This window comes from Streptomyces sp. NPDC092045 (assembly GCF_044756005.1).
Lineage (GTDB): Bacteria > Actinomycetota > Actinomycetes > Streptomycetales > Streptomycetaceae > Streptomyces.
Window position 1 is genome coordinate 741,715 of the sequence record NZ_JBIVSC010000001.1, and the last position, 56,372, is coordinate 798,086.

At 74.8% G+C, this 56,372-nt stretch carries 50 protein-coding genes and 1 pseudogene (1 of these 51 running past the window's edge); 29 read left to right on the top strand and 22 right to left on the bottom strand.

Translation table 11 applies throughout. The features are described 5' to 3' along the window. From ACIQKA_RS03460 to ACIQKA_RS03535, 16 genes are all read left to right on the top strand, one after another. Window positions 1-257, top strand: the 3' portion of a protein-coding gene (locus ACIQKA_RS03460) for an aminotransferase class IV (RefSeq protein ID WP_391093818.1). Its footprint begins 556 nt before the window's first position; 257 of the gene's 813 nt are visible here — the last part of the coding sequence; the start codon falls outside the window, past its left edge; its stop codon occupies window positions 255-257. A gap of 103 nt (window positions 258-360) precedes the next feature. Further along, complete coding sequence (locus ACIQKA_RS03465; RefSeq protein ID WP_383435839.1) at window positions 361-1,917, top strand: FAD-binding oxidoreductase; 1,557 nt, start codon at window positions 361-363, stop codon at window positions 1,915-1,917. A gap of 42 nt (window positions 1,918-1,959) precedes the next feature. Then, a complete protein-coding gene (locus ACIQKA_RS03470) occupies window positions 1,960-2,784 on the top strand; it encodes an acyl-CoA thioesterase (RefSeq protein WP_402539826.1) in 825 nt (274 codons plus the stop codon). A gap of 248 nt (window positions 2,785-3,032) precedes the next feature. Continuing rightward, a complete protein-coding gene (locus ACIQKA_RS03475) occupies window positions 3,033-4,817 on the top strand; it encodes a fatty acyl-AMP ligase (protein WP_383435834.1) in 1,785 nt (594 codons plus the stop codon). Continuing rightward, window positions 4,817-5,857, top strand: coding sequence for an acyl-CoA desaturase (locus ACIQKA_RS03480; protein WP_383444465.1), 1,041 nt, complete (start codon window positions 4,817-4,819; stop codon window positions 5,855-5,857). The genes ACIQKA_RS03475 and ACIQKA_RS03480 overlap by 1 nt, the downstream gene beginning before the upstream one ends. Further along, complete coding sequence (locus ACIQKA_RS03485; protein WP_383159978.1) at window positions 5,857-6,840, top strand: acyl-CoA desaturase; 984 nt, start codon at window positions 5,857-5,859, stop codon at window positions 6,838-6,840. Before ACIQKA_RS03480 ends, ACIQKA_RS03485 begins: the two co-directional genes overlap by 1 nt. Before the next feature lie 5 nt (window positions 6,841-6,845). Then, window positions 6,846-7,139, top strand: a complete 294-nt coding sequence (locus ACIQKA_RS03490) for an acyl carrier protein (protein WP_383159980.1) — start codon at window positions 6,846-6,848, stop codon at window positions 7,137-7,139. 12 nt (window positions 7,140-7,151) lie between these two features. Further along, the gene (locus ACIQKA_RS03495; RefSeq protein WP_402539828.1) at window positions 7,152-8,264 is read left to right on the top strand and encodes a fatty acid desaturase; all 1,113 of its coding nucleotides are present in this window, start codon (window positions 7,152-7,154) and stop codon (window positions 8,262-8,264) included. Next, window positions 8,261-9,118 carry an alpha/beta fold hydrolase gene (locus tag ACIQKA_RS03500; RefSeq protein ID WP_383435825.1) on the top strand — a complete coding sequence of 286 codons (858 nt, stop codon included), beginning with the start codon at window positions 8,261-8,263 and terminating at the stop codon, window positions 9,116-9,118. The genes ACIQKA_RS03495 and ACIQKA_RS03500 overlap by 4 nt, the downstream gene beginning before the upstream one ends. 30 nt (window positions 9,119-9,148) lie before the next feature. Then, window positions 9,149-9,340, top strand: a complete 192-nt coding sequence (locus ACIQKA_RS03505) for a rubredoxin (RefSeq protein ID WP_366372689.1) — start codon at window positions 9,149-9,151, stop codon at window positions 9,338-9,340. 65 nt (window positions 9,341-9,405) lie between these two features. Further along, complete coding sequence (locus ACIQKA_RS03510) at window positions 9,406-10,638, top strand: cytochrome P450 (RefSeq protein ID WP_383444471.1); 1,233 nt, start codon at window positions 9,406-9,408, stop codon at window positions 10,636-10,638. Between the two features lie 35 nt (window positions 10,639-10,673). Next, window positions 10,674-12,056, top strand: coding sequence for an MFS transporter (locus tag ACIQKA_RS03515; protein ID WP_402539830.1), 1,383 nt, complete (start codon window positions 10,674-10,676; stop codon window positions 12,054-12,056). Further along, window positions 12,053-12,991, top strand: coding sequence for a hypothetical protein (locus tag ACIQKA_RS03520; protein WP_402539831.1), 939 nt, complete (start codon window positions 12,053-12,055; stop codon window positions 12,989-12,991). The genes ACIQKA_RS03515 and ACIQKA_RS03520 overlap by 4 nt, the downstream gene beginning before the upstream one ends. Then, complete coding sequence (locus tag ACIQKA_RS03525) at window positions 12,988-13,755, top strand: SDR family oxidoreductase (RefSeq protein WP_383159995.1); 768 nt, start codon at window positions 12,988-12,990, stop codon at window positions 13,753-13,755. The genes ACIQKA_RS03520 and ACIQKA_RS03525 overlap by 4 nt, the downstream gene beginning before the upstream one ends. Before the next feature lie 84 nt (window positions 13,756-13,839). Further along, on the top strand, window positions 13,840-15,447 hold the full coding sequence (locus tag ACIQKA_RS03530) for an FAD-binding protein (protein WP_402539832.1): 1,608 nt from the start codon (window positions 13,840-13,842) through the stop codon (window positions 15,445-15,447). A 35-nt stretch (window positions 15,448-15,482) separates the two neighbouring features. Further along, on the top strand, window positions 15,483-16,484 hold the full coding sequence (locus ACIQKA_RS03535; protein WP_402539834.1) for a beta-ketoacyl-ACP synthase III: 1,002 nt from the start codon (window positions 15,483-15,485) through the stop codon (window positions 16,482-16,484). Here ACIQKA_RS03535 and ACIQKA_RS03540 read toward each other — a convergent pair. Beyond that, a complete protein-coding gene (locus ACIQKA_RS03540) occupies window positions 16,436-17,761 on the bottom strand; it encodes an MFS transporter (RefSeq protein WP_402539836.1) in 1,326 nt (441 codons plus the stop codon). The two genes, ACIQKA_RS03535 and ACIQKA_RS03540, sit on opposite strands and share 49 nt — an antisense overlap. 84 nt (window positions 17,762-17,845) lie before the next feature. Between ACIQKA_RS03540 and ACIQKA_RS03545 the strand changes: the two genes are divergently transcribed. Next, window positions 17,846-19,072: an ROK family protein gene (locus ACIQKA_RS03545; RefSeq protein ID WP_383157698.1), complete on the top strand. Its 1,227-nt coding sequence runs from the start codon at window positions 17,846-17,848 to the stop codon at window positions 19,070-19,072. A gap of 14 nt (window positions 19,073-19,086) precedes the next feature. Here the strand turns inward: ACIQKA_RS03545 and ACIQKA_RS03550 are convergent, their stop codons facing one another. Then, a complete protein-coding gene (locus ACIQKA_RS03550) occupies window positions 19,087-19,551 on the bottom strand; it encodes an SRPBCC domain-containing protein (RefSeq protein ID WP_402539837.1) in 465 nt (154 codons plus the stop codon). A gap of 125 nt (window positions 19,552-19,676) precedes the next feature. Here ACIQKA_RS03550 and ACIQKA_RS03555 point away from each other — a divergent pair, with 125 nt between their 5' ends. Further along, window positions 19,677-20,447, top strand: a complete 771-nt coding sequence (locus tag ACIQKA_RS03555) for an SAM-dependent methyltransferase (protein WP_383157703.1) — start codon at window positions 19,677-19,679, stop codon at window positions 20,445-20,447. On the opposite strand, the gene ACIQKA_RS03560 is transcribed toward ACIQKA_RS03555, so the two are convergent. The 4 genes from ACIQKA_RS03560 to ACIQKA_RS03575 all read right to left on the bottom strand — a co-directional run bounded on the left by ACIQKA_RS03560 (window position 20,420) and on the right by ACIQKA_RS03575 (window position 22,999). After that, window positions 20,420-21,061, bottom strand: coding sequence for a DUF4865 family protein (locus tag ACIQKA_RS03560; protein WP_402539839.1), 642 nt, complete (start codon window positions 21,059-21,061; stop codon window positions 20,420-20,422). The two genes, ACIQKA_RS03555 and ACIQKA_RS03560, sit on opposite strands and share 28 nt — an antisense overlap. An 80-nt stretch (window positions 21,062-21,141) precedes the next feature. Further along, the gene (locus ACIQKA_RS03565; protein ID WP_402539840.1) at window positions 21,142-21,741 is read right to left on the bottom strand and encodes a TetR/AcrR family transcriptional regulator; all 600 of its coding nucleotides are present in this window, start codon (window positions 21,739-21,741) and stop codon (window positions 21,142-21,144) included. 106 nt (window positions 21,742-21,847) lie between these two features. Beyond that, window positions 21,848-22,456, bottom strand: a complete 609-nt coding sequence (locus tag ACIQKA_RS03570) for an ATP-binding protein (RefSeq protein ID WP_383157711.1) — start codon at window positions 22,454-22,456, stop codon at window positions 21,848-21,850. Window positions 22,457-22,651: 195 nt separating this feature from the next. Beyond that, window positions 22,652-22,999, bottom strand: coding sequence for a hypothetical protein (locus ACIQKA_RS03575; protein ID WP_383157713.1), 348 nt, complete (start codon window positions 22,997-22,999; stop codon window positions 22,652-22,654). Between the two features lie 222 nt (window positions 23,000-23,221). Here ACIQKA_RS03575 and ACIQKA_RS03580 point away from each other — a divergent pair, with 222 nt between their 5' ends. Then, window positions 23,222-24,385 carry a pyridoxal-phosphate dependent enzyme gene (locus tag ACIQKA_RS03580; RefSeq protein WP_391093801.1) on the top strand — a complete coding sequence of 388 codons (1,164 nt, stop codon included), beginning with the start codon at window positions 23,222-23,224 and terminating at the stop codon, window positions 24,383-24,385. Here the strand turns inward: ACIQKA_RS03580 and ACIQKA_RS03585 are convergent. The 3 genes from ACIQKA_RS03585 to ACIQKA_RS03595 all read right to left on the bottom strand — a co-directional run bounded on the left by ACIQKA_RS03585 (window position 24,345) and on the right by ACIQKA_RS03595 (window position 26,228). Then, window positions 24,345-24,845, bottom strand: a complete 501-nt coding sequence (locus ACIQKA_RS03585; RefSeq protein ID WP_383157718.1) for an SRPBCC family protein — start codon at window positions 24,843-24,845, stop codon at window positions 24,345-24,347. The genes ACIQKA_RS03580 and ACIQKA_RS03585 overlap by 41 nt on opposite strands. A gap of 127 nt (window positions 24,846-24,972) precedes the next feature. After that, window positions 24,973-25,410: an SRPBCC family protein gene (locus tag ACIQKA_RS03590; RefSeq protein ID WP_383430729.1), complete on the bottom strand. Its 438-nt coding sequence runs from the start codon at window positions 25,408-25,410 to the stop codon at window positions 24,973-24,975. Next, window positions 25,407-26,228 carry a DeoR/GlpR family DNA-binding transcription regulator gene (locus ACIQKA_RS03595; RefSeq protein WP_383157723.1) on the bottom strand — a complete coding sequence of 274 codons (822 nt, stop codon included), beginning with the start codon at window positions 26,226-26,228 and terminating at the stop codon, window positions 25,407-25,409. Before ACIQKA_RS03595 ends, ACIQKA_RS03590 begins: the two co-directional genes overlap by 4 nt. 141 nt (window positions 26,229-26,369) lie before the next feature. Here ACIQKA_RS03595 and ACIQKA_RS03600 point away from each other — a divergent pair, with 141 nt between their 5' ends. Continuing rightward, window positions 26,370-28,868: a hypothetical protein gene (locus ACIQKA_RS03600; RefSeq protein WP_402539843.1), complete on the top strand. Its 2,499-nt coding sequence runs from the start codon at window positions 26,370-26,372 to the stop codon at window positions 28,866-28,868. Here the strand turns inward: ACIQKA_RS03600 and ACIQKA_RS03605 are convergent. The 5 genes from ACIQKA_RS03605 to ACIQKA_RS03625 all read right to left on the bottom strand — a co-directional run bounded on the left by ACIQKA_RS03605 (window position 28,838) and on the right by ACIQKA_RS03625 (window position 35,378). Continuing rightward, entirely contained in the window at window positions 28,838-31,270 is a 2,433-nt protein-coding gene (locus tag ACIQKA_RS03605) for a right-handed parallel beta-helix repeat-containing protein (protein ID WP_391093798.1), read from the bottom strand. The genes ACIQKA_RS03600 and ACIQKA_RS03605 overlap by 31 nt on opposite strands. Before the next feature lie 170 nt (window positions 31,271-31,440). Then, window positions 31,441-32,049, bottom strand: a complete 609-nt coding sequence (locus tag ACIQKA_RS03610) for a hypothetical protein (protein WP_391093797.1) — start codon at window positions 32,047-32,049, stop codon at window positions 31,441-31,443. A gap of 103 nt (window positions 32,050-32,152) precedes the next feature. Then, window positions 32,153-32,977, bottom strand: a complete 825-nt coding sequence (locus tag ACIQKA_RS03615) for an MOSC domain-containing protein (protein ID WP_383157731.1) — start codon at window positions 32,975-32,977, stop codon at window positions 32,153-32,155. Between the two features lie 54 nt (window positions 32,978-33,031). Continuing rightward, window positions 33,032-33,532 (bottom strand): DUF6643 family protein, encoded by a 501-nt coding sequence (locus ACIQKA_RS03620; protein ID WP_383157734.1) that lies wholly within the window; start codon window positions 33,530-33,532, stop codon window positions 33,032-33,034. A gap of 598 nt (window positions 33,533-34,130) precedes the next feature. Then, window positions 34,131-35,378: a glycosyltransferase gene (locus tag ACIQKA_RS03625; RefSeq protein ID WP_402539844.1), complete on the bottom strand. Its 1,248-nt coding sequence runs from the start codon at window positions 35,376-35,378 to the stop codon at window positions 34,131-34,133. Window positions 35,379-35,436: 58 nt separating this feature from the next. Here ACIQKA_RS03625 and ACIQKA_RS03630 point away from each other — a divergent pair, with 58 nt between their 5' ends. From ACIQKA_RS03630 to ACIQKA_RS03655, 6 genes are all read left to right on the top strand, one after another. Continuing rightward, on the top strand, window positions 35,437-36,231 hold the full coding sequence (locus ACIQKA_RS03630) for a glutamate racemase (protein WP_390106848.1): 795 nt from the start codon (window positions 35,437-35,439) through the stop codon (window positions 36,229-36,231). Between the two features lie 61 nt (window positions 36,232-36,292). Next, window positions 36,293-36,859 carry a hypothetical protein gene (locus tag ACIQKA_RS03635; RefSeq protein ID WP_383157741.1) on the top strand — a complete coding sequence of 189 codons (567 nt, stop codon included), beginning with the start codon at window positions 36,293-36,295 and terminating at the stop codon, window positions 36,857-36,859. Window positions 36,860-36,982: 123 nt separating this feature from the next. After that, window positions 36,983-38,752: an apolipoprotein N-acyltransferase gene (gene lnt, locus ACIQKA_RS03640; protein WP_402539846.1), complete on the top strand. Its 1,770-nt coding sequence runs from the start codon at window positions 36,983-36,985 to the stop codon at window positions 38,750-38,752. 82 nt (window positions 38,753-38,834) lie between these two features. Further along, a complete protein-coding gene (locus ACIQKA_RS03645) occupies window positions 38,835-39,317 on the top strand; it encodes an NUDIX domain-containing protein (protein ID WP_383157745.1) in 483 nt (160 codons plus the stop codon). Between the two features lie 55 nt (window positions 39,318-39,372). Next, window positions 39,373-40,200 carry a 3-hydroxybutyrate dehydrogenase gene (locus ACIQKA_RS03650; protein WP_402539848.1) on the top strand — a complete coding sequence of 276 codons (828 nt, stop codon included), beginning with the start codon at window positions 39,373-39,375 and terminating at the stop codon, window positions 40,198-40,200. A gap of 67 nt (window positions 40,201-40,267) precedes the next feature. Beyond that, window positions 40,268-42,163: a helix-turn-helix domain-containing protein gene (locus ACIQKA_RS03655; protein WP_383157750.1), complete on the top strand. Its 1,896-nt coding sequence runs from the start codon at window positions 40,268-40,270 to the stop codon at window positions 42,161-42,163. Between the two features lie 67 nt (window positions 42,164-42,230). Here ACIQKA_RS03655 and ACIQKA_RS03660 read toward each other — a convergent pair whose 3' ends face one another. Together ACIQKA_RS03660 and ACIQKA_RS03665 are read right to left on the bottom strand one after the other, a co-directional pair. Further along, entirely contained in the window at window positions 42,231-43,598 is a 1,368-nt protein-coding gene (locus ACIQKA_RS03660; RefSeq protein ID WP_383430746.1) for an MFS transporter, read from the bottom strand. Between the two features lie 370 nt (window positions 43,599-43,968). Beyond that, on the bottom strand, window positions 43,969-44,583 hold the full coding sequence (locus tag ACIQKA_RS03665) for a thioredoxin domain-containing protein (protein ID WP_402539851.1): 615 nt from the start codon (window positions 44,581-44,583) through the stop codon (window positions 43,969-43,971). A gap of 329 nt (window positions 44,584-44,912) precedes the next feature. Between ACIQKA_RS03665 and ACIQKA_RS03670 the strand changes: the two genes are divergently transcribed. Beyond that, window positions 44,913-45,662 carry a hypothetical protein gene (locus ACIQKA_RS03670; protein WP_383153286.1) on the top strand — a complete coding sequence of 250 codons (750 nt, stop codon included), beginning with the start codon at window positions 44,913-44,915 and terminating at the stop codon, window positions 45,660-45,662. Between the two features lie 355 nt (window positions 45,663-46,017). On the opposite strand, the gene ACIQKA_RS03675 is transcribed toward ACIQKA_RS03670, so the two are convergent. Further along, complete coding sequence (locus ACIQKA_RS03675; protein ID WP_391093784.1) at window positions 46,018-46,506, bottom strand: alpha/beta fold hydrolase; 489 nt, start codon at window positions 46,504-46,506, stop codon at window positions 46,018-46,020. A gap of 27 nt (window positions 46,507-46,533) precedes the next feature. Between ACIQKA_RS03675 and ACIQKA_RS03680 the strand changes: the two are divergent. Both ACIQKA_RS03680 and ACIQKA_RS03685 read left to right on the top strand, forming a co-directional pair. After that, a pseudogene (locus tag ACIQKA_RS03680) lies at window positions 46,534-46,710 on the top strand (helix-turn-helix domain-containing protein); the annotation flags it as partial. A 279-nt stretch (window positions 46,711-46,989) separates the two neighbouring features. Further along, window positions 46,990-47,706, top strand: coding sequence for a VOC family protein (locus ACIQKA_RS03685; protein ID WP_383430752.1), 717 nt, complete (start codon window positions 46,990-46,992; stop codon window positions 47,704-47,706). An 80-nt stretch (window positions 47,707-47,786) separates the two neighbouring features. Here the strand turns inward: ACIQKA_RS03685 and ACIQKA_RS03690 are convergent, their stop codons facing one another. From ACIQKA_RS03690 to ACIQKA_RS03710, 5 genes are read right to left on the bottom strand one after another with little or no spacing between them, the layout of a single operon-like run. Continuing rightward, window positions 47,787-51,740 carry a CHAT domain-containing protein gene (locus ACIQKA_RS03690; RefSeq protein ID WP_402539852.1) on the bottom strand — a complete coding sequence of 1,318 codons (3,954 nt, stop codon included), beginning with the start codon at window positions 51,738-51,740 and terminating at the stop codon, window positions 47,787-47,789. Further along, a complete protein-coding gene (locus tag ACIQKA_RS03695) occupies window positions 51,737-52,705 on the bottom strand; it encodes a hypothetical protein (protein WP_402539853.1) in 969 nt (322 codons plus the stop codon). The genes ACIQKA_RS03690 and ACIQKA_RS03695 overlap by 4 nt, the downstream gene beginning before the upstream one ends. A gap of 3 nt (window positions 52,706-52,708) precedes the next feature. Next, window positions 52,709-53,635 carry an AAA family ATPase gene (locus ACIQKA_RS03700; protein WP_390106829.1) on the bottom strand — a complete coding sequence of 309 codons (927 nt, stop codon included), beginning with the start codon at window positions 53,633-53,635 and terminating at the stop codon, window positions 52,709-52,711. Between the two features lie 8 nt (window positions 53,636-53,643). Further along, window positions 53,644-54,912, bottom strand: a complete 1,269-nt coding sequence (locus tag ACIQKA_RS03705) for a toll/interleukin-1 receptor domain-containing protein (RefSeq protein ID WP_402539855.1) — start codon at window positions 54,910-54,912, stop codon at window positions 53,644-53,646. Between the two features lie 42 nt (window positions 54,913-54,954). Continuing rightward, window positions 54,955-56,211, bottom strand: a complete 1,257-nt coding sequence (locus ACIQKA_RS03710) for a hypothetical protein (RefSeq protein WP_402539856.1) — start codon at window positions 56,209-56,211, stop codon at window positions 54,955-54,957. Between the last annotated feature and the right edge of the window lie 161 nt (window positions 56,212-56,372).

A 56,372-nucleotide genomic window follows, 5' to 3' on the forward strand; every position in this document is an offset into this window, starting at 1 on the left:
TGCCCGGGATCACCAGCGCCCTGCTCGTCCGGCAGGCCCGGGAGAGCGGCGTGGTGGTGCGCCACGGCCGGGCCGTCCCGGAGGAACTGCACGACCGGGAGACCTGGCTGGTCAACGCGCTGCACGGGATCCGGCCCGTCACCGCGTGGGTGGGCGCCGGGGGCGGCCCGGCGGCCCCGGCGCCGCGCGCCGCGCGCTGGCAGCGCCTGCTCAGGGCCCGGGCCCGGCCCCTCCCCGACCCCCGGCCGGAGCCGTGACGGCAGGTCCGTCCGGCCGGACCCGTGACGGCCGAACCGCTCGGCCGGAACCGACACCGGCGCGACACGCGCGGGAAACCCACCCCGAAGGGAACGAACGACCATGATCAACCGCAGGACCCTGCTGGCTGCCGGCGCGGGACTCGCCACCACCGCCGGCGCGTTCGCCACGGCCGCCACCGCGGGGGCCCGCCCCCGTCACGGGCACGCCCACGGCGCCGCCTGGAGCCGCCTGAGCCGCTCCCTCACCGGCGACCTGGTGCTCCCCGGCGACGCGGAGTACGACCGCGCGCGCAAGCTGGCCACCGCCATGTTCGACGACGTGCACCCGCGGGCGGTCGTCTACGCGGAGACCCCGCAGGACGTCCGCACCGCGATGCTCTTCGCCCAGGACCACGGCCTGCACACCGCCGTCCGCTCCGGCGGACACAGCTACGGCGGCTGGTCGACCACCGAGGGCCTGGTCATCAACCTGACCCGGCTCGACCACGTCCGCCCGGGCGACGGCACGGGCCCCGTGAGCATCGGCCCCGGCGTCCAGGCCGTGGACGTGCTGCCCCGGCTCACCCCGTACGGGATCACCGTCCCGGCCGGTTTCTGTCCGACCGTCAGCCCCGGCGGCTTCCTCACCGGCGGCGGCACCGGCTGGCAGTACCGCAAGTACGGCCCCGCCTCCGACCGCCTGGTCTCGGCCCGGGTCGTGCTCGCCGACGGCCGGATCGTCACCGCCTCGAAGACCAGCCACCCGGACCTGCTGTGGGCGCTGCGCGGCGGTGGCGGCGGCAACTTCGGCGTGGTCACCGACTTCCGGGTCGCGCCCACCCCGATCACCCGGGTCGGCCACTACACCCTGACCTGGTCCTGGTCGGACGCCCAGCGCGCGGTCAAGGGCTACCTGGACTGGTCGGCGCAGGCCTCGGCCGACCTCGCCTGCGGCGGCATCCTGCGGCTCGCCGACGCGAAGCCCGGCAGCCTGCCGGTCTTCATCGTCTCGGGCGTCCACTTCGGCACCCCGGAGGAGCTGGAGGCCGAGCTGGCCGCGCTCGCCTCGCTGGTCGGCACCGCCCCGGCGACCCGGGTCGTGCAGGAACTGCCCTACGACCGGGCGATGATGCGGGTCTTCGGCTGCGAGGACAAGACCGCCGACGCCTGCCACGAGACCGGCTCCAACCCGGAGGCCGCGCTGCCCCGGCAGAACTGGCTCAAGAACCGCGGCCGCATGTTCCACCGCATCCCGCCGCAGTCCGGCGTGGACGAGCTGCTCGCCGCCTTCGACGCGGACCGGCGGGCCGGCCAGACCCGGATCGTCTCCCTGCTCGGGCTCGGCAAGAACGCCAACCTGCCGGCCACCGACGCGACGGCGTGGGTGCACCGCGACTCCCTCTTCAGCGCCACCCTCACGGTCAGCCTCGCCACGCCCGTCCCGGCGGCGGAGGACCGGGCGGCGGCGGAGGGATGGCTGAACGGACTGTTCGGCGCCGTCGATCCGTACTCCAACGGACGCTCCTACGTGAACTTCCCGGACACCAACCTGACGAACTACGCGCAGGCCTACTACGGATCCAATCTTCCGCGATTGAGCCGAATCAAGTCGTCGTACGACCCCCACGGCTTCTTCTCTTTCCCGCAGGCGGTTCCGGGAGCCGTCCGGAAGCGCTAAGCGGTGGAAGACGCGGTGCCCGACCCTCTAAAGTACCGGGACATGCAGAAAAACACGAAGGACGGTATGGGCGGCATGGCCGAAGAGGTCGGTCCGGGAAAGTTTCTGCGAAATTCACACACGGGACGCACGGACGTTCCCGAGCACCTCAAGGGCTTCGGCGGACTGCACGGCGGCCTGGCCCTCGGCCTCGTCGCGGAGTCCATGCGGGAGCATGCCGGAGAGCGTGAACTCGTCAGCGTCACGGGCCGGTTCGGACGGGCGATCGACTCCCCGTTCCGGGTCGTGACCGCGCTGGGCCACACCGGTCGTTCGAGCTCGACCGTATCCGGACGCATCGAGTCCGAGCGGGGCACGCTGCTCGACTCGTGGGCGGTCTTCGCGGGTGAATCCGGCGATGTTTCCTGGCCGGTCGTGGAATTCCCCATTCCGGAGGTTCCCGGTCCCGAAGAGTGCGAGAAATTCGCCATTCCGAAAGAATTCGTGCCGATCTCGACGAGCATGGAGATCAGGCCGGTGGGTTCCTCGCGCCCGTACGCGGGCGGGCAGGAGGCCGAGCTGGTGGCCTGGGTCAGGCTGGTCGAGGACGACCTCCCGCCCGACGCCCCGCGCTTCGTCCTCCTGATGGACGCGCTCGCGCCCTCCTACTCCGCGGTGCTCTCGACGCTCGCGTTCGTGCCGACCGTGGAGATCACGGTCCGGCCCGGCGCGGGCCTGGCCAAGGCGTCCTCGCCCTGGCTGCTGCTCCGGGCCACGACCCGGCAGGCCGGCCCCTCCGGCTGGTCCTCGGAGTGGATCGACGCCTGGGGCCCGGACGGCACGCACCTGGGCTCCGCCCAGCAGCTGCGGATGGTCCGCGGCGGCTGACCCCGGAGCCGGGGAGGGACCACCGCGACGGCCGGCCCCGGAGCCGGAGCCTGTCGTGACGGCCGGTCCCGGCTCCGGAAGGAGCACGCCGCGGCGGTCGGCCCGGCTCCGGGGCGGGCCCCGCGACGGCGGCACCCGAAGCCGGGCGGCCTCTCCGGAGGCCGCCCGGCGCCGGCGCCGGGGCCGGGCGCCGCGCCGCCGAGATGTCCGTGAGCGACCAGACCGATTCAGAAAGGCCGTTGTCCCCGATGGAACCCTTCGCAAGCCCTCCGGGCGATCTGTCGCTCCCGGAGATCCTGACCGCCCGCGCCGAGGCCCACCCCGACGCCCCGGCCTTCCGCTTCCTGCCGGACGGCACCACCGACCACCCGGTCGACTGGACCTACCGCGACCTCGAACTGCGCTCCCGCGCGGTCGCCCGCGACCTCACCCGCCGCGGCCTGACGGGCGGCCGGGTGGTCCTCGCGCTCGACCCCGGACTGGACTACGTGGCGGGCCTGTTCGGGATATTACGGGCGGGCTGCACCGCGGTCCCCTCCTTCCCGCCCTTCGGGCGCCGCGCCACGGCCCGCTTCCTCTCCATCGTCGTCGACTGCGCCCCGCAGGCCGTGCTCACCGACGGCCGCTTCGCCCCGCACGTCGAGGACTTCGAGACCCGCTACCCCGAGGGCGTCGCCCGCCCCCAGTGGGTCTTCCCCGACACCTCCCTCTTCACCGAGGACCCCGCCGCCGAGGCCCCGCCGCTCGTCCTCGCGGACCCCGCGCTCCTCCAGTACTCCTCCGGATCGACCGGCGACCCCAAGGGCATCGTCCTCACCCACGAGAACCTGGTCAGCAACTGCCGGGTCCTGGAAGCCCACATGGGCATGGAGCCCGACCGGATCGGCTGCTCCTGGCTCCCGCCGTACCACGACATGGGCCTGATGGGCACCATCATGCTGGCCCTGCACGGCGGCTGGCCGCTGGTCATGCTCTCGCCGGTGCACTTCGTCCAGGACCCCTACCGCTGGCTGAAGGCCCTCACCGACTACCGGGTCACCATCACCGTCGGCCCCAACTTCGCCTTCGAGCTGGCCACCACGCAGATCCCCGACGACGCCCTGGACACCCTCGACCTGTCCGCGCTCCGCCAGGTGTTCTGCGGCAGCGAGCCCGTCTCCGCGACGACGCTGGAGCGCTTCCGCGAGCGGTTCGCCCCGCGCGGCTACGACGCCGCCTCGATCATCCCCTGCTACGGCCTGGCCGAGGCGACCCTGTTCGTCACCGGCAAGCCGACCACGAGCGGCGCCGTCCGGCGCGAACTCCTCGACAAGGACGCCCTCGCGACCGGCACGGCCGTGCGCGTCCCCGCCGGAGCCCCCACCGCCGTCGAGGCCGTCTCCTGCGGCGTCTTCGCCGCCGGCCACGAGGTGCTCGTGGTCGACCCGGACACCGCGGGCGTCCTCCCGGACGGCCGGATCGGCGAGGTCTGGGTCTCCGGACCCAACGTGGCCCGGGGCTACTGGCGCCGCCCCGAACTGAGCGAGGCCGTCTTCGGGGCCCGCCCGGCCGGCCGCGCGGCCGGGGGACCGGGCTTCCTGCGCACCGGCGACCTCGGCTTCGTCCTCGACGGCGAACTGTTCGTCACCGGACGCCTCAAGGACGTCATCGTCGTCAGCGGCCGGAACCTCCACCCGCAGGACGTCGAGGCCTCCGTCGAGCGCTGCCACGGCGCCCTGCGCCGCTCGGCCGTGTTCTCCGTGTCGGGCGAGGAGGCCGGCGTGCCGGACTCGGTGGAGGAGCAGATCGTGGTCGTCGCCGAGTACCGCGGCACCTCCGGCCGGTTCGCCGCCGAGGAGGCCGCCCTGCGCGCCGAGGTCACCGCGGCCGTCACCGCCGACCACGGGGTGAGCCCCGCCGTCCTCCGCTTCGGCCCGCCCGGCACCGTCCTCATGACCACCAGCGGAAAGGTCCGCCGCAGGGCGACCAGGGCCGCCTACCTCGACGGCACGCTCAAGCGGTTCGCCGTCCCGGCCGGAAGCGAGGTCGCGTGATGGCCGGACGCGACGCCGCGTTACACGCCCCCGGCACCGACCCGGACCTCCCCGACGCGGTGCCGGACGAGGGCGAGATCGACGTCGCCGCGCGCCGCTTCGCCTACGTCACGGTCGGCGTCCCGGCCCTCGGCGTGCTCGCCGCGATCTGGTTCGCGGCCGTCCACGGCTTCACCTGGGTGGACTTCGGACTGCTCGCCGGCATGTACGCGATCACCTCGCTCGGCGTCGAGGGCGGCTTCCACCGCTTCTTCTCCCACCGCTCGTTCTCCGCGAAGCCGGTGATGACCACGCTGTGGGGGATCGCGGGCAGCATGGCGGCCCAGGGCCCGGTGCTCTTCTGGGTGGCCACCCACCGCACCCACCACGCCTTCACCGACCGCGACGGCGACCCGCACTCGCCCCGCCCGCTCGGCGACGACCGCTGGGCCACGCTGCGCGGCCTGTGGCACGGGCACGTGGGCTGGCTGTTCAAGGTCCGCCGGCAGAACTGGGCCAAGCGCGTGCCCGACCTGGTCCGCGACCGGCTCGTGATGCGCCTCAACCAGTACTACCTGGTGTGGGTCCTGCTCGGCCTCGCGCTGCCCGCGCTGCTCGGCTGGCTGCTCACCGGAAGCGCGCGCGGCGCCGTCGGCGGCCTCCTGTGGGGCGGGCTCGTCCGGATCTTCCTGCTCGACCACGTCACCTGGGCGGTCAACTCCCTCGGCCACACCCTGGGCAACCGGCCCTACCCCACCCGCGACCGCAGCCGCAACGTGCCCCCGCTGGTGCCGATCTCGGTCGGCGGCGCCTGGCACAACAACCACCACGCGCGGCCCTCCCTCGCGCACAACCGGCACGGGTTCTGGCAGTTCGACCCGACCGGCACCGTCATCCGCCTGATGGACGCGGTCGGCCTGGTCGACGACGTGCGCTACCCCGACCGGAAGACGCGCCGCGACCCGGGCCGCGACCCGGACCCCACACCGGAACGGAACCCCGCACGCACCTCCGCACGCAACCCGGAACGAAAATCCGCGAGTCGAAAAGGAGCGAGCTGATGTCCACCGCCACGGCCTCCTCAGCCGCGCTGGCGAACGCCATCGTCCGGCTGGACCCGATCAGCCTCCGGACCAAGCGGTTCTCGGCGCTGACCACCATGACCCTGCCCCTGATGGGCACCGCCGCGGCCGCCTGGTTCCTGGTCACCGGGAACTTCACCGCCACCGACCTCTGGCTCTTCGGAGCCATGTACTTCGTCCACATGTTCGGCATCACGGTGGGCTTCCACCGCTACCTCGCGCACAAGGCCTTCAAGACCGGCCCCGTCTTCGAGGGGGTCATGATGATCACCGCCTCGATGGGCGCCCAGGGCCCCGTCATGTGGTGGGTCACCACCCACCGCCGGCACCACCGCTTCAGCGACCAGGAGGGCGACCCGCACTCGCCGAACCTGCACGGCCGCACCCTCAAGCAGCGCCTGCACGGCCTGTGGTACGCCCACATGCCCTGGATGCTCAGCGACGAGAACTCCAAGTGGTCGGTCTTCGCGCCCGACGTGCTGCGCAGCCGCCGCCTGATGTACTACCACCGCACCTACCCGGTCTGGGTGATCGGCGGCACGATCCTGCCCGGCCTGATCGGGTTCGCCGTCGAGCAGACCGCGATGTCCCTGCTCACCGGCATCGTCTTCGGCGGCCTCGCCCGGATCTTCCTCGCCAACCAGGCCGCCTGGATGGTCGGCTCCGTCTGCCACGCGGTGGGCCGCCGCCCCTTCGACAACGAGGACAAGAGCGCCAACAACTGGACCGTCGCCCTCCTCACCTTCGGCGAGGGCCTCCAGAACAACCACCACGCCTTCCCCGGCTCGTACCGGCACGGCGTCACCTGGCTGGAGCCGGACCTCAGCGGCTGGATGCTGGCCGGCCTGGGCAAGCTCGGCGTGGTCAAGGACCTGCGCGAGCCCAGCAAGGAGCAGATCGAGAAGAAGCGCGAGCAGGCACGGGCCCTGGCGGCCGCCGGCTCCACCGACAAGACGGAGTAGTCAGCGTGTTCAAGAAGAAGATCGCCAAGCCGGCCGGCCCGCTGACCCGGGCCGCCCTGCGCGACTGGCTCGTCGACTACCTCGCCGACCACCTCAAGGTCGCCAAGGACAAGATCGACACCTCGCTCACCTTCGAGTCGTACGGACTCGACTCCAGAGTGGCCGTCCAGGTCTCCGGCGCGCTGGAGAAGGTCGTCGAGCGGCGCCTCTCCCCGGGGCTGCTCTACGAGCACCAGACCATCGACGATCTCAGCGGCTACCTGGCCAAGGAGCTCCGGCTCCCGGAGCAGGCCGTCTAGGAGGAACTCGGCATGGGTGCATTCGACTTTCCCACCGCGCCGGACGACCAGTTCGCGAAGTTCCTCGCCCAGTCGGCCGCGATCGAGGGCGAGCGACTCCAGAACGCCGTCCCCAAGGAGTACTTCGAGCCCAAGGTCTCGCGCGGACTGCTCGGCTTCGCGGTGAGCTGGCTGCTCTACGGCGGCGCGACCGTCGCCGTCGCCTTCACCCACTGGGCGTTCTGGCTCCCGCTGTGGCTCCTGGCGGGCCTCGGCGGCTGGGGCCTGCACTGCATCGCGCACGACGCGGGGCACGGCTCGTTCTCCCGCAACCGGCGGCTGAACACGGCCGTCGGCCACCTCTCCCTGCTGCCGCTCGCCTACCCCTTCCACGCCTGGCGACACGTCCACAACATGCACCACTCCAGCACCAACCACCTGGAGCTGGACACCGACTGGCGCCCCCTGCCGGCCGGCATGTTCAAGCGCATGCCGCTCCGCCAGAAGCTGGTCTACCTCTCCACCCGCACCTGGGCGTTCTGGGGCGGCACCATCAACTACTGGGTGGAGTCCGGCTTCCGGCCCGGCTTCTTCCCCAAGGAGTCCCACCGCCGCGACGTGCGGCGCTCCATCCTCTTCGTCACGGCCCTGGGCGTCCCGTACTTCGGCGCGCTCGGCTACTTCACCGGCTGGCAGGGAGTGCTGCTCTACTTCGTGGCGCCCTGGCTCGCGACCCACGCCTGGTTCAGCGCCACGACCCTGATGCACCACAGCGCCAGCGACATCCCGTACCTGACGGCCGAGCACTGGACCCGCAACGCCAGCCGGCTCCTGGTCACGACGGACTACGTCTACCCGAAGTGGCTGCTCTTCCTCACCCACAACATCTCGATCCACACCGCCCACCACGTGGCCCCGGTGATCCCCTTCTACCACCTCCCGAAGGCGCAGCAGGCGCTGAAGGACCGGTACCCGGGGATGGTGCGCGAGGAGCGCTTCACCTTCCGGCAGATGTGGAGCATCGTCCGCCACCTGCACTTCTACGACACCGAGTCGGGCTACTACCAGGAGCTGTCCGGCACCAAGGTGCCGCCGGCCCCGTCCGGCCCGGCCCCCGGGTCCCCGCTCGCCGAGGCCGGTCGGTGACCGGGCGCCGAGCCGTGCGCGGCGCCGCCCACGGGATCCTGACCGCGCTCGCCCCGGGCGCCGCCGCGCGCTGGGCGACCGACGTGTTCAGCGACACCCGGGCGCTGGGCCTGCGTCCCGACAACGTCCTGCCGCTGGGCGCGCAGCGGTTCGCGGTGGACGGCTCCCCGGACGTCACCGGGGGGTACGTGTGGGGGGAGCCCGGCGACGGGAGCCCCACCGCCCTGTTGGTGCACGGCTGGGCGTCCGACAGCAGCAGCATGCACTCCTTCGTCGGCCCGCTGCGCGGACTCGGCTTCACCGTCGCCGCGTTCGACGCGCCGGCGCACGGCGTGTGGCCCGGCTCCCAGGCCACCATGACCCAGTACTCCCGGGCGGTCGCGGCCGTCCTGGAGAGCCTGGGCGGGGCCCGGGTGGTCGTCGCCCACTCGCTCGGCGCCGTCGCGGCGGTCAGCGGGCTCGCCCTGCGCGGCGAGGAGCCGGAGGCCCTGGTCCTGGTCGCGCCCACCCACACCCTGAGCGGCGTGCTCGACCGGTGGGACGGCGCCGGGATGCGGATCGGGCCCGGCACCCGCGAGCGCGTCTACGCGGAGCTCCACCGGCGCAACGGCGTCCCGGTCTCGCACTGGGACGCCGTCGCCCGGGGGGCGTCCCTGCGCTGCCCGGTCCTCGCCGTCCACGACCCGGCCGACACCTGGGTGCCGTACGCCGACGCCGAGGCGATCGTCCGGGCCCTGCCCGGGGCCCGGCTGGAGACCGTGCGCGGCGTCGGCCACATCGGGATCCTCAGCGATCCCGGGGTGCAGGCCCTGATCACCGGCTTCGTGGCCGAACGCGCCGCCGCGACCCCCTGACGGAGAAGTGAGCAACGGAGAAGTGAGCACATGAGCGACACGAGCGTCCGCACGGCCCGCCGCGCCTGGATGTGCCTGCTGTGCGGCTGGGTCTACTACGAGGCGCTGGGCGTGCCGGAGGAGGGGATACCGCCCGGCACCCGCTGGGAGGACGTCCCCGAGGACTGGGTCTGCCCCGAGTGCGGCGCCACCAAGGCGGACTTCGTGATGGAACAGCTCTGAACGACGGCGGCCGGACCGCCGCCCGTCAGCACCCCGCCCGCCCCCTCCCACACCCAGGAGCAGCAGTGACCGAGACCCCGACCCTGGCCGAGCCGCTGGACGTGATGATCCGGCTGCTCTCCTTCGAGGGCAAGCAGAACCCCTACCCCCTCTACGAGGAGTTACGGGCCCACGGCGACCTGGTCAGGCTCGGCGAGACGCACCTGCTCGCCGTCGGCCACGAGCAGATCTCGAAGGCCCTGCGCCACCCCGTCCTGCTCCAGACCGACGCCGCCATGCAGGACCTGCGCATGCCCGGCTGGCGCGAGCACTCCTCCTGGGTGTGGCTCACCAAGAACATGCTGTTCAGCAACGAACCCGACCACGAGCGGATGCGGCGCTTCTTCTCCAGCGCCTTCTCCGCCCACAGCGTCGCCGCCTTCGCCCCCATGGTCGAGCGCCTCGCCGACGACGCCGTCCGGCACGTCGAGGAGCTCGGGGCCGGCGGCGCCGAGGTCGACCTGGTCGAGGAGTTCACCTACCGGCTCCCCATCGCCGTCCTCGGCGAGCTGCTCGCGATCCCCGAGGCGGACCTGCCCGGCCTGCACCCGATCATCGCCGCCATCACCACCTCCATGGACCCCGTCGGCGACCTCGCCCAACTGGCCCCCGGCGACGCCGCCATGGAGGAGCTCGCCGCGTACGTCACCGACCTCGTCGCCACCCGCCGCGCCGCGCCCGGCCCCGACCTCACCAGCGCCTTCATCCGCGCCCTCGACGGCAGCGACCTCACCGAGGAGGACCTGGTCGCCAACATCATGGCGGTGATCGTGGCGGGCAGCGAGGCGCCCCAGGACCTGCTCGGCAACGCGGTCCGGATCGCCGTCGGCGACGCGGACCTGGCCCGGCGTCTCACCGGCGAGCCCCGCTTCGTCGAACGCTACCTGGAGGAGGTGCTGCGCTGGGACCCGCCCGTGCACGCCCTGAACCGGGTCGCCAGCGAGGACCTGGAGTTCTTCGGCGAGAAGGTCGTCCGGGGCAGCGCCGTCACCCTCCTCGTCGCGGCCGGCAACCGCGACCCGAAGCGGTTCGCGGACCCCCACCGCTTCGACCCCGACCGCGAGGGCAACCAGAAGCAGCTGACGTTCAGCGCCGGCGCCCACTACTGCCTCGGCGCGGCCCTGGCCCGGCTCACCGCCGAGACGGCGATCCCGCTGCTGCTGCGCCGCCTGCCCGGCCTGAAGGTCGTCGGCAGCCCCGGCTTCCGCGACCAGATCGTCCAACGCGGACACGACCGGCTGCCGGTCACCACCGGCTGACGCAGGCACCACCGAGAACGAGCCCGGAGACCTCCATGTCCCTCACCGCCCCCCGCCAGGCCACCAGGTTCGGCGTGGTCCTCGGCGTCGTGTCGTCCGGCGTGGCGATGTCCAACCTGGACGTCTTCATCGTCAACGTCGCCCTGCCCGACGTGGGCGCCCACTACGGCGGCACGTCCCTCGCCACGCTGTCGTGGATCCTCAACGCGTACGCCGTGGTCTACGCCGCCTCCCTCATCCCGGCCGGAGCGCTCGCCGACCGGATCGGGCCGCGCCGCGCGTACCTGTGGGGCCTCGCCGTCTTCGTGCTCGCCTCGATCGCGTGCGCCCTCGCCGCCTCCGTGTGGACGCTGGTCGCCGCCCGGGTCGTGCAGGCCGTCGGCGCCGGCCTGCTCATCCCGTCCTCGCTCGGCATCCTGCTGACCGTGGCGCCCCCGGAGCGCCGGATCGCCTCCGTCCGCCTCTGGAGCGCGATCAGCGGGCTCGCCGCCGCCTTCGGCCCGCTCGCCGGCGGCCTGCTCACCCAGCTCGACTGGCGCTGGATCTTCCTCGTCAACGTGCCGATCGGCGCGGTCGCCTGGGCGGTCGGCCTCCGGGCCGTCCCGCCGACCCCGGGCCGCGCGACCGCCGCCCGCCCGGACCTGCTCGGCGCCGGGCTGCTCACCGCCGGCATCGCGCTGCTCTCCCTGGGCGTGATCCGCAGCGAGGACTGGGGCTGGACCTCCGGCCGGGTGCTCGGCTGCCTCGCGGCCGCCGTCCTGGCCCTCGTCGTCTTCGTCGCGCGGTCGGCCCGGCACCCCGCCCCGGTGCTGCCGCTCGGCCTGCTGCGGCTGCCGGCCGTGTCGCCCGCGACCCTGGCCAACCTGGTGTTCGCGGTCGCCTTCGCGATGATGCTGCTCTCGGCCGTGCTGTGGGCGCAGGACGTCTGGCACTGGTCGCCGCTGGCCACCGGACTCGCCATCGCCCCCGGGCCCCTGATGGTGCCGTTCCTCGCCATCGGGGCCGGCCCGCTCGCCCGGCGCTGGGGCGCCGGCGCGGTCGCGGCCGCCGGCTCGGTGGTCTTCGCCCTCGGCATCGGCTGGTGGATCCTCGCCCTCGACACCGATCCCCGGTACGCGACGGGGCTGCTGCCCGGCATGCTGCTCACCGGCGTCGGGGTCGGCCTGACGGTGCCCACCCTGGTGGGCGCCGCCGTCTCGGCGCTGCCGCCCACCGGCTTCTCCACGGGCTCCGCCGTCGTCACGATGGCCCGCCAGGTCGGCGCGGTCCTCGGCGTCGCGGTCCTGGTGCCGGTCCTGGCGGGCGGCGGCACCGGCTCCTTCCGGCTCGGCTGGTGGGTGACGCTCGCGCTGTCCCTGGTCGCCGCGGCGGTGTGCCTCGCGATCCCCCGTCCCCGGCCGGCGGAGGCGAAGGCGTGAGCGCCGCACCGGACGCGGCGCGGCGGCCGTTCCCGGGGCGGGACGCCGTGCTGATCGTCGAGGAGGCGTACGCGCCCCTCGTGGCCGACCTTCCCCACCGGGTCCTCGTCGCCCCGCCGGGCGCCGCGCCGACCGCTCTGCTCGCCGAGGCCGGACCGGACCACGACGTCCTGGTCCTGGCGGCGGACGAGACGCTCCTGACGGCCGCTCCCGTGACGGCCGCCGGGCGGACCGTGTTCGCCGCCGGGGCCGGGAGCGCCGCCGAGGCGCGCCGGATCGCGGCCGCCCTCGCCCGGCCCTCCCGCCCCGTGGAGGAACGGCTCCTCGCGGCCGGCCCCCTGGTCCTCACGGAGTCGCTGTCCGGCTCCCTGGCGCGGGTCGGTGCGGCGGGGGAGCAGGCCGGGCCGGCCGGAGGGCGGTCCGTGCCCGGCGCGGTGCGGCTCCTCCCGCCCACCTGGCTCGTCCTGGACACCCTCCACTCGCTCGGAACCGTCACCGGGGCCGTCACGGTCAAGGGCCGTCCCGTCGTCACGGGCGGGGAGCCCGGGGAGCGGCGGGCGGTCCACGACCGGCTCACCCCGCTGGTCCGGCTGCCGGTGGTCCTCGGCGTGGGGGACGGCCGGGCCCGGGTGGCCAAGGCCGTCCAGGCGGGCTCGGACGGGGTGGCGGCCACCCTCGCCGGCGTCTTCGCGGAGGACCCGGACCTGGCCCGCGTCACGGCGGTCGCCTACGGGGCCCCGGGGCCCGGCGACGAGCCCGCCCTCCACCTGGTCCTCGGCGGCCACCGCGGCCGCCTGCGGCTGGCCCTGCCCTGCGCCACGACCACCGTGCGCGCGGTCGCGGGCGGGCCGGTCCTCGCGGGGCCCGCGCCCCGCCCCCTGAACCACCTTCCGAAATTCCGTACACACCACACAAACAAGGGAGTTGCTCGATGAGCACACTGTCGGGCAAGGTCGCGCTGGTCACGGGCGCGAGCAAGGGCATCGGACGCGCGGTCGCGGAGCGCCTCGCGGCGGACGGCGCCCGGGTCGGCGTCCATTACCACCGCAGCGAGGCCGAGGCCAAGGAGGTGGTGGGCGCGATCGAGGCCGCCGGCGGCCAGGCGTTCCCCCTCCAGGCCGAACTGGGCGTCGCGGGCGACGCGGCCGCCCTGTGGTCCGAGTTCACCCGTCACGCCGACGGCGTCGACATCCTCGTGAACAACGCCGGCGCGGGCCTGCTCGCCCCCATCGGCGCCATCAAGGAGGACGACTTCGACCGGCTGCTCGCCGTCAACGTGAAGTCGCCGCTCTTCGTCATCCAGGAGGGCCTGGACAAGCTGCGCGACGGCGGCCGGATCATCAACGTCTCCAGCGCGACGACCCGCATCGCCATGCCCAACGTGCTGGCGTACTCGATGACCAAGGGCGCGGTGAACACCCTCACCCTCACCCTGGCCGAGGCCCTCGCCCCGCGCGGGATCACGGTCAACGCCATCGCCCCCGGCATCATCGCCACCGACTTCAACCCGTGGCTCGCCCACCCGCAGATGCGGGCCGCCGCCGAGAGCTGGTCCGCCTTCGGACGCACCGGCACCCCCGCCGACGTGGCGGGCCTGGCCGGCTTCCTCGCCTCCGACGCGGCCGGCTGGGTCTCCGGCCAGGTGATCGACGTCAGCGGCGCCTCGTCCCTCGGCAACGGCCCCACGCCGAAGTCCTGACCCGCTCCGCGACGGGGCCCGGCCTCCGGGCCGGGCCCCGTCGCGGCCCCGCACCCTTCCGCACCGCTCCGAGGAGTTCCACCGATGACAGCACTCGACCGAAGATCCCTGATACGGGGGGCCGCCGTCACGGCCTCCGCACTGGCCGGCGGCGTCGTGGCCGGCGCCCCCGCCGCACGGGCGACCACCACGTCGCCGACCGGGGACAAGGTCCTGCCGGCCGACCCGCGCTACCCGCACCTGACCACCGGCAACAACCAGCGGTTCGCCGCCCGGCCGCAGTACGTCAAGATGATCCGCTCCGCCGCCGACGCCGCCGCGGCCCTGGGAGAGGCCTTCCGGACCGGCAAGCGGGTCTCGGTCCGCAGCGGCGGCCACTGCTTCGCCGACTTCGTCTGCCGGCCGGACGTCGACGTCATCCTCGACCTCTCGGAGATGACCTGCGTCGGCTACGACGACACGGTGAAGGCCTTCGCCGTCGAACCCGGCGCCCGCCTCCTGCCCGTCTACGAGAAGCTCTACAAGGGCTGGGGCGTCACCCTCCCCGGCGGCGTCTGCTACGGCGTCGGCGCCGGCGGCCACATCGCGGGCGGCGGCTACGGCCTGCTCTCCCGCCGCGACGGCCTGGTCGTCGACCACCTGTACGGCGTCGAGGTCGTCACCGTCGACGCCGCCGGCACGACCCGGATCGTCAGGGCCACCCGCGACGCCTCCTCCCCGCACCGCGACCTGTGGTGGGCCCACACCGGTGGCGGCGGCGGCAACTTCGGCATCGTCACCCGCTACTGGCTGCGCTCCCCGAGCAGCACCCGCACCGCCCCGGCCGCCACCCAGCTGCCCGCCCCGCCCGCCCGGGTCCTCAGCCACGTCCAGGCCCTCCCCTGGTCCGCGCTCGACCGGACCTCGTTCACCCGCCTGGTCAAGAACTTCAGCACCTGGCACGAGCAGAACAGCGCGCCGGACTCCCCGTACAAGGAGCTCGGTTCCATCCTCAACGTCTACACCAGCGCGAGCGCCGCCCTGAACCTGGTCACCCAGATCGACGCGGACCTGCCCGACGCGCAGGCGAAGCTCGACGCCTACCTGAACGCGGTCCTCGACGGCGTCACCACCGCCCGCGCCCCGGCCCGCACGCTGTCCTGGCTCCAGCAGACCACGATGGTCGCCACCATCAACCCGGTCCTCAACGACCCGACCCTGCGGGGCGCGCACAAGTCGGCGTACGTGCGGACCGCCTTCACCGACGCCCAGCTGGACGCCCTGTACGCGTCGATGACCACGACCGCGTACCGCAACCCGCGCGCGATGCTGGTCCTGTTCTCCTTCGGCGGGCAGGTCAACGCGGTCGCCCCGGACGCCACCGCGATCCCGCAGCGCAGCTCCGTGGTGAAGATGCTCTACCAGACCTTCTGGACCAACCCCGCCGAGGACGCGGCCCATCAGGGCTGGCTGCGCGACCTGTACGCCCAGGTGCACGCCGCCACCGGGGGAGTGCCCGGACTCGACGGCCAGACGGACGGCTGCTACATCAACTACCCCGACAACGACATGGCGGACCCCGCCGTCAACACCTCGGGCGTCCCCTGGCAGACGCTCTACTACAAGGGCAACCATCCGCGTCTCCAGCGGGTGAAGAAGGCGTACGACCCGTCGAACTACTTCCGCCACCCGATGTCCGTGACGCCGGCGTAACCCGCCGCGCGTCCGTCCCACCCGGAGGGGCACTCATGACGGCACGGATCACCTCACCGACCGGAGCACCGGGCGCCAGGATCCTGGGCGTGGGCTCCTACCGGCCGCGACGCATCGTCACCAACGAGGAAGCGGCCCGGTACATCGACTCGTCCGACGAGTGGATCAGGTCCCGCACCGGCATCGTCACCCGGCGCTGGGCGGGTCCCGGCGAATCCCTGACCGACATGGCCGAGGCCGCCTCCGCCAAGGCGCTCGCGACGGCGGGAGTCGACCCCGAGGCCGTCGACTGCGTCGTCCTGGCGACCTTCACGCACCTGCGCCAGACGCCGGCGGCGGCCACGGAGGTCGCCCACCGGATCGGGGCCGTCCGGGCGGCGGCCTTCGACGTCTCCGCCGGCTGCGCGGGCTTCGTCCACGGCGTGGCCCTCGCCGCCGACGCGGTCCGCAGCCGGGGCGGGCACGTCCTGGTGGTGGGCGCGGAGCGGATGACGGACCTGCTGGACCTGGAGGACCGCTCCACGGCCTTCATCTTCGGCGACGGCGCGGGAGCGGTGGTCCTCGGCCCCGCCCCCGTGCCGGGCGTCGGCCCCGTCGTCTGGGGCGCCGACGGCTCCCAGGCCGAGGCCATCGCCCAGACCGTCCCCTGGAACGCCCTGCGCGACGACCCCGCGCCGCGCTGGCCCGCCCTCCGCCAGGAGGGCCAGAAGGTCTACCGCTGGGCGGTGTACGAGATGGCCAAGGTCGCCCGCGAGGCGCTGGCCGCCTCCGGGGTGGCCCCCTCCGACCTGCGCGCCTTCATCCCGCACCAGGCGAACGCCCGCATCATCGACGCCCTCGCCGCCTCCCTGGACCTTCCGCCCGAGGTCGCCGTCGCCCGCGACGTGGTCACCAGCGGCAACACCTCGGGCGCCTCCGTCCCGCTGGCCATGGACGCCCTGCTCGACACCGGCGCGGCCCGCTCGGGCGACCTGGCCCTGCTGCTCGGCTACGGCGCGGGGCTGTCGTACGCGGCGACGGTGGTGACCCTGCCCTGAGCGGGCCGCCCGCCGGCCCCGGACCCGTGCCCGTCCGCGGGGCCGGGGCCGCTCCGGGGCCCGGTGTCCCGGGCCAGGCAGCCCATCACCGCGGCCCCGGCGGCGAGCACCGCGACCGTGGTGAGCGCGGCCGGAAGGGAGAACCAGTCGGCGAGGAAGCCGATCGCGGGCGGGCCGAGCAGCATCCCGCCGTAGCCGAGGGTGGAGGCGGTCGCCACTCCGGCGGGACCGGCGATCGCGCCGGCGCGGGCCACGGCGACGGGGAAGATGTTGGCGAGGCCGAGGCCGGTCACGGCGAAGCCGAGGAGCGCGGCCCAGACGGTCGGCGCGAGCGCGCCCAGCAGCATGCCCGCGGCGGCGGTCGCGCCGCCCGCGACCAGGGTGCGGGTCTGGCCGAGGCGTTCGAGCAGCGCGGTGCCGGAGAGCCGGCCGACGGTCATGGTCAGCGCGAACACGGAGTACCCGGCGGCGGCCGTCCCGGGGTGGGCGTGCAGGTCCTGGGTGAGGTGGAGGGCGCCCCAGTCGGCGAGCGCGCCCTCGCCGTACGCGGTGCAGAGCGCGATCGCCCCGAAGACGAGGACAGTGCGGCGCTGGGCGCCCCGCCGCGCGCCGGGGGCGGCGGTCGCGGCGGGCCGCGCCGGAAGGGCCTCGGGCGGAGCGGGGGAGGGGTGGCGCAGGAGCACGGGTCCGGCGACGCCCGTCAGGGCCAGGCCGACGAGCGTGAGGCCGAGGAGGTGGGCGGTGGGGGAGAGGCCGCCGGCGAGCAGTCCGCCGAGCCCGGCCCCCAGCATGCCGCCGAGGCTGAACGCGGCGTGGAACCCGGGCATCACGGGGCGCCGCAGCGCGGTCACGACGTCCACGGCGGCGCTGTTCATGGCCACGTTGATGCCGCCGTACGCGGCGCCGAAGACGAGCAGGACGAGGCCGAGGGAGAGCGGGGAGCGGGTGAGCGCGGGCAGGGCGACGGAGAGCGAGAGGAGGACGGCGGTGGCGACGGTGACGGCGTGGGAGCCGTACCGGCGGCAGAGCCGCCCGGTCAGCGTCATGGTCACCACGGCGCCGGCCGACACCCCGAGGAGCGCGAGGCCGAGGTCCCCGGCGGAGGCGCCGGTCCGTTCCTTGACGGCGGGGATGCGGACCACCCAGCCGGCGAACAGGAAGCCGTCCAGGGCGAAGAAGAGGGTCAGGGCGGAGCGGAGGCGGGACAGGGAGCGGGCGGCGGTGTCTCCGCGCGGGCCCCCCGATGCGGCCGTCCGTACTTTGTTCAGTAGCGGCACAAACTCAGGATAGGGGCGAGGGGCGAGGGAATCAACCGGGCCGCGAGGTCGGGGGCGCCGTCCGATCATGGGAGACTCGCCCCCATGAACGGCAAGGCGACGACGACCCGGACACGGCTGGACAGGGGGCGCAGCGCGCTCGGTCCCGCCCTTGAGCTGGTGCACACCGGCAGGGCACCGACCCGGGCCGTCCTCACCGCCGAGCTCGGCGTCACCCGCGCCACCGCCGGCGCCGTCGCCGCCGAGCTGGAGGCCCTCGGCCTCATCAGGGTCGACTCCAACCCCGGTGCCGCGGCCGGCTCCCAGGGCCGCCCCTCGCACCGGCTCGCCGTCGACGAGAAGGGCCCCGTCGCCCTCGCCGCGCAGGTCCACCCGGACGGCTTCCGGGCCGCGCTCGTCGGCCTCGGCGGCACGATCGTCGCCACGGCCCCCGGCAGCGTCGTCGTCTCCGCCGACCCCGCCCAGGTCCTCGGCGCCGTGGTCGGGGCCGGGGCGGCCCTCCTCGCGGAGAGCGGCCGCCGCTGCGTCGGCGCCGGACTCGCCGTCCCCTCCGCGGTCGCCGAGCCCGAGGGCACCGCCCTCAACCCGCTCCACCTCGCCTGGCCCGCCGGGGCGCAGGTCCGGCAGATCTTCGCCGAGCGGGTGCGGGAGGCCGGCATCGGGGGCCCCGCCTTCACCGGCAACGACGTGAACCTCGCCGCCCTCGCCGAGCACCGCCACGGCGCGGGACGCGGCGCCCGGGACCTGCTGTGCGTGGCCACCGGCCACCGGGGCGTCGGCGGCGCGCTCGTCCTCGACGGACGCCTGCACACCGGCAGCGCTGGCCTCGCCCTGGAGGTCGGCCACCTGACGGTGAACCCGGAGGGCCGCCCGTGCCACTGCGGCGGCCGCGGCTGCCTCGACGTCGAGACCGACCCGCTCGCCTTCCTCACGGCCGCGGGCCGCGTCCCCGGCCCCGAGGTCTCGCTCCTCCAGCAGTCCCGCGACCTGCTGCGCACCTGCCCGGACGACCCCGGCGTCCGGGTCGCCGTGGGCGAGCTGATCGACCGCCTCGGGCTCGGCCTCGCCGGCCTGGTGAACATCCTCAACCCGGACCGGATCGTCCTCGGCGGCCTCCACCGCGAACTCCTCGACGCCGACCCCGAGCGCCTCCGCGCGGTCGTCGCCGACCGCAGCCTCTGGGGCCGCAGCGGCGGCGTGCCGATCCTCCCCTGCACCCTCGACCACAACAGCCTCGTGGGCGCCGCCGAACTCGCCTGGCAGCCGGTCCTGGACGACCCCCTGGCGGCCCTCTCCCGCGAACCGGTCTGAGCCGCCCGGCGCCGCTACTCCCGGTGCCCTTCGAGCAGCGCCGCCAGCCGGTCCAGGGCCGTCCGGGCACCGGTCTCGTTGCCGGCGGCGGGGACCGCGTCCGGGACGCCCTCGTGGACGACCAGGACCTCCGTGCCGCCGCCGTCCGGCACCAGGGTCGTCGTCAGGGTCATGGCGCCCCGCAGCAGCGGGTCCTCCGTCTCGAACTCGACCACCTCGACGACCCGTTCGCCCGGCACCAGCTCCACGAAGCGCCCGTGGTACGTGTCCGTGCGCGGCCCCGACTTCCCGGCGCCGTCCTCCCCCTCGTACCGCAGCGAGACCCGGAACGCGCCCCCCTCGCACGCGTCGAACCCGTGCACCCGGCAGGTCATGCCGTACGGCACCCGCCAGCGCGCGACGGCCTCCGGGTCGAGGAGCGTCCGGTAGACGGCCAGGGGCGGGGCGTCGACGTGGCGGGACACGCGCGTGGTGTACATCCTCCCCAGGCTAGGCGCGGAACCGGGCTTCCGCCCGGCCGGCGCTCTCCTTCCGCCCTCCCGCCGTCGCCGCCCCGCCGAAAACCGGTGGGACCGCCCCGCCGTACGACGTACCGTTCCGCCCCATGACCTCTTCCGACTCCACACCTCCCCGGCGCCTCGGCGGCCTCACCTTCCACGGGCCGCTCTCCGAGGCCCGCGCCGCCCGCCTCCTGGGACGGCTCGCCGGCGCCGGGCCCGCCGACGTGCTCGACATCGGTTGCGGCTGGGGCGAGTTGCTCCTGCGCCTCCTCGAAGCGGTTCCCGGGGCCCACGGGGTCGGGATCGACATCGAGGCCGAGGACCTGGCCCGCGGCCGCGCCCTCGCCGAGGAGCGCGGGCTCGCCGGCCGCGCGACCTTCGTCGAGGAGTCGGCGCTCGGCACCGACCGGGGCCCCGTCGACACGGTCCTCTGCCTCGGGGCCGGCCAGGCGCTCTGCGACCCCGGCCTGCCGCACGATCCCGCCACCGCCCTGCGCGAACTGCGCCGGCTCGTCCGGCCCGGCGGCCGCGTCGTCCTGGGCGAGGGCTTCTGGGAGCGCACCCCCACCGGAGCCGAACTGGCCGGCATGTGGCCCGGCGCCCGCGCCGACGACCACCTCTCCCTCGGCGCCCTCGTCGACCTGGCGATCGGGGCCGGGTTCCGGCCCGCGTGGATCGAGACGGCGAGCGCCGAGGAGTGGGAGGAGTTCGAGTCCGGCTACCGCCACGACACGGAGGTCTGGCTCGCCGCGAACCCCGGCCACCCGCTCGCCGCCGAGACGCGCGAGCGCGTCGACCGGCAGCGCTCCGGCTGGCTGAACGGCTACCGGGGCGTCCTCGGCATCGCCTATCTGACCCTGGTCGCCACGGCCTGAGCCCCCGGCCCCGTCCGCCCGAGCTCCGCCCGTCCCGTCCCCACCCGCCCGAGCTCCGCCCGTCCCGGCTCCGACAGGTGGAGCACCCGGAAGCGCTCGCCCTCGCCGGCCGGGGCCTCCGGGCCCGCCCACAGGGTGAAGGAGAGCAGCTCCCAGTGGCGCGGGTCCACCGCGAGGGCCGAGGCCACCACCCCGTCCCGCCGGGCCTCCCGCGCGTGCCGGGCCACCGCCTCCGCCACCGCCACGCCCGGCGGGACCGCCTCCCCGAGCGGGGCCCTCAGCCGGGTCGCGGCGCGCGGCACCGACGCGGACGCGGACCCCTCCTCGTACGCCAGGCCCGTCCAGTGCTGCACCACCGGCCGTCCGAAGTCGTTCACGACGCCCTGGAAACCCGGGCCCCAGAGGAAGGAGTTCATGCCCTCGGGCGCGAACCACAGGTAGAACGGCGCGTACTGGTTCACGGGCGAGTCCGCCCCCCGCTCCCGGACCAGGTACGCCTTCAGACCGAGGCCCGGGAAGGCGTCGAGCAGATGGCCCCGGGTCGCCACCCGCTCGTGGACGATCCCCATGTCGTAGTCGGCGGGAAGCGTGATCTCGTACTGCATCGCGTGCACGGAACGGACTCCGGTTTCCTCTTCGGCGGGTCGGGCGCGGCGGACCCGCCCCCGGGCGGGCGGGGCCCCGGGGACCGGCCTCAGCGGGCCGGGCGCGGGGCGAGCGGGGTGAGCAGCGCGAGCAGGCCGCGCACGGCACTGTCGAAGGGCGCGGGCGATCCCGTCGCGCGGGCCAGGACGTACCCGCCCTGCACCGTCGCCACGATCGTCGCGGCGGTCTCCTCCGGGTCCAGGGGGCCGTTCGGACCGCCGCTCTCCGGACCCTCCCGGACGACCGCGGCGAGCCGGGCGCGCAGCCGGCCGAGCACCTCCTCGACGGGGGCGCGCAGCTCCGGGTCCGCGATCACCTCGGGGTCCATGGTGAGCCGCCCCACCGGGCAGCCGCGCAGGACCTCGCGTTCGCGCAGCAGGTACGCCCGGATCCGCTCGTACGGCGTCCCCCCGCCGTCCAGGGCCGCTCCGGCCGCCGCGTCCATCTCCTCGGCCGTCCGCCGGATCGCCGCCAGGGCGAGGTCCCGCTTGCCCGCGAAATGGTGGTACATGCTGCCCTGGCCCGCGCCCGCGGCCCGCTGGACGGCCTTGGGGCTTGTGCCCACGTAGCCGCGCTCCCACAGGAGTTCGCGGGCCGCCCCGACCAGTCGCTCGGAGGTGTCGTTCGTCCCCATAGCCGCACTGTACATACCAGTAGGTACAGAAGGAAGGGGGGAGGACGGGGCGGCCGTCCGGACCCCGCGTCCGCCGGGCCGACCGCCCGTCGGCCGGGCCCCCTCCGCCGGTCCGGGACCCTCAGCCCGCGCGGCCCGCCAGGGCCGGCCGGGCGGCGGCCACCGCGGGGGCGGGGCTCGGGACCGGGTCGGCCGGGGTGCCGAGCGGCACGGCGGGCACCCGCTCGTAGCCGGTGAAGGGGCCCTCGGTCGCGGCGCCGTACACGGCCTCCTCGCGCGTCCCGACGGGAGCGCCCACGGGCGGCGCCGCGAGGGTGAACCACACGACCTTCCCGTCCTTCCCGTCGTCCCCGCACGGCCGGACGCCCCAGCTCTCGCTGACCGCGCCGACGAGGACGAGGCCCCGGCCGGAGGTCGCGAGGCCGTCGGCGGGTCCGTCGGCAGGGTCGCCGAACGGGCCCTCGGTCCGCGGCGGGCGGGGATCGTGGTCCCTGACGGAGACCGTGAGGCGGTCGAGCAGCAGCTCGATCTCCACGGTGCACCGCTTGTCCGGCCGGGCGTGCCGGTGGACGTTGGTCAGGAGCTCGGTGACTCCCAGCAGGGCATGGTCGACCAGGGCGTCGAGATGCCAGTGGCGCAGATGCGCCGAGACAATCCTGCGGACCTGTCCGATCCGCTGCGGCAGGGCCTGGAGCTCCACCGCGTAGTACCTGCTCGGTTCGCTGATCACGGCTGCGACTCCCCGAAGTAGTCCGGAAGAAGACGAAGGTTCGGATCTCTCGTGCGGTCCAGTCGGGCGATGACCATGACGTCGCGTCACCACCTGGCAACCCTCGGTGAGGTGATTCCAGCGTGGGCCAGTGGTGACCGTCCCGCAACTCACGGCGAACCGTGCCAGGTCAGGGGGCCTCGCGCGCCCCGGGCGTCAGTGCCCTCCCGCCGCCCGCCTGAGCGCGGCGAGGAAGCGCCCCGACTCCTCCGTCCCCCCGGGGTCCCCGTCCTCACCGGAGTCCGCCGGACCGCCGTCCCGGTCCTTCCGGTGCAGCGTCAGCCGGTACCGGGTGCCGTTCACGGTCGCCACCGCCTCGTCCGGGCCCGCGAACCACGGGCGCCCCGCCCGCACCGCCGTCACCGGCGCGCTGTCGATCTCGCTGCCGTAGCTGGTGAGCAGGGCGAGCCGCCCGTCCTCGATCCGCACCTCGCCCGCGCGCGTCAGCGAGCGCAGCCAGCGGTTGATGCCCACGCCCCTGGCGCTGAACTCCGGTTCCCGCATGCCGATCCGCCCCTTCCCACCCGTTTCCCCCGGGTGCCGCTCCCAGTGTGCCGGGCCGTCCGCGACCGCACCAGTGGCCCTTCCGCGGCCCCTTTCGCACACCCTTCCGCAAGTCTTCCCTATGGAACCTCAAAGGGAACGTTTGCCCAGGTGAGAGCGGTATTGTCGGCAGTGGAGCACCCGGGGGAGCGCCTCCGGGGAAGCGATCGAGGAGAAGCGCGGATGAGCACCACCGAGCACAGTGCGCAGAACGGTTCGGCGGCCATCGCCGGGGGCGCCGCCACGGCCACGGCGACCGTCGACGTCGACCGCAGCGACCCCGCCTACCGGGCCTGGCTCAAGGAGGCCGTCCGCAAGGTCCAGGCCGACGCCAACCGCTCGGCCGACACCCACCTGCTGCGCTTCCCGCTGCCCGAGCGGTGGGGCATCGACCTCTACCTCAAGGACGAGTCCACCCACCCCACCGGCAGCCTCAAGCACCGGCTCGCCCGCTCCCTCTTCCTCTACGGCCTGTGCAACGGCTGGATCCGCCCGGACAGGCCCGTCATCGAGGCCTCCAGCGGCTCGACCGCCGTCTCCGAGGCGTACTTCGCGAAGCTCGTCGGCGTCCCGTTCATCGCCGTCATGCCCCGCACGACCAGCCCCGAGAAGTGCCGGCTCATCGAGTTCCACGGCGGGCGCTGCCACTTCGTCGACGACTCGCGCACCCTGTACGAGGAGTCCGCCGCCCTCGCCGAGCGCACCGGCGGCCACTACATGGACCAGTTCACCTACGCGGAGCGGGCCACCGACTGGCGCGGCAACAACAACATCGCCGAGTCGATGTACCAGCAGCTCCGCCTGGAGCGGTACCCGGAGCCGACCTGGATCGTGGCCACCGCGGGCACCGGCGGCACCTCGGCGACCATCGCCCGCTACGTGCACTACATGCAGCACGACACCCGGATCTGCGTCGCCGACCCCGAGAACTCCTGCTTCTTCGACGGCTGGACCCACCACGACCCGCACGCCACCGCCGACTGCGGCTCCCGCATCGAGGGCATCGGCCGCCCCCGCATGGAGCCGAGCTTCGTGCCCGGGGCCGTGGACCGCATGATGAAGGTCCCCGACGCGGCGAGCGTCGCCGCCGTCCGCGCCCTGGAGACGGCCATCGGCCGCAAGGCGGGCGGCTCCACCGGCACCGGCCTGTGGAGCGCCTTCAAGATCGTGGCCGAGATGGTCGGGCAGGGGCGCACCGGCAGCGTCGTCACCCTGCTCTGCGACCCCGGCGACCGCTACCTCGACAAGTACTACTCCGACGACTGGCTGGCCGCCCAGGGCCTCGACATCGCCCCGTACGCCGCCGCTATCGAGAGCTTCCTGGCGACGGGGGCCTGGCCGGAGTGAGCCGCCGGTCGAGGCGGCGCGCCGCGCCCCGGAAGGACCGCCCGAGGCCCGGCCGCGCGAGCCGCAGACCGAGGCGGAACGGGGCCGGGCCGTCGGCGGCCATCGTCCAGCGCAGCGACGTCCCCCGCCCGGCGGGCGAGAGGGCCCACTCCTCCGCCATGGCCGTCACCCCGGGGGCGTTCGTCGCGTCCACCCGGTAGGCGTAGCGGACCCCGGGCTCGGCGGCCAGGATCGTCTCCTCCAGCAGGATCCCGCCCCGCAGCCGGACGCTGCGGCCCGCCCCGTCGCCCGTCGGGACGGCGGAGACGAGCGCGGTGAACCACGAGGGCGTGCTCCCCACCTCCACGGCCAGGGAGCGGTAGACGGCCGCGGGCGGGGCGGCCAGCGCCGCCGTGAACACCAGGCGGACGGGCGCGGACGCGGTGAAGTCGACCTCCACCGGACTCAGTCGGCGTGCCATGGACCGGACCTCCGGGGGACGCGGGCGGAAAGGGCACCTTATCCGACACGCTGTCAACAGCACAGGGCGCGGGCGCGGCCGGGGCGGACACCGCGCCGGGGACCGGCCCGCGCGGGGATCCGGGGGCTCAGCCCCGCCGCAGCAGCCCGTCCAACGCCCGCCCGAACACCACCCGTCCCGCCCGCGCCAGGACCGGATCGAAGGCCCTCGGCAGCCCCCGCACGGCCAGCTCCTCCGTCCACACCACCCGGCAGCCACCGGGCGCCTCCGCCACCTCGATCAGCGCCCAACCCCGTACGACACGGCCGTACTTCTCCAGCCGGCACGCGCCGGGACGGCCCGCCGCCGGCGGCTCCCAGCGCACGACCTCCATCGGGTCGTCGAACGCCAGGCGGCCGATCCCGGTCCGGGCGGTGAACCGGGTGCCCACGCCGTTCGGCCCCGGCGTCAGGATCCTCGTCCGGGTCAGCGGCACCAGCCGCCCGTGCGCCGGCCAGTCCGTGAGCCGCCGCCACACCTCCTCCGGGGCCGACGGCACGGTCCGCTCGACCCGGAAGGCGCTCACGCCCGCTCCTCGCCCGCCACCACGAGCCCGGGCACGTGCTCCGCGACCTCCGCCCGCGTCCCCCCGGACAGGCCCCCGTCCGTCACCCACGTGTCCACCTCGTCCAGCGAGGCGAAGGAACTCAGCCCCACCGTCCCCCACTTGGTGTGGTCGGCGACCACCACCACCCGGCGCGCCGAACGCATCAGACAGGTGTTGGTCTCGGCCTCCGCCAGGTTCGGCGTCGACAGGCCGGCCTCCGCCGAGACGCCGTGCACCCCGAGGAAGAGCAGGTCGAAGTGGAGCGAGCGGATCGCCCGGTCCGCCACCGGTCCCACCAGCGCGTCGGACGGCGTGCGCACCCCGCCCGTCAGGACGACCGTCGCCGCGCCGCGCCGCGCCTCGCCGCCCGCCCGCCCCGCCTCGTGGAACACGTCCGCGACCCGCACCGAGTTGGTCACCACCGTCAGGTCCGGCACGTCGAGCAGGTGCCGCGCCAGCGCGTAGGTCGTCGTCCCGCCCGACAGGGCGAGCGCCGTGCCCGGCGCCACCAGCGCCGCCGCCGCCCGCGCGATCTCGTCCTTGGCGCTCGGCTCGAGCACCGACTTGGCCTCGAAGCCCGGCTCGTGGGTGCTCGCCTCGACCACCGGAACGGCCCCGCCGTGCACCTTCGACAGCACGCCCTGCCGGGCCAGCGCGTCCAGGTCGCGGCGGATCGTCATGTCCGAGACGCTCAGACGGCGGGTCAGTTCGTTGACCCGTACACCGCCGCGCCGCCGGACCTCGTCGAGGATCAGGGCACGCCGCTGCTCCGCGAGGAGGTTCTGGTTGTCAGTCACCGCCGGGGCCGGTCCTTCCGCAGGGGACGGGGGATATGGGGATGAGGGTGAAATTCGGTGAGGGACCGTGCGCGGCCGCGCGGCCGTCCGCGATCCTGTCTCCGACGTCGCATCTTCCCACCTCATGAGGGAGCCGCCCCAGTGTCCCCTGCCACACCCGCCCCGGAGAGCGGGGACGCGGCGCTCGAACTCCTCGTTCACGGAGTCGGCGGAGCCACCCCCCAGGACATGCTCGACGACCCCAGGACCGTGCGGATCACCGGCGACAGGACCGCCGCCGTGTACCGGCGGACCGAGGACGCCGACGCCGAGGAGCACCCCGGGCGGTACGCCGGACGCCCGGTCCCGGAGGCGTACTGCTGGTCCAACCTCACCTCCGGCGACGGCACCCGCGCGTTATGGCTGCTGCTCCTGCCCTTCATGGTCGCCAACCTCGCGCACTGGATGCGCCCGCCCGCCCCGGGCGGACACCGGCTCGTCCGGCTCTACGGGGTCCTCGTCCGGCTCGTCGCCCTCACCCTCACCGTCCTGCTCACCGCCGCCGCCTGCGAGGTCGCGCTCGACCTGACCGCCTGGCAGTGCGCCGCCGCCCCCGCCTGCGTCGACTCCGCCTCCTGGCTGGGCTTCCTCTCCGTCGAGCGCGGTGGCTGGTGGTCCCCGCCCGGCCGCCGCCTCGCCGTCGCCGCCCTCGTGCCGACCGTCCTCGTCGGCCTGCTCTGGTACCTGTCCAACCGCACCTGGAGCGCGTACGAGGCCCAGCGCCCGCCCACCGGCTACGACAACCCGCCGACGGCGCCGGGGGACAACGCCGTCGACGCGGGGTCCCGCGCCGCCCTCGGCCGCCCCGGATTCTGGTACGGCCGCCGCATCGTCGCCCGGCTCAGGGCCGCCCACACCGCCGCCGGGTTCCTCACCGTCGCCGCCGCCCTCGTCACGGCCGCCGCCCGCCACGACACCGCCGCCCCCGGCACCGGCGCCGTCCTCGGCCGGATCCTCCAGGCCGCCGTCGCCGCCCTCGCCGCCGTCGTCCTCTGGGTCGTCTGCCGGCGCGGCCGCAGCGAGAACCACCTCGACCTGCGGCTCGAACGCGCCCTGGTCTCCTGGCTGCCCGGCGCCTCCCTCGTCCTGCTCGCCGCCGCCGCCCTGTACGCGGGCTGGTCCCGCCCCGGCTGGACCTCGTCCGGGACCCTCCCCGGCGACGCCGTCTTCAGCGCCCTGACCGTCGCCCAGGGCGCCCTCGTCGTCGCCCTCGGCGGAGTCGCCCTCCTCCTCCAGCGCCCCCGCCGGGACCCCCGCACCGCCCTGTACGGACTCGGCGGACCCGCCGTCGCCATGCTCGCCTGCGCCCTCGGCGGCGTCATGTCCGGCGGCGTCGCGCAGCGCGTCGCCGACTGGCTCGACGGACCGGCCACCCCCGGCATGGGCGACCCCGGACCCCGGATAAGCCCGCCCGTCCTGCTCAGCTGGCAGGCGTCCGTCATCCCCGTCCTGCTCCTGCTGCTCGCCGTGCCCGCCGCCCTGCTCGTCGCACGGACCCTGCTCGCCGCCCGGCGCCTGCGTTCCGAGGTCGAGACCGACTACGGCACCGTCGGCGAGGGCGACCCGGTCCGTACGGGACGGATCGCGACCGTGCGCGCCCGGGCGGCGCTCACCGACTCCGCACCCGTCCTCGTCGGCGTCGTCTCCGGCGCCACCCTGCTCCTCGGGGCCGCCTCCGTCGTCGGCGCCTGGGCCAGCGGGAACGTGCCCGGCCGCGCCTTCGACGGCGCCCACCCCGCCGTCGCCGCCCTGGCCTCCGCCACCCAGGCCCTCGGCTCCTGGATGATCGGCTTCGGCTTCCTGCTCTTCGTCACCTGGGGCCGCCGCGCCTACCGGGACCCCTCCGCCCGCCGCACCATCGGCATCCTCTGGGACGTCGGCACCTTCTGGCCCCGCGCCGCCCACCCCTTCGCCCCGCCCTGCTACGCCGAGCGCGCGGTCCCCGACCTCACCTGGCGGATGAGCTCCTGGACCCGGCGCACCGGCGGCCGGCTCGTCATCTCCGGGCACTCCCAGGGCAGCGTCCTGGCCGCCGCCGCCGTCTGGCAGATCGAGCCGGCCACCCGCCGCCGGGTCGCCCTGCTCACCTACGGCTCACCCCTGGAGCGGCTCTACGGACGCTGGTTCCCGGCCTACTTCGGCCCCGAGGCGCTGCGCTCCCTGAACCGCACGGTCCACTGCTGGAGCAACCTCCACCGCGCCACCGACCCGATCGGCGGACCCGTCCGGGTCGTCGCCGAGGACGGGCGTCCCGCCGTCGACGAGCCGGTCCTCCTCGACCCGGTCGCCTACGGACGCACCCGTGACCACCCGCTGCCCGAACCGATCCTGGGCCACTCCGACTACCAGGCCGACCCGGGCTTCTCCCACTGCCGCACCGGCCTCCTCGACCGCCTCCCGTCCGCCGTCCCCCGGCAGCGGGGGGCCGGAGAGCCGCCGGAGCCCGCCGGAAAGGGGCCCTCCGGGCCCGGGACCCGCGGGCCGGCGGTTCCCGGGGAGGGGGCCCGCGAACCCGGGGACCGGGGGCCGGCCGCTCCCGGGGAGGGGGCCTCGGGCCGGGAGGGGACGGGTCAGGGCAGCTCGGGCAAGTCGTCCGGGTAGAGCAGCGTCAGGTCGTCCGTGCTCGGCTCGTCGAGCGCGGCGACCCGCCCCGCGTGCCGCTCCACCATCGACTCGAAGGTCTGCCGCGCCGTGCGCCCGTTGCCGAAGGCCGGGCCCTTGGGCAGCTTCGCGAAGTAGGCGAGCAGCCCCTCGTCCGTGCCCGGGGCGAGCCGGTACTCGTGCTCGTCCGCCTGCTGCCCCACGATCCGCAGCAGTTCCTCCGGCTCGTAGTCGCCGAAGGTGATGGTCCGGGAGAAGCGCGAGGCCACCCCCGGGTTCACGGTGAGGAAGCGCTCCATCTCCGCCGTGTAGCCGGCGACGATGACCACCACCGCGTCCCGGTGGTCCTCCATCAGCTTCACCAGCGTGTCGATCGCCTCGCGCCCGAAGTCGCGGCCCGAGTCCTCCGGCGACAGCGCGTACGCCTCGTCGACGAACAGCACTCCGCCGCGCGCCCGGTCGAAGGCCTCCTGGGTGCGGATCGCCGTCGAGCCGATGTGCTCGCCGACCAGGTCCACCCGGGACACCTCCACCAGGTGCCCGCGCTCCAGCACCCCGAGCGAGGCGAGGATCTCGCCGTACAGCCGGGCCACCGTCGTCTTGCCCGTGCCCGGGTTCCCCGTGAAGACCAGGTGGCGGCGGACCGAGGCCGCCTTGAACCCGGCCTCCTGGCGCCGGCGCCCCACCTCGATCATGTTGGTGAGGGTCCGCACCTCGTGCTTGACGCTCTCCAGGCCCACCAGGGCGTCCAGTTCGCCGAGCACGTCCTGCGAGGAGCGGGCCGCCGGGGCGGGCTCCGGCTCCGGGGCCGCCGACGGGGGCCGGGAGGCCGGCACGGTGCCGAGCAGTCCGGCCGTCCGCGTCTCCGCCAGGACCGTACCGCCGCCGGCGGGGGAGGGGCCGGAGCCCGAGGAGTCGGGCACGGAGGAGCGGACCGCGCTCTCGTCGCTGGTGCACTCCTCGGCGACCGCGCCCTCCTCCGGGAACTCGTAACCGCCGCGCGCGCACCGCTCCGTACGGCACTTGCGCAGGGTCGTCCGGCAGCCGTCCGTCACGTGGAAGCCGTACCCGCCGCTGCCCGTCACCCGGCAGCCGTGGAAGGAGCCGCGCCCCTCCGCCGACACGTAGAACCCGGCCTCGGCGGGCGAGGTGACCGTGCACCGCTCGATCGAGGGGTCGGCGCCCTTGGTGACGATGACGCCGGTCTGCACGGAGTCGATCGTGCAGCCGGCGAGGGTGCCGCCGCTGCCGTGGTCCCGGAACCAGGCGCCCGTGGACGCCTCCCGGATGCGGCAGTCGTCGAGCTGCGCCGTCGCGCCGTCGCTCACCGACACCGCCGTGTTCCGCACCTGGGACAGGTCGCTGTCGACCACGTCCACGCGCGAGCCCCGGTCGAGGACGAACAGCGCGTCCGGCACGTCGTGCACCCGGCAGGCGTCGAGGACGGCGGTCGCCCCGTCGCTCACCCACACCGCCGGGTAGTCGCCCGTGCTGTCGTGGATCTCGCACTGGTTGGCGTCCACCCGGGTCCCCGGGTCCCACACCGACAGGCCGTTGCGGCCGAAGCGGCGGACGGTCGACCGGGTGAGCGTCAGGACCGAGCGCGACCGCAGGTCGACCGCGTTCTCCGGGACGTCGTGGATGTCGCAGTCGGAGAGGGTGAGGACGGCGTCGGTGTCGAGGGTGATGCCGTCCGCCGAGGTGCGGTGCACCGAGGAGTCGGTGAGGTGGGCGGTGGCGCGGGACGCGATCTGGAGCCCGGCTCCCTTGATCTCGTACACCTCGCAGCCCACGCCCTCCAGGGCGCTGCCCTCGCCGGTGACGGCGATCCCGGCGCCGGAGGCGTGGTGCACCCGGCAGCGCTCCAGGCGCGGGTGCGCGCCGCCCCGCACCGAGACGCCCGCCTGCCCGGCGGACACCACCTCGCACTCCTCGAACACCCCGCCCGCGCCGTCCAGCACGGCGATGCCGATCCCGGCCGCGTTGTCGACGGTGCAGCGGCGGACCGTGGGCCGGGCGGCGCCCCGCACCTCGATCCCGGCGGCCGAGCGGGTCAGGATCCGCAGGTCGAGCAGCTCGGGCGTGCCCTCCTCGACGAGCAGCGCGGGCGCCGCCACGTCCTGGCCCTCGACGTGCAGGTCCTGGAGGACGGCGGAGGCGCGCAGGATCAGCGGGACGCCGTCCGGGGGAGCGAGCCGGACCGGCCCGGCCCCGCCCTCGGGGCCGCGCAGGGTGACGGCCCGCCGCACCACCAGGTTCTCCCGGTAGGTCCCCGGGGCGACGGTGAGCACGTCCCCGTCGCCCGCGGCCTCCAGGGCGGCGGCGAGGGAGGGGTACTCACCCGTGCGGCGCCGCCACCGCGATGTGCCGGTGTGCGTCACCTGGACCGTGCCCTGTGCCATGGGTGTGTCCTGCCCCCGCCTCATGCCTCGCCGCTGATCCGATGCCCCACCGTAGCGCGCGCGGCGGTGTGGGGTTGACGGGTCGCGTACCCCCGTCCGCACCGGGAACGCACCTGGTGCCCGGGGTGCGTCACCGCCGGTCCGGAGCGGTCGGGACCGGTCGGACCCGGTCAGCTTCCGGTGCCGGTGCGGCCCCGGTCGGGACCGGCCGCGGCCCACGCGCGGTCGAGGCGCGCGTACCGCAGCAGGACCAGCCGGCGGACCGCGAGCCGGCGGGCGGTCCCCACCAGGAGGCCGGTGAGGAGCGCGGCCGTCAGTCCGGCGGTGATCGCGTGCGCGCGGGCGGTGTCCGCGCCCACCGGCGGCGCCACCGGGCGCCCGTCCCGGTCCGTCCACAGCGAGGAGGCGTCGCCGGGGGCCGAGTGCCGCCGGGCCGTCGTCACCGTCCCCGTGCGGGACGAGCCGTCCGGGGTGGTCCAGCGGGCCACCACGGAGCGGCGGAACCGCTCCTCCCCGCCGGACTCGGCGGTCCGGGGCCCGCTCGCGGACGCGTCGGCGGGCCGCACCACCCGGGCGGTCGTCGGCGTCCGCAGCTGCTGCCGCGCGCGGACCGCGTGCCGGAGCGACTCGTGCGCGGACGCGCCGGCGCGCAGGCCGACCAGGGGCACCGCGACGCAGAGCAGCACGACGGCGGCGAGGGCGTTCCAGGCCTCGACGAGGTCCGTGGTCCGGCACGGGGGACTGCGCCGCCGGCGCCGGACTCCCAGAGCAGCGCGCACGTCAGGCCCCCTCGCCGGTCGCCGCTTCTCCGACGAGTGTGCCCGGGGGCCGGTTCCCCGCCCGTCGGGCCGTCGAAGTGTGACGCGCGCCCCGCCCGGCGGGTCAGTCGAGGATCTTGACGGCGTCGCCGACCCGGACCGTGCCGGGGTGTTCGGGGACGAGGTTCTGGCCGAAGACGACCCGGCCGTCGCGTTGGCGGTGCCGGGCGAGGGTCCGCAGCGGCTCCTTGCCGCGCGCGCCGGTGAGCTGGTCGGTCGTGGTGACGACGCACCGTCCGGAGGCCCGGGCGATCCGGAAGGCGACCTCTCCGACGGCGATCCGGGTCCAGGCGTCCTCCGCCCAGGGCTCGGTCCCCCCGACGACCAGGTTCGGCCGGAACCGGTTCATCGGCAGGGGGCCCTCCTCGGCCCGGTCGCCCCGGGCGATGAGGGAGTTGAGGGCGTCGAGCGAGGCGGTGGTGGTGACGAGCAGCGGATAGGCGTCCGCGAAGCTCACCGTCTCGCCGGGCAGCGCGTACACGGGGTCCACCGGACGCCGGTGCTCCGGCGCGTCCATGTGGAAGAGCCGGAAGTCGTCCCCCAGGAACGCCGAGAGCCACGCGGCCGCGCCGTCTCCGGCCGGGACCGCCTCCACGGGCTTGTCGAACACGTCCACCGTGACGGTGGCCGAGGGGTGCGGCACCTCGACCGCCAGCGGCGGGTGCCCGGGGGCGGACAGGACGATCCCGCCGCCGGGCAGCGGTTCGGCCGAGGCCAGCGCCATCCGGGGGTGACGGCGCTGGGTCACTCCCTTGCCCGCCGCGTCGACGACGATCCAGCGGCGGTCCCCGGCCAGCCCCCAGGGCTGCACTTCGGCCTCCGGGAACGTCAGCGCGCGCATCGACTTCACCGGGTGGATGTGGACGGAGCGGAGCACGGGAGAGGACATGGAGTCATCCTGCCAGCCGCTCCGGTCCGGGGGCCCGCCGTTTTACGGGGGCGGTCAGTAATTGCCGCCCTGGTAGGGCCGGTTGTACGGGTCGGCGTACGGGGCGGGGGCCGGGACCGGAGCGGGCCGGGGCGCCGCCGGACGCATCGCCTCGTAACCGGCGGCCGCCGGGCGGGGCTGCTGCGGGTACTGGCCGGCCGGGTAGCCGCGGGGGGCCGACGGCTGCTGCGGGATGTACGGCGCGGGGGCCTGCTGCAGGGGGACGGGGGCCATCTGCGGCGAGGGCTGCGGGTAGCCGTAGCCGCCGTTGTAGGCGGGGGCGGGCTGGGGGGTGGGCGCCGCCGGGAGGGCGGGCAGCGCCGAGGGGAGCGCCGGCAGGTAGGAGCCGCTTCCACCGGTGGGGTAACTGCTGCCGGTGTCGTAGGCGGCGGGCACTCGGATCGGGGCGATCTGAGGCGTGCCCCGCTCCGCGACCAGGGAGTCGTAGATCGGGGTGTCCGGGAAGGACGGCGCGGTGTGGTAACCGCCTCCATAAGTGGAGCGGGGGGAGGTCATGGCACATAGTTAAGCCCACGATGTGCTGCTTGGGGAGACCGACTTAGAAGGTTGTTCGACGGGCTTCGTGAGGTGGTGGATCCCCAATCCGATCGAACGTGACAAAAACGGACGACTTCCCGTCTCAAGATCACGTAAAAGCCGAGATCGGAAGGGGTTACCGGTGGGTCGGACCCCTCGCGGCGCCGACCGGTGCCCCCGGCATGAAGAACGCATAAAGAAAAAGTGCCGAGAAGGGGTGGGGAGTGATCATGGGCATGATTGGAGGCCCTGGATTGGGGGCTCTTGATCGGCCGTCAATCCGGCACCCCGAGCGTGATGCGCACGCGCCGAATTGACGGCGCTACTCCCCGTAATTGAAAGCGCTACTACCCGTATCGGCAATGTCATTTCCGCTTCCGCGGAGGCGGTGAGGGGGCCGGACGCGGGGGTGCGCTCGGGAGTGGTCCGGAGCCGCCTCCGGGGACGGGAGCGCGCTCGGCGGTGGCGCGCTGCCACCCCCCGGTGGCGAGAGTGTGCTCGGTGGTGGTCCGGTGCCGGCCCCGGGGGCGCGGGGTGCTCGGAGACGGTCCGGTGCCGCCTCCGGGGACGGGAGTGCTCAGGGGCGGTCCGGTGCAGCCTCCGGGCGCGCGTACGTCCGCCCCTTCCACGCCGCGCCCCGGCCCCGGTGGTGCCGCACCGCCGAGTCCACCGTCATCAGCAGATAGAGGGACGCGGTGAACGGCAGCAGCGGGGCGAGCCACAGCGGCTGCCGGTAGTGACGGAGCATCGGCGCGTACGACCCCGCCATCGCCGCCCAGGCCGCGCCCCCCGCCCAGGCCGCCGGCGCGTCCCCGCCCGCCGCGCCCGCCACCAGGGCCACCGGCGGCACCAGATAGACGACCACGAGTCCCGCCACCGTCCCCAGGAGCAGCAGCGGGTTGTGCCGGAGCTGGGCGTACGCGCTCCGCGCGACCATCCGCCACAGCTCGCCGAGCCCCGGATACGGGCGGACGCTGTCGACCCGCTCCGCGAGGCCCAGCCAGATCCGCCCGCCGGCCCGCCGCACCGCCCGCGCCAGCGACACGTCGTCGATCACCGCCTGCCGGATCACCTCCGGCACCCCCGCCGCCACCGCCGTCTCCGTCCGCAGCAGCACGCAGCCGCCCGCCGCCGCCGTCGCCCGGGGCCGCGCCCGGTTGATCCAGCGGAACGGATAGAGCTGGGCGAAGAAGTAGACGAACGCCGGCACGATCAGGCGCTCCCACGCGCTCGCGGTCCGCAGCCGGGCCATCTGCGACACCAGGTCCAGGTCGTTCTCCACCGCCGCCGACACCAGGAGGCGCAGACTGTCCGGCGCGTGGGCGATGTCCGCGTCCGTCAGGAGCAGGAACTCCGGACCGCGCGCGCGTGCCAGCGCCATGCCGTGCCGCAGCGCCCACAGCTTCCCCGTCCACCCCGGCTCCGGCTCGCCCGGCGACACCACGGTCAGCGGCAGCCCGCCGCACCGGCCGGCCAGTTCGACGGCGAGCCCGCCCGTGCCGTCCGTGCTCCCGTCGTCGACGAGGACCACCTCCGCGGCCCCCGGATAGTCCTGCGCGAGCAGCGACGGCAGACTCAGCGGCAGCACCCCGGCCTCGTCCCGCGCGGGCACGACGACCACCACGCGCGGCCACGCGACCGGTTCCCCGCCGCCCCGGTCCTCGTGCGCGTCCGGCTTCCCGCCGTCCCGTGCCTCGCGCGCGTGCCCGGCGCCCCGCCCGGTGGGCGGCAGCCGCTGGTCCGTGCGCCAGAAGGACCCCTGGCCGAGGAGGAGCCAGACCCAGGCGGCCAGGGAGGCGGACGCGAACCAGGCAAGGGTGCTCATTCGCGGCAGTCTGCCCCAGAACGAGGGGCATGCGGGGCTCATCGGCTAGGGTGACCGGGTGAAGATCGCGCTCATGGACTCCGGAATCGGCCTCCTCCCGGCGGCGGCCGCGGTGCGGCGGCTCCGGCCGGACGCGGATCTCCTCCTCTCCAACGACCCCGACGGCATGCCGTGGGGCCCGCGCACCCCCGAGGACCTCACCGGGCGCGCCCTCGACGTCGCGCTCGCCGCCGCCGAGCACCGCCCGGGGGCGCTGATCGTGGCCTGCAACACCGCCACCGTGCACGCCCTGCCCGCCCTGCGCGCCGCCCTCGAACCGGACGTCCCCGTCATCGGCACCGTGCCCGCGATCAAGCCCGCCGCGGCGGGCGGCGGCAAGATCGCCATCTGGGCCACCCCGGCCACCACCGGCAGCGACTACCAGCGCGGACTGATCCGCGAGTTCGCCGGCGGGGCCGAGGTCACCGAGGTGCCCTGCCCGGGCCTCGCGGACGCCGTGGAGCACGCGGACCAGGACGCCGTGGGCCGGGCCGTCGCCGCGGCGGCCGCGCTCACCCCGGCCGACGTCCGCGCCGTCGTCCTCGGCTGCACCCACTACGAGCTGGTCGAGGAGCGCATCCTCGCCGCCCTGGAGGAGCGCCGCCCGGCGGGCCTCCCGCCCCTCGTCTTCCACGGCTCCGCCGACGCCGTCGCCGCCCAGGCGCTGCGCCGGATCGGCGCCGAGCCGGCCCCCGGCGCCGATCCCACCGGGACCCTCTCCGTCCTCCTCGGCGGACGCCCCGGCGGGCTCCCCGCCGCCGCCCTCGCCTACGCCGAGGGCCGCGGCCTCGCGGAGACCGCCCCCGCTCACTGAGCGTCACCGAAGCGCTCCGTTCCGGCGCGCCGCCCGGGACGAACCCGGGTATTCTTCCGATATGAGGGAATATTCCCGGGACCCCCGCGCCGACGAGCGGACCTCCGACGTCTGGACCGGCCGCGCCACCAACCGCCTCCAGTGGGTGGCCGCGGCGGCCGGTGCCGCCTGCGTGGCCCTGGGGATCGCCCTCGCCGTCCAGCTCCAGTGGACCTCCGGCATCGCGGCCCTCCTCATGGCGGTGATCGGCTGCGTCACGGTCGGGCTGCTCGTCCTCTTCGGCACCCTCGCCTTCGTCCACGTGGCCGTGAAGGTCGACGACCGGGCCATGGAGGTCCGCTGCGGCCACATCGGTCTGCCGCGCCGCCGCATCCCGCTCTCCCACGTCGTCGGCGCCGACTTCGCCCCGAGCGTCACCCCGCGCCACTGGGGCGGCTGGGGCTACCGCTGGCGCCCCGAGAAGGGCACGGCCGTGATCGTCCGGCGGGGCGAGGGCCTGGTCCTGCGCCTGGACGACGGACACACCTTCACGGTCACCGTCGACGGCGCCGAGTCCGCCGTCCGCGTCATTCGCGACCGCCTGCGCCGGCTGACCCCGCCGGGCCCGCCCGCGGCCACGGGGGCGTGACGCACCCGTCCCCGCAACTGCGCGACCCGGCCCCCGGCCGGCCGCGTCCGGGCCGGTCGGAGGGGTTCGCGCCGGACCGCACCGGACGTCCGGCGGACAGGGACGACCCGTAGACTCCGCAAGGTGAGCGCCACCATCACCCCCGCCGACGCGTCCGAGACCGACACCGCACCCGCGCCGGCCCACCGGCTGCGGCGGTTCGCGCGGCCCGCGGCGGCCCTGCTGTCCGGCTTCGTGCTCTACCTGAGCTTCCCGCCGCGTCCCCTCTGGTGGCTCGCGCCGCCCGCCTTCGCCCTGCTCGGCTGGGCCCTGCGGGGCCGACGGCTCCGCGCCGGCTTCGGCCTCGGGTACCTGGCCGGCCTCGGCTTCCTGCTCCCGCTCCTCGTGTGGACCGGCGAGGAGGTCGGCCCCGGCCCGTGGCTCGCCCTCGCCGCCGTCGAGGCGCTCTTCGTCGCCGCCGCGGGCCTCGGCGTCGCGGCCGTCTCCCGACTCCCGTGGTGGCCCTTCTTCGCCGCCGGGGTGTGGATCCTCGCGGAAGGGGCACGCGCGCGCGTGCCCTTCGGCGGCTTCCCCTGGGGCAAGATCGCCTTCGGCCAGGCCGACGGCGTCTTCCTGCCGCTCGCCGCCGTCGGCGGCACCCCCCTGCTCGGCTTCGCCGTCGCCCTCTGCGGCTTCGGCCTGTACGAGGCGGCCCGCCTGTTCCGCTCCCGCCGCGCCCGCGGCGACCTCGACGCGGCGGCCCCGGGCGCCACGGTCCCGGACACCACGGCCGCAGCCCCCGCTCCGGACGCCACGGTCCCGGGAGACACGGCCCCCACCCCGGACGCCACCAGCGCCCCCCCGTCCGCCCCCGGCGCCGCTCCGTCCGCCGCCCCCGGCCCGCGCCGTACCGGAGCCCTCCCGCGCGGCCCGCTCGTCGCCGCCGCGCTCGCCGTGCTCCTCCCGGTCACCGGCGCGCTCGCCGCGCTGCCGCTCGTCGACGACTCCGCCGAGGACGGCACCGCCACCGTCGCCGCCGTCCAGGGCAACGTCCCCCGCCTCGGCCTCGACTTCAACGCCCAGCGCCGGGCGGTCCTCGACAACCACGCCGCCCGCACCCGCGAGCTCGCCCGGGCGGTGCAGGAGAAGCGCGAGCCGCAGCCCGACTTCGTGCTGTGGCCGGAGAACTCCTCGGACATCGACCCGTACGCGAACGCCGACGCCGCCGACGTCATCGACGAGGCCGTCCGCGCGATCGGCGCGCCCACCGTGATCGGCGCGGTCATCGCCCCCGAGACCGGCAAGCTCCGCAACACCCTCATCCAGTGGGAGCCCGGACGCGGCCCGGTCGCCACGTACGACAAGCGGCACGTCCAGCCCTTCGGCGAGTACATCCCGATGCGGCCCCTCGTCCGGATCTTCAACAGCAACGTGGACCGGGTGAGCCGGGACTTCGGCCCCGGCGGCAAGATCGGCGTCTTCGACCTCGCGGGCACCAAGGTCGGCCTCGCCACCTGCTACGAGGCGGCCTTCGACTGGGCCGTGCGCGACACCGTCACCCACGGCGCGCAGCTCATCACCGTCCCCAGCAACAACGCCACCTTCGGCCGCAGCGAGATGACCTACCAGCAGCTCGCGATGTCCCGGGTGCGCGCCGTCGAGCACAGCCGGTCGGTGGTCGTGCCCGTCACCAGCGGGGTGAGCGCGGTCATCCGCCCCGACGGCGAGGTCGTCGCGGAGACGAGGATGTTCACCCCGGACGTCCTGGTCGAGACGGTGCCGCTGCGCTCCTCGCAGACCCCCGCGACCCGCATGGGCACCCTGCCCGAGGCCCTCCTCGCGGCACTCGCCGCCGCCGGGCTCGGCTGGTCGGCGCTCCGCCCGGTACGGGCCCGCCGCACGCGGACGGAGTGAGCGGGGGCGGCCGGGAGCGGGCCGGACCCGGGGCCGCCGTACATGATCCGAGGGGTCGCCGTACATGATCTAGGGTCGGTCCATGGCTACTCCTGACTTCATCCGCACCCTGCGCGAGACGGCCGGTCACCAGCTCCTCTTCCTGCCCGGCGTGAGCGCCGTCGTGTTCGACGACCGGGGCCGGGTGCTGCTCGGCCGGCGCTCCGACAACGGGCGCTGGGCGATCATCGGCGGCATCGTCGAGCCGGGCGAGCAGCCCGCCGACTGCGCGGTCCGCGAGGTGTACGAGGAGACCGCCGTGCGCTGCGAGGCCGAGCGGATCGTGATCGTCGAGACCCTCCGCAAGCCCGTCGTCTACCCCAACGGCGACCAGTGCCAGTTCATGGACGTGACCTTCCGCTGCCGGGCCGTCGGCGGGGAGGCCCGGGTCAACGACGAGGAGTCCACCGAGGTCGGCTGGTTCGACCTGGACGACCTGCCGGAGATGAAGCGGTTCTCCCTCCTGCGGATCGAGAAGGCGCTCGCCGACGAACCCACATGGTTCCGCACCACAGCAACCGGCTGAACTGTGGGTCCGACGCACATCGGTGGGGGAGGGGGCCGTTCATAGGGTGCGGAGCATGAGCGCTCCCGTCACCGCCCCCGGTACCGACCCCGCCGCACCCCTGCCCCGCGCGGCCGGACTCGCCCTCGACCTCACCGGCCGCACCGCGCTCGTCACCGGCGCGGCCGGCGGCATCGGACGCGCCTGCGCGCTGCGGCTCGCCGCCGCCGGGGCCCGCGTCAGAGCCGTCGACCGGGCCGCCGAGGGCCTGGACGCCCTGGCCGGAGAGGCCTCCGGGCTCCCCGGGGAGCTCGAACCGCGACTGCTCGACCTGACCGACCTGGACGCCGCGGAGACCGCCGCGGCGGGCGCGGACATCCTCGTCAACAACGCCGGGCTCCAGCTCGTGCGGCCCATCGAGGAGTTCCCGCCGGACGTCTTCCACACCGTCCTCACCGTGATGCTGGAGGCGCCGTTCCGGCTCATCCGGGGCGCCCTCCCGCACATGTACGGCCGGGGGTGGGGGCGGATCGTCAACATCTCGTCCGTCCACGGGCTGCGGGCCTCCGCCTTCAAGTCCGCCTACGTGGCCGCCAAACACGGTCTGGAGGGCCTCTCCAAGACCGCCGCCCTCGAAGGCGCCCCGCACGGGGTCACCTCCAACTGCGTCAACCCCGGCTACGTCCGCACCCCGCTCGTGGAACGCCAGATCGCCGACCAGGCCGCCGCCCACGGCATCCCGCCGGAGCGGGTCCTCGCGGACATCCTGCTCAAGGACGCGGCGCTCAAGCGGCTCATCGAACCGGAGGAGGTGGCCGAGGCCGTCCTCTACCTCTGCGCCCCCCAGGCCTCGTTCATCACCGGCACCTCCCTCACCCTCGACGGCGGCTGGACCGCCCACTGACGGCGCTCCTGTGAAGGTCGTCCACAGGGGTGGTGCGACCACACGTACGGCAGGTATCCCTGTGTCCATGTCCCACGAACACGTCTCCTACCTGGAACTCCTCGCGCGGGGAGCCGCGACGGAGGCCTACGACCGGCCCGTGCTGCTCGCCCGCGCGAGCGGTGCGGGCCCCGAGGCGCTGGCCGACCTCGAAGAGGCCAAGCAGCTCGCCCTGCGGGTCCGGGCCGAGCTGGAGGGACGGCGGCGGCGCGAGGCGGAGCTGTCCGCGCTCTTCGCCACCGCCCACGACCTCGCGGGACTCCGCGACCTCGACGCGGTCCTGCGCGCCATCGTCCAGCGCGCCCGCTCGCTCCTCGGCACGGAGGTCGCCTACCTCAGCCTCAACGACCCGGCCGCCGGCGACACGTACATGAGGGTCACCGAGGGCTCCGTCTCCGCCCGCTTCCAGCAGCTCAGACTGGGCATGGGAGAGGGGCTCGGCGGCCTCGTCGCCCAGACCGCCCGCCCCTACGTCACCGACGACTACTTCGACGACGCCCGCTTCCAGCACACCCGGACCATCGACACGGCCGTACGGGACGAGGGCCTCGTCGCCATCCTCGGCGTGCCGCTCAGCCTCGGCAGCCAGGTCATCGGGGTGCTGTTCGCGGCCGACCGCAGGGCCAGGGTCTTCGAGCGCGAACAGGTCGCGCTGCTCGGCTCCTTCGCCGCGCACGCCGCCGTCGCCATCGACACCGCCAACCTCCTCGCCGAGACCCGCTCGGCCCTCGCGGAGCTGGAACGGGCCAACGACATCATCCGCGAGCACAGCGGCGTCATCGAGCGGGCCTCCGAGGTCCACGACCGCCTCTCCGAACTGGTCCTGCACGGCGGCGGCGTCCACGACGTGGCCCGCGCCGTCTCCGAAGTCCTGGGCGGTGCGGTCGAGTTCACCGAGACGGGCGCGGGCTCCGCGCGCCGGGCCGGGGGACACGCGGTCCGCGAGGGCGACGACTGGGTCGCCGCGGTCTCCGCCGGCGGCGAGACCCTGGGCACCCTCGTCCTGCACGGCCGGCCCGACCTCGACCCCGTCGACCAGCGGACCCTGGAGCGCGCCGCCCTGGTCACCTCCCTGCTGCTGCTCGCCCGCCGCTCGGCGGGCGAGGCCGAGCAGCGGGTGCGGGGCGAGCTCCTCGACGACCTGCTCGACGCCCCGGACCGGGACCGCCGTCTGCTGCGCGAGCGCGCCGCCCGGCTCCGCACCGACAGCGAGGCCCCGCACGTCGTCCTCGCCGCCCGCGTCGACCGGGCCGCCGACGGCGCCGCCGACACCGACGCGGGCCGCCGCGAGAGCGCCGACCGGCAGCGCCTGTGGTCGGCCGCCTCCCACCTGGCCGCCACCCGCCACGGACTCGCCTCGGCGCGCGACGGCGGCACGGTCCTGCTGCTGCCGCTCGGCCCCGGCGAGACCGCCGCCGAACTCGCCCGGCAGACCGCCAGGAGCCTCGGCGGCACCCTGCGCGAAGAGGTCACCGTCGGCGCCTCCGCCCCCGTGCGGGCGCCCCTGGACCACCCGGACCAGGTGGCCGTCGCGTACGGGGAGGCCCGCCGCTGCCTCGACGCCCTCAAGCTCCTGCACCGCTCCGGGCAGGGCGCCGCCGCCGAGGACCTGGGCTTCCTGGGCCTGCTGCTCGCCGACAGCCGGGACATCGGCGGTTTCGTCGACCGCACCGTCGGCCAGGTCGTGGCCTACGACCGGCGGCGCGGCACCGAACTGGTCCGCACCCTGGACGCGTACTTCGCGAGCGGCATGAGCCCGGCCCGCACCAAGGACGAACTCCACGTCCACGTCAACACGGTGGCCCAGCGCCTGGAGCGGATCGGCCGGCTCCTCGGCCCCGACTGGCAGTCCCCGTCGCGCGCCCTGGAGATCCAGCTCGCGCTGCGGCTGCACGCCCTCGCGGACACGGTCGGGGGGAAGTGACGTACGGGAAGGGCCCCGGGCCCCGCTCGCCGTGAGCGGGGCCCGGGGCCTTCGTACGTCACCGGGATCAGGCGTCGGCGCGGACGCGGGAGTCCTCGGGGGTCCGCTCGGCGACCTCGCCGAGGTCGCTGTCGCGGGTCTCGCGGGCGCAGATCACGGCGACGATCGTGAGGAGGGCGGCGGCGATCACGTACAGGGAGATCGGAGTGGAGGTGCCGTGGTCGGCGAGCAGCGCGGTCGCGATGAGCGGGGCCGGCGCGCCGGCGGCGACGGAGGAGAACTGGGCACCGATGGAGGCTCCGGAGTAGCGCATCCGGGTCGCGAACATCTCGGAGAAGAAGGCCGCCTGCGGCGCGTACATCGCCCCGTGCAGGACCAGGCCGACGGTGACGGCGAGCAGCAGGCTGCCGAAGGTGCCCCGGTCGATGAGGGCGAAGAAGGGGAACATCCAGGCCCCGACGCCCACCGCGCCGATCAGGTACACCGGCCGGCGCCCGAGCCGGTCGGACAGCGCGCCCCACAGCGGGATCACCGCGAAGTGGACCGCGGACCCGATGAGGACGGCGTTCAGGGCGGTCTGCTTGGAGAGCCCGACCTGCGTGGTCGCGTAGACGAGGATGAATGCGGTGATCACGTAGTACGAGATGTTCTCCGCCATGCGGGCGCCCATCGCGATGAGCACGTCCCGCCAGTGGTGGCGCAGCACCGCCACGAGCGGCATCTTCTCGACCTGTCCGGCGGTCGCCCTGCGCTCCTCGGCCGCGGCGAGCGCGGCCTTGAAGACGGGCGACTCGTCGACCGAGAGCCGGATCCACAGGCCGACGACCACGAGGACGCCGGAGAGCAGGAACGGGATGCGCCAGCCCCAGGAGGCGAAGGCGGCCTCGGAGAGCAGCGCGGTCAGCGCGGAGAGCACACCGGTGGCGAGCAACTGCCCGGCCGGCGCGCCGGTCTGGGGCCACGAGGCCCAGAACCCGCGCCGCTTCGCGTCCCCGTGCTCGGACACGAGCAGCACGGCCCCGCCCCACTCCCCGCCGAGCGCGAAGCCCTGCACGAGCCGCAGCACGGTCAGCAGTACGGGAGCCGCGGACCCGACGGTCGCGTGCGTCGGCAGCAGCCCGATGGCGAACGTCGCCCCGCCCATCAGCAGCAGGCTGAGCACCAGCAGCTTCTTCCGCCCGAGCCGGTCGCCGTAGTGCCCGAACACCAGCGCCCCGAGCGGCCGCGCGGCGAACCCGACCGCGTACGTCAGGAAGGACAGCAGGGTGCCCACCAGCGGATCGGAGTCGGGGAAGAACAGCTTGTTGAACACGAGCGCCGCGGCGGACCCGTACAGGAAGAAGTCGTACCACTCGATGGTGGTGCCGATGAGGCTGGCGGCGACGATCCGCTTGAGGGATCCGGGTGGGGTGGGGGAGGGCGTTGCGGCGGCCATGTGCACCACTTCCAGGCAGGGGCGGGGACGTTTCGGTGTCGCCACACCGTAGGAAGTGGCAGGTCAGGGGCGTATGTGGTGGGGCACCATAGTTCGGGCCGACCAGGTGCGCTCGGCCGCCATGACGGCCCCTGCGGGCCTTCTGGAGGGCCCGGAGGGGGCGAGGGGGGCAGGGCGCGCGGCGCGGGCTGTTCGCGCGAGGCGGCCGGTGAGTGCCGGGGGGCGACGGGCGGCGGCCCGCCTCCGTCCGCGCGGAGGACACCGGCGCTCGGCGGTCGTCTTCCCGGCGGCCGTCGGCGAGGAGCCGGACCGGGACGTGCCGCCGAACGGGTGCCCCGATCGGCGGACGGGTCCCCCGGCCGCCTCCGCCTCACCCCCAACGTTCGGACAGCTGGGCGAGGAACGCCTCCGGCGTCACCGCGTAGCCGCCCGGGCCGAGCACCGCGACCGGGTCGCCGTCGGCGAGCACGGTCGGCGTCGACTCGACCCCGCCGCGCTCGAAGGCGGCGGAGACGGTACGCGCCCAGGGCAGGTAGACGCCCCCGGACACCTTGTCCCTGAACGCCCCGGTGGCCAGCCCCGGCACCTCCTCGGCCAGCTTCAGCAGCGTCTCCTCGTCGGCGAAGCCGTCCTCCTCCTCGGGAGGCTGCTCGGCGTAGAGCAGCCTCAGGTAGAGCGCGAACGGCTCGCCGCCCTCGTCGAGCGCCGCCCCCAGCGCGGCCAGGGCGTGCAGCGATCCGCTGCCGCCGCCGTCGTCGAGGAACGTCCCGAAGTGGTACTCCACCCGGAAGCGCCCGGTGTCGGCCGCCTCCCTGATCACCGTCCCCAGCCCGTTCTCCATCCGCTTGCAGTACGGGCAGCGCGGATCCAGGTACACGCCGAGCACGTGCGCGGAGCCCGGGTCGCCGTAGAGCACGACGGTGTTGCCGGGGCCCGAGGTGTGCGCGGGAACGGGCGTCGCCCCGCCGGGGGTGTCAGAGGTCATGCGGCCAGACTGCGCCCGCCGCGCCGCCCGCGCAAAAGGAGCGCCCCCGGGGTGCGGACGCGTGGCGGCTGCCGTACGGGTTACGCGCAGGGACCGTACGCGGGGATCAAGGGCCCTGGGGCGGGGGCGTGTTGGCCAGGGGTGAGGGCGCCCGGCGTGCGGGGGCCTGGACGCGCGCTCGGGCACCGCCCCGGACGCGGACGTGGGCCGTGTGGCCGGAAACGATGTCCTGATTATTTCCGTTCTTTTCTGAAAAGACGGGTACCTGAGGCCGCACGACAATCGGACCGGGTAAAGCGGAATTCCTGTTCCGCGGAGAAGGGGACGTCATGGCCGCACGCATCCTGAGGAAGAACGCGATTCTCGCCGCGGCGCTGGTCTGCGCGGGTGCCACCGCTCTCGCCGGCTGCGGGGACGGCGACTCGGACGAGGCCTTCGCCGGGCAGAGCGCCGACGCCATCGCGGCCGAGGCCGTGAAGGCGACCCGCGACGCCGACTCCGTGCGCATCACCGGCACGGCACAGGCGCAGGGCGCGCCCGCGGTGGTGAAGACGGACTTCCAGGTCGACGAGAAGGACAACTGTCTCGGCACGCTGTCGATGAACGACGCGAAGGCCGACGTCCGGCAGGCCGGTCAGAACGTCTACGTACGGGGCAACGAGAAGTTCTGGCAGAACGCCCTGCAGGGCCGGCCCGGCACGGACACGGCCATCGACCGGCTCCAGGGCAAGTGGGTCAAGAGCGGGCCCGGCGACAGGTCCACCCGGGGCATGTGCGACAAGCAGGCGCTCCTGGCCGCCATGGACAGCGACAAGTCCGAACGCGACGGCATGCGGCGGGGCGCCACCACCGAGGTCGACGGCAAGGACGCCCTGACGCTCACCAAGCAGCAGGCCGACGGCGAGAAGCTGACCCTGTACGTCGCCACCGAGGGCGACCCCTACATCCTCAAGGCCGTCTCCGAGGGCGGCAAGCAGCCCGGCGAGACGCTGTTCAGCGACTACAACGAGAAGGTCGAGGTGGAGCAGCCGCCGGCCGGCGAGGTGGTCGACCCCAAGACCGTCGCGACGAACGGCTGACCGCGCTCCGGCCGGACCGGAACGCCTCTGTTCCCGCCGGGCGGCTGCCCTGGAAACGTGCGTGCCCTCTCCGGCGTACGGGCCCGGTGTGCCGGCGGGAGCGGTGCGGGGAGCACGGGATCTCCTCCCGGTGCTCCCCGCCGTTCCGCGTGCCGCCCGCCACGGTCACCGTCACGGCGCCGGGCGCCCGCGCGCGGCGACGTCTCAACGGGCCGGAGCGGGGCCGAACGACACGATCCGGGACGCGAAGTCCTCGGACGCGACGTCGAGGTCCGCGGGGCCCGGACCTCCCGGACCGGACGAGAACACGGCGGAGTCCGGGTCGGCGGCGGGCGGAACGACGAAGGCGGTTCGCCTACCGCTCGTCCGGCCCCTCCGCCGTGAAGAAGTCGGCGAGCGCGCGTGCGACCCGGTCCGGCGCGTTCTCCATGGGGATGTGACCCGCCCCCGGGAGGCGCAGGAGCGTGGTGTGCGGGATCTCCGAGGCGAACCGCTCGGCGTACTCCACCTTCTGGAAGCCGTCGTCCTCGCCCCAGACCAGCAGCTTGGGCGTCGGGTCGCGCCGCAGGGCGGGGAGGAGGTCCCGGGTGTGGCGGTGGTCGGCCGCGGCCACCAGGGCCATCCAGGAGCGGCGGACCCGCGCGTCGGTCCACGGGTCCAGGTACTCGGCGATCCGCCGCTCCGTGGCGGCGCCGGCCAGCGCTTCCGCCACGGCCCGGCGTCGGGCGGCGAGGATCTCGTCGGCGGTGGTCGCGGCGACGACCGCCGGGTCCCGGAACCGGGCGACGCCGGGTACCGGCCAGGAGTCGTAGGTGACCGAGCCGACCAGCGCCAGCCGGGACACCTCCGGACCGTCGTGGACGAGGAGGTGTGGGTGCTCGCCCGGCGCCTCGACGCGGCACGGATCCTGCTGGAGCGGACCGACCTCCCGGTGGAGGCCGTCGCCACCCGCGTCGGCCTCGCCTCGGCGGTCAACCTCCGCCGCCGCTTCCGGGAGCGCCTCGGCACCACCCCCGGCGCCTACCGCCGGACCTTCGGCGAAACCTGACGGCGCGGCCCGCGCGCAGGACGTCGGGCGGTTGCCGGCGGTGCCGGCCGGGGACGCCCCGGACCTCCCGGTCCCCGCAGGGTCGTCGGAGACCGTGCGGCCTCACCGGACGTCCTCGCCCGAACAGCGGTCGGTGGCAAGGCCGGTGAAGAACACGGACGCCGAGCGGGCCCGCCGCGGCGAAAACCCGGATGCGCGCTCCGTACGACCGCCCTAGGCTGCGCCCGCGGGTGCGGCGGGTGCCGTACGGGCCGTCAGGAGATCGGAGACGTACGGGGTATGAGCAGTCGACTGTTCGCGATCTGTTTCTACGCGACCAGGCCGCCGGAGCTGGCGCGGTTCTGGTCCGGGCTCCTGGGCTGGAAGCCGGACGACGGCCCGGACGGCGGCATCGCGATCCTGCCTCCCGACGCCCGCGGGTTCCGCATCCGCTTCCTGCCGGGTCCGGAGCCCGAGCCCGGCCGGAACCGGGGGCACTTCGACCTGACGAGCGCCTCCCCGGAGCAGCAGCGGCGGACGGTGGCCAGGGCGCTGGAGCTCGGCGGGGAACACCTCGACGTGGGCCAGCTCCCGGAGGAGGGGCACGTGGTGCTCGCCGATCCGGACGGCAACGAGTTCTGCGTCATCGAGGCGGGCAACGCCTTCCTCGCCGACACCGGCTCCATCGGAGCACTGGCCTGCGACGGCACCCGGGCGGTCGGGCACTTCTGGAGCGAGGCGCTGCACTGGCCGCTGGTCTGGGACCAGGACGAGGAGACCGCGATCCAGTCGCCCGACGGCGGTACGAAGATCACCTGGGGAGGCCCTCCGGTGGCCCCCAAGACGGGTGTGAACAGGCTGTACTTCGAGCTGGCGCTCCCCGCCGGAGCCGACTGGGAGACGGAACTGGACCGCCTGGTGTCCCTCGGCGCGACGCGCACCGAGGAGGACGGCGACGACCGGGCGACGATGCTCGACCCCGACGGCAACGAGTTCTCCGTACGGAGGCTCCGCTAGCGGTCCGGCACCGCCTCCGCCCGCTCCCTCCCCGCGCCGGGGACGGGAACCGGATCGCGCGCCGTGCCTCCTCCTCGCGGTCACGGCCCCAGGTGCACCATCGCCGCGGCCCTGAGCAGGCCGAGGGGACCGCGAGCCCCGGCACTCCGCACGGCACGGTGCAGGGCGCGCGCCGCGTGTTCCGGGCTCAGCCGCCCGGAGGACGACGTCCGCAAGAACCGGTAGAAGGACGTCGCGACCCGCGTGGCCGCCTCCTCCTCCACGTCGCCCACCGTGCCGATCACGTGGCGGAACCCCGCGGACTGGAACGACGCGGCGACGGCCCACCCCGCGCCGTCGTCGCTGCGGTCGCCACCGGCGGTGTCGCAGGCGGAGAGGTAGGCCAGCGCTCCGTCGGGGACGAGCCCCCGCGGCAGGTGCCGCCGGTCGAGTCCCTCGGCGAGGTGGAGCAGGGACGCTCCGTCGTGCCAGCCGGCGTGCCCGCTGTAGTGGAAGAAGGCATGGTCGGCGAGGCGTGCGACGACCTCCTCCACGGTGATGCTGGGCCCTGCCAGGACCCGGGCGCGAGTGAACAGCTCCCCGATGAGTTCGACCTCCTCGCGTGCCCACCGCGACCCCTCCCCGGACAGGACGACGAGCACGGACTGCACGGCGTCCTCGTCCGCCCGCCGTTCGCGGTGCCGCGCCCGGGCGAGAGCATGGAGGCTCGGAGCGTACGAGTGGACCGCGTGGTCCATGGCCGACCGCTCGGGGCTGCCCGCGGCGTGCAGGGGCAGCATGGTGAACGGGCCCGTGGGACACCACCAGATCCGCGGCAGCGTCTCGTCCCCGGCGCGGGCCGTCGGCCCCGGGGGGCCGTCCGGTTCCCCGTCGGACCGGCGGTCCGTGAGCCCGAGCGCGTCCAGGACGGGCCACACGGTCCTCGCCCCCAGCCAGCCCAGGACGGCCCAGCTCTCCGACGGGTCGCCCGGCGGGCCCGCCCCGAAGCGCTGTGCGCGCTCGCGCAGTTCTTCCAGCCTCACGGGCAGCGGCAGTACGGTCACCCCCTGGCGCGTCACCAGGAGGGCGTCGCAGCGGCGGGCGGCGGCGTTGAGCACGACGACGGGGCCTTCACTCGCCGCCGAGGACGGGCGGGACGAGGACCTTTCGGCGGAGGACCCGTACACCGCCGGGGCGCCGTCGGAGAGTTCGATCATCCGGCGCCAGGCCTCGTTCCGGGGCGGGCCGGTCCGTGAAGCGTGGTCCACGTCGAGGTGGAGGTACGCCCACAGCCACCGCACCTCCGCGACGAGAGCCGGAGGGAGCTCGCCCGGCCGGCCCGCGCCGTACGAGGCGAGCACCTCACCGCGCTGTTCCAGGATGTCCAGCGCCCTCCCCGCCAGGCCGTCCTCGACCGCGCAGGCCGCGGCTTCGCGGCTCAGCCGCTCCCAGGAGGTGACGAGGGCCTCGTGCGTCCGATCGGGCGGCAGGAACCGCAGAGGCATCAGCTCCCGGGTGGCGCGCTCGTGGACGTCGGTCACGACTCTGCCGATGCCCAGTCGTACGGCGAGTTCACCCCGGCGGAGCAGTGCCTGGAGCCGCCGCAGGGGGTGAACGGCGTCCTCGGCCGAGCGTCGCGCGTCCTCGGCCGCGTCGACCAGCGCGTGGTGCGAGGAGGAGAGCGGACCGGACAGCAGCCCGGACCGCACCAGGAGGAGGGAGGACAAGGCGGTCTCCTGGAGCACCGGGTCGACCGTTGCCGACGACCGCACCACCGCCCGCTCCCACAAGTCGAGCAGTTCGACCAGCTCCACGGCCCCCGGGGCCTCGGCCGGCATCTCCAGCAGCGCGGAGACGATCCCGGCCGTGGGATACCAGGCCGGCCTCTGCGTGACGAACGGCTGGGTCCTTCCGCTCGTTCTCACGGTCCCTTCGGTCTCCGAGTTCTCCAGCATCGTCAGGAGGCCCTGGAGGGCCTCTTCGAGCGTCTCGGGGCTCCCCGAGGCGAAATGGGCCAGCAGCAGGCACTCGCAGGCCAACGCCTGCGCCGCCTGTCGGTGGGCCAAGGCCGTTTCGGGGCTGCGGACTTCGGCGAAGGCGACCCGGCAGGCTTCGCGCGCGGCCTCCAGTTCTTCGGGTCGGCCGCTCCGCCGGTAGCCGTCCACCAGACAGCGGGCGAGGTCGTGGTGCGCCACCCCGTGCCAGGGCGACGACGCGGGCAGGAGCACCGCGACGTTCCGCAGGACGGTGACGGCCTCGTCGAGGGCTTCACGCTCGTGCGTCATGGCGAAGCGCAGACGGAGCACGTCCGCCAGCAGCAGGCGCGGAGGTGTCGCCCGGAGCCTGTTGTCCGGCGGCGAGGCGAGGGAGACGGCCCACCGCGCGCGTTCCAGGGCCTCCTCGAAGGCATCACGCACGCCGTACGTCCGGAACCGGGCCAGGGAGAACCGGGCCAGCAGGAGTTCCCTCTCGACCCGGACGTCCTTCGGTTCGGCGGGCGACTCCCGGATCAGAAGGAGGTGCTGGACACGGCGGAGGGCATCCGCGTCCCCCGTCGTCTCGTGGTGGGAGAGGAGGACGCGGGCCAGCGGCAGCGCGCAGAACGCCTCGTCCTCCGGGCTGTCGGCGGCTCTGGCGGCCAGGCCCAGCGCGTCGCGCAGGAAGTCGTCGCGACGGGTCGTCTCGTAGAGGACCGCGTAGGTGGACAGCAGTTCGGCGACGATCCGCCGGTGGTCGGCTTCCGAGGCCGTCGGGCGGCCGACGCCCCGAGTCAGCGTCTCCAGGGCCCGAAAGAGCATGAAGACGTCGCCGTTGTACGAGAACAGGCCACGCAGAGCGGCCCCGTGGGCGGCACGGGCGGTCAGGTCCGTCTCGGAGCCGGGCAGGTCCAGCAGTTGCCCGCTGATGCGCATCGCCCGTTCGAGCGAACGCTGACGGCCGAGACGCAGTCCGTGCGACAGGTACACCTCACCGATGAGGTGTCCCAGGCCGAGGAACTCCTGCGGCAGGGAACCGCCTCCGGTCACCCGGTCGCTGAGCCGTACCGCCTCGCGCAGTGCGGTCGGGTCGTCCTCGGAACGGAACAGCCCGAGCAACTCCCTCAGCAGGCCGCCCACCCGCGGGACGGACGCCGATCCGGGCTCCATGCCGTCGAGCTCCCGGAGCACGCGGTCCACCGCGGCCCCGACGCCCCTCGACGCGGACGGCGCGGACACCGGCTCGATCCGGTAGACCGTCCCCGCGCCCGTGCGCAGCTCCACCCGTCCGCCGCCCACCTCGATCCGCACGACCGCGTCCCGGTCCACCCGCACCGTCCGCGTCCCGGAGTCCGTGACGACCTCGACCAGGCGGGGGTCGGTGTCCGGGACGAGCACCGCCGCCGCGTGCCGCCCCCGCACCTGCCCCAGCGTCAGCGCGGTCCCCTCGCGCAGCACACCGAGCCGGACCTCGCCGACGGAGCCGGTGATGGGGGCGATGTCGGCGAGGGCCAGGTGCGGGGGTTGCCCCGCGTCGAACGCCGGGACGTGCGGCCGGGAGGCGTGGGCGAGGCTCCACGCGGTGGTGATCGACCGGGCCTCGTCCGGCAGGCGGTGCCACGCCTCGGCGAACCAGCCCGCCAGGCCGGACCGCTCCTCCCGGACCAGCGCGTGCAGGGCGCGGTCGAGCTGCCGGTCGGCTGCCTCCAGGTCTCCGGTCAGGGTGTGCCAGGTGACCCGCTCCTCCAGCAGCAGCGCCGGTGACAGACCGCGGTGGTGGGCCTCCACGACCTCGAAGACCTCGCCGAGCTCCGGTTCGGACCGCAGCCGTTCGACCAGACCGGCGCGCAGGTGCGGCAGGCACTGGGGGAGCAGCGCGACGGCCTCCGGTGTCCGGGCGCCCACCCAGTCGCTGAACCACAGGTCGGCCTCGGCCCCGGCGTCCAGCCACGGCAGGAAGCGGAGCCGGACGGCGCGGATCAGCTCGGGTTCGACGCGGGTGGCGAAGCTGAGCAGTTCGGCCAGTTCCCGCGCGCCTTCCGGCGGCGCGGGCGGCAGGTGGTCGGGCGGGCCGCTCATGCCCGCCTCCTTCCGACGTGCCCGGGCCGGGTGGTCCGGTCCCAGCCGACCAGCGGCAGCACCCTCGGCATCCACACCGCCCAGCGGCGGGCGGGGTACGGCGACAGGACGACGGCCTCGCACCCGGCCCGTCGCACCGCGCACGCGAAGTCCGTCCACTCCTCGCGGGTGCCCCGGCGGCGGTGTCCGGGCGGGCCGCCCAGTCCCAGGTCGGAGAGGACCAGCACGGGGCGGCCCGCCCGCGGCGGCCGGTAGGCCCTCCGGGTCCAGCGCGGCCCGGGGCCCGTCCCGCGCTGCGGGGCGTCGGAGAAGTACCCCGCTTCGACCAGCTCCTCGCCGACCACGGCGCGGACGCGCCGCAGCAGCTCGTCCTGGTCCCGGCGGAACGGCTGCATTCCGGCGCCCCGGTCGACCAGCACCTGGACGCCGTACCGCAGCGTGGGCACGGGGAGGCGGGGCAGGCGGGTGACGGGGCGCTCGTGGGCCAGCGTGTCGATCAGGGCGGGGATGTCCACGGGGCCCTCGGGCACCGGCCGGGAGAGCAGGGCGCGGACGATGGCGCCGGTCCAGCGCGGGACGAGCAGGGGCTCGTGCGGGAGCGGCAGGCGCACACCGGTCGGCCTGGCCAGCGGTTCCACCGCTTCCCGCGGGACGGCGTCCCCCTCGTGCCCGTGCGGAACGGGCCGCAGCAGCGGCAGTTCCGCCAGCAGGTCCACGGGCCCGGCCGGCTCCTCGGGCACGGGCGGGGCGATCGGCTCGTCGGCCGTCCAGGAGTCCGGCTCGCGGGACGGCCGGGTGAAGGGGTCGTCCGACGGGGGCGACGGCTCCCGGTGCGGCGGCGCGTCGTCCACGGGTGCGGGGCGCGGGGCGAAGCCCAGCAGCCCCGCGATCCGTACCCGTTCCTCCTCCGTGCCCGCCGCCTCCAGGGCGCGGACGACGTCACCCAGCCAGATCCCCCCGCGCACCGGTCACCGCCCGGCTTCCGCCGGCTTGGCCAGCGTCAGACTGCGGAGCAGGAGCCAGCGCGGATCGCCCGGGGTGATGCCCAGGGTGAGACAGGCCCGCAGCGCGTCCAGGTACTCGGCGGTGCTGGGCAGCCGCTGGTGGCCGAGGCCCGCGGTCTCGCGCGCCCTCATCAGTTCGTCGGCGAGCGCGACGACGAGCTCGTCGACGGGGCCCGAGATCTTCCGCTTCTCGTGCCGCAGGTGCAGACGGGCGATGCGGACCAGTCCCTCGTGGGTGGGGCCGGGCAGCGTGAAGGTGACGCAGCGCCGTACGAACGCCTGGGGGAGGTCCCGTTCGCCGTTGGTGGTGATGACGATCAGCGGCGGTCCGGCGGCCGCCTCGCGCCGTACCGGCGTGCCGGTCTCCCCGACGGTGAACTCGTGCGAGGCGAGCGGCACGAGGAGGCTGTTGGGCAGGTCCGGATCCGCCTTGTCGATCTCGTCGATCAGGACGACGGCTCCGCGCGGGCGCTCCTCGCGGCGGAGGAACCGTTCCGAGGGGTCCCGGTGGCGCGCGGGGGAGAGCAGGCCGCCCCGGCTGCGCGCCGATTCGGGTGCGAGGGCCCACCACAGAGCACCGGGGACGACGTAGTCGCCGTCGTTCAGCCGGCCGCGGTGCGCCTGCGCGTCGGCCAGCCTGCGCACGCTGTCGAAGGTCCAGAGCAGGTCGGTCGCCTGGGTTCGGGAGGTGATCACGTGCTCGTAGTAGCGCATGCCGTTCCGGCGGGCGTGGTACGGGGCGAGGGACGACTTGCCCGAGCCCGGATCGCCGCTCAGCAGCAGCGGCCGGTCGGTGGCCAGGGCGACCTCGACGGCCGTCCGCAGGTCGTCCGACATGTCGTACACCAGGCCGTCCCGGGGGTCGGGTCCGTGCACGGTCTGCTCTGTCACGGGGGCTCCTAGTACGTTCCGGTGAGGCGTCGGGGCAGGTCGGAGAGTTTCTTCTTGCGCAGCCGGGCCGTCTGCTCCTCGACCTCGGTGAGGAGCGGTTTCAGGAGCACCGCGTTCTCGAAACGGTCCTGGACCCGCTGGGCGGGGGGCGGGGTACCGGTCGTCACCAGGACGATCAGCCAGGAGAACAGCCCGTGCAGGAGGCCGACGGCATCGGCGAAGTCCTCGTCGAGTCCGAACTGTTCGTTGACGATCAGGTAGTGCGTCCGCTCGTCGAGGTCGTCCGGCAGCCAGCGGTCGTCCTCGCTCTCGGCGTCGAAGAACAGCTTCCACACCGCGTCTTCCCAGGAACTCACCCGCTCGCCGACCCGGTCCTCGCCCAAGGGCAGGGTCCCGGTCGACTTCACCTCGTAGTCGATGTGGTTGCCGCACGTCGCCCGCCGGACGTAGTCCTCGGCGGTCTCGGGGTAGTGGGCGTTGAGCAGGAGGGTCATCGCGTGCGGCGGGCCGCCCGGCGGGGGCAGCACGTTCCTGGCGGCCTCCTCGTTCACCCAGGTGGCGCTCAGGGCGCCGGCGAGTCGGGAGATCGTCTGGTCGGACAGGACGGGGGCGAGGATGCCGATGGCCCTCGCCATGCGCGCGGGGGGCGCGACCAGGAACTGGTGTGCCAGAAAGAGGCAGCCGTCATGCCGTCCCGTGATGGTGGGCAGGTGCTCGTCCTCGATCTTCAACGCCTTCGCGGCCTTGACCAGCAGGCGCGGGGAAGCGCGGGTCTCCTCCAGGTAGACGCCGAGCTCGGTGAGCCAGGCGCTCATCGGATCGTCGTCCCTCGTTCCGTGCGGCAGTTCGGAGAACCGCTCCAGCACCTGGCCGGCGATCTCACCGATGTCGTATTCCTCGCCCGACGGGGTCCGGGCGAACTGCACCGGCCGCAGCTCCTCCATCCCGGCGTCCTTGACGGCGCCAGTCCCGAGCCCTTCCAGCAGCACGGGTATCACGAGCAGCGGGGCGCCGAGCGCCCTGCGCCACATCAGGATGTTGACCTCGCGCCGCACCCAGGTCGACCGCAGGGCCTTCTCGTTGAGCAGGACGACGGCCGCGTCGCAGCGTGCCAGCCAGTCGACGACCTCGGCCCGCCACTCCTCGCCGGGAGGGATGTCCGACTGGTCGACGAGCGGTGTGTGGCCCTTCGCCTCCAGCTCCCGCACGATCTTCCCGAGGACGTCCGTGGCGGACGCGTCGCCCCGGGCGCTATGGCTGATGAAGACTTCCCCCACACCGGTGATTGTGATCCATCGCCGGACGGCGGGTGGGGGGTTTCACAAACCCGCGTCGAATTCCGGCTTGGCGACCGTGATGCGCCAGCGGCGCAGCTCCTCGGTGAGGGTCGCCTCGGTGCGTACGGCCAAGGCCCGGAAGGAGCACAGGAGTTCGGGGTCCTCGGACCGTCCGAGCAGTCGGCGCAGCGCGTTCTCGTGGCCGAGCAGTTCCAGCCGGGTCTCCCGGTAGGAGACGGCCAGGCGCTGTCCGGCGAGCAGGTTCTGCACGGCCAGCGCCGAGTTGCACAGCGGGGGCAGGCCGGCGGCGAGGACCGCGATCAACGCCATGGGGGTGGCAGGGCGTTGCCCGTCGGGCACGGCGGCGAGCAGCACGGCGTACGAGACGGCGACCCCGACGGCCGCCAGGACCACGCCCTTGACGGTCCGGCCGAGCACGCTCTCCGAACGCTCGCACTTCTCGGCGGCCAGCTCCATGAACAGCCGCTGGCGCCTGATGCGGTGGTCCAGGTAGGTGCGCATCCGGTCGCCGAGGTCGGCGAGGTCTCCGCGGACCAGGACCGCGGGGTCGTCGGCCCGGCGCCACACCTCGTCCCGCCAGTCCCGTTCCCCGCCGTCCGGATCCTGGTCGGTGAGGTGCGCGAACCGGTCGAGCGCGGCCGGACCGGCGTCGGCGAGCAGGCCGATCCGGGCGTCCCGGACCAGTTCGACCTCCTGGTCCGTGCGGCCCAGGTAGGGTCCGACGCCCGCCAGGATCAGGAACATCTCCCGGCGGAAGAGTTCGGCCCGGACCCGGCTGGTGACCCAGGGCAGGGACGGCTGCTGCTCGGTCCACACCGTCCACACCAGCGCGCCGAGCAGCAGGCACTCGGCGAGCACGAACCCGATGCCGAGGCCGTCGTCGCGTGCCGGGAGAACGGTGTGCGCGGTGAGGAGGAGAACCGCCAGCAGGGGCAGGACGGCGAGCCGGACGCCGGTGACCCGGTAGCGCCCCTGGTGGTCCACCGGGGCGTCGCCCGGCGGTCGCCGCACGACGTTCGGGTAGTCGACCGGGGGGCGTACGCCGGCGGCGGGGGCCCAGGCCGTCCGGCGCTCCCGGCTGTTCCGGCGGCGCCGGCGGTGCGCCCACTCGCGTCCGATCAGGTATCCGTGGTGGAGGAGGACGAGCAGCCACACCGCCCCGACCACCGGCAGCGCCACCACCGTCACCGGCGCCCGGCCGGCGGCGGCCGCCCAGACCCATCCGGCCAGCACGGCGCTCGCACCGCCGACGATCCCCACCCGTACCGCAGTTCGCATGCTTCCTCCCCCGACGCGACTCTACGGCGAGGAGGGAGCCGTCGCGGGGGCATCGGGGAACTCGGGGCACGCCGCGTGCGGTGCGACGGGCCTCCTCGGCGGCTCCGTGAACGCCGGTGCCAGGACCGTCGCGTCGGCCGTCGCGCGCCGGAACCCGGGCG

What these genes read in the sequence shown, in the direction of transcription:
- ACIQKA_RS03580 (WP_391093801.1), top strand. Translation starts at nt 23,222, where the DNA reads ATGAGCACCACCGAGCACAGTGCGCAGAACGGTTCGGCGGCCATCGCC.
- ACIQKA_RS03565 (WP_402539840.1), bottom strand. Translation starts at nt 21,741, where the DNA reads ATGTACAGTGCGGCTATGGGGACGAACGACACCTCCGAGCGACTGGTC.
- ACIQKA_RS03690 (WP_402539852.1), bottom strand. Translation starts at nt 51,740, where the DNA reads ATGAGCGGCCCGCCCGACCACCTGCCGCCCGCGCCGCCGGAAGGCGCG.
- ACIQKA_RS03620 (WP_383157734.1), bottom strand. Translation starts at nt 33,532, where the DNA reads ATGACCTCCCCCCGCTCCACTTATGGAGGCGGTTACCACACCGCGCCG.
- ACIQKA_RS03545 (WP_383157698.1), top strand. Translation starts at nt 17,846, where the DNA reads ATGAACGGCAAGGCGACGACGACCCGGACACGGCTGGACAGGGGGCGC.
- ACIQKA_RS03585 (WP_383157718.1), bottom strand. Translation starts at nt 24,845, where the DNA reads ATGGCACGCCGACTGAGTCCGGTGGAGGTCGACTTCACCGCGTCCGCG.
- ACIQKA_RS03615 (WP_383157731.1), bottom strand. Translation starts at nt 32,977, where the DNA reads ATGTCCTCTCCCGTGCTCCGCTCCGTCCACATCCACCCGGTGAAGTCG.
- ACIQKA_RS03660 (WP_383430746.1), bottom strand. Translation starts at nt 43,598, where the DNA reads ATGGCCGCCGCAACGCCCTCCCCCACCCCACCCGGATCCCTCAAGCGG.
- ACIQKA_RS03670 (WP_383153286.1), top strand. Translation starts at nt 44,913, where the DNA reads ATGGCCGCACGCATCCTGAGGAAGAACGCGATTCTCGCCGCGGCGCTG.
- ACIQKA_RS03495 (WP_402539828.1), top strand. Translation starts at nt 7,152, where the DNA reads ATGGGTGCATTCGACTTTCCCACCGCGCCGGACGACCAGTTCGCGAAG.
- ACIQKA_RS03515 (WP_402539830.1), top strand. Translation starts at nt 10,674, where the DNA reads ATGTCCCTCACCGCCCCCCGCCAGGCCACCAGGTTCGGCGTGGTCCTC.
- ACIQKA_RS03465 (WP_383435839.1), top strand. Translation starts at nt 361, where the DNA reads ATGATCAACCGCAGGACCCTGCTGGCTGCCGGCGCGGGACTCGCCACC.
- ACIQKA_RS03635 (WP_383157741.1), top strand. Translation starts at nt 36,293, where the DNA reads ATGAGGGAATATTCCCGGGACCCCCGCGCCGACGAGCGGACCTCCGAC.
- ACIQKA_RS03710 (WP_402539856.1), bottom strand. Translation starts at nt 56,211, where the DNA reads ATGCGAACTGCGGTACGGGTGGGGATCGTCGGCGGTGCGAGCGCCGTG.
- ACIQKA_RS03665 (WP_402539851.1), bottom strand. Translation starts at nt 44,583, where the DNA reads ATGACCTCTGACACCCCCGGCGGGGCGACGCCCGTTCCCGCGCACACC.
- ACIQKA_RS03535 (WP_402539834.1), top strand. Translation starts at nt 15,483, where the DNA reads ATGACGGCACGGATCACCTCACCGACCGGAGCACCGGGCGCCAGGATC.
- ACIQKA_RS03645 (WP_383157745.1), top strand. Translation starts at nt 38,835, where the DNA reads ATGGCTACTCCTGACTTCATCCGCACCCTGCGCGAGACGGCCGGTCAC.
- ACIQKA_RS03480 (WP_383444465.1), top strand. Translation starts at nt 4,817, where the DNA reads ATGGCCGGACGCGACGCCGCGTTACACGCCCCCGGCACCGACCCGGAC.
- ACIQKA_RS03530 (WP_402539832.1), top strand. Translation starts at nt 13,840, where the DNA reads ATGACAGCACTCGACCGAAGATCCCTGATACGGGGGGCCGCCGTCACG.
- ACIQKA_RS03685 (WP_383430752.1), top strand. Translation starts at nt 46,990, where the DNA reads ATGAGCAGTCGACTGTTCGCGATCTGTTTCTACGCGACCAGGCCGCCG.
- ACIQKA_RS03485 (WP_383159978.1), top strand. Translation starts at nt 5,857, where the DNA reads ATGTCCACCGCCACGGCCTCCTCAGCCGCGCTGGCGAACGCCATCGTC.
- ACIQKA_RS03505 (WP_366372689.1), top strand. Translation starts at nt 9,149, where the DNA reads ATGAGCGACACGAGCGTCCGCACGGCCCGCCGCGCCTGGATGTGCCTG.
- ACIQKA_RS03475 (WP_383435834.1), top strand. Translation starts at nt 3,033, where the DNA reads ATGGAACCCTTCGCAAGCCCTCCGGGCGATCTGTCGCTCCCGGAGATC.
- ACIQKA_RS03655 (WP_383157750.1), top strand. Translation starts at nt 40,268, where the DNA reads ATGTCCCACGAACACGTCTCCTACCTGGAACTCCTCGCGCGGGGAGCC.
- ACIQKA_RS03470 (WP_402539826.1), top strand. Translation starts at nt 1,960, where the DNA reads ATGCAGAAAAACACGAAGGACGGTATGGGCGGCATGGCCGAAGAGGTC.
- ACIQKA_RS03650 (WP_402539848.1), top strand. Translation starts at nt 39,373, where the DNA reads ATGAGCGCTCCCGTCACCGCCCCCGGTACCGACCCCGCCGCACCCCTG.
- ACIQKA_RS03525 (WP_383159995.1), top strand. Translation starts at nt 12,988, where the DNA reads ATGAGCACACTGTCGGGCAAGGTCGCGCTGGTCACGGGCGCGAGCAAG.
- ACIQKA_RS03555 (WP_383157703.1), top strand. Translation starts at nt 19,677, where the DNA reads ATGACCTCTTCCGACTCCACACCTCCCCGGCGCCTCGGCGGCCTCACC.
- ACIQKA_RS03625 (WP_402539844.1), bottom strand. Translation starts at nt 35,378, where the DNA reads ATGAGCACCCTTGCCTGGTTCGCGTCCGCCTCCCTGGCCGCCTGGGTC.
- ACIQKA_RS03605 (WP_391093798.1), bottom strand. Translation starts at nt 31,270, where the DNA reads ATGGCACAGGGCACGGTCCAGGTGACGCACACCGGCACATCGCGGTGG.
- ACIQKA_RS03575 (WP_383157713.1), bottom strand. Translation starts at nt 22,999, where the DNA reads ATGCGGGAACCGGAGTTCAGCGCCAGGGGCGTGGGCATCAACCGCTGG.
- ACIQKA_RS03550 (WP_402539837.1), bottom strand. Translation starts at nt 19,551, where the DNA reads ATGTACACCACGCGCGTGTCCCGCCACGTCGACGCCCCGCCCCTGGCC.